Annotated in this window: 49 protein-coding genes and 1 pseudogene (1 of these 50 cut by a window edge); 24 read left to right on the forward strand and 26 right to left on the reverse strand. The window is 70.7% G+C overall.

The genetic code is table 11. The features are described 5' to 3' along the window. Nucleotides 1–135: 135 nt before the first annotated feature. The 3 genes from ACFWHU_RS24915 to ACFWHU_RS24925 all read right to left on the reverse strand — a co-directional run bounded on the left by ACFWHU_RS24915 (nucleotide 136) and on the right by ACFWHU_RS24925 (nucleotide 3052). A complete protein-coding gene (locus ACFWHU_RS24915; RefSeq protein WP_385800377.1) occupies nucleotides 136–858 on the reverse strand; it encodes a chitinase in 723 nt (240 codons plus the stop codon). A gap of 216 nt (nucleotides 859–1074) precedes the next feature. Continuing rightward, the gene (locus ACFWHU_RS24920) at nucleotides 1075–1593 is read right to left on the reverse strand and encodes a lytic polysaccharide monooxygenase auxiliary activity family 9 protein (RefSeq protein ID WP_385800375.1); all 519 of its coding nucleotides are present in this window, start codon (nucleotides 1591–1593) and stop codon (nucleotides 1075–1077) included. A gap of 352 nt (nucleotides 1594–1945) precedes the next feature. After that, nucleotides 1946–3052, reverse strand: coding sequence for a hypothetical protein (locus ACFWHU_RS24925; protein WP_387227297.1), 1107 nt, complete (start codon nucleotides 3050–3052; stop codon nucleotides 1946–1948). A 371-nt stretch (nucleotides 3053–3423) separates the two neighbouring features. Between ACFWHU_RS24925 and ACFWHU_RS24930 the strand changes: the two genes are divergently transcribed. The 6 genes from ACFWHU_RS24930 to ACFWHU_RS24955 all read left to right on the forward strand — a co-directional run bounded on the left by ACFWHU_RS24930 (nucleotide 3424) and on the right by ACFWHU_RS24955 (nucleotide 10475). Beyond that, nucleotides 3424–4545 carry a LacI family DNA-binding transcriptional regulator gene (locus tag ACFWHU_RS24930; protein ID WP_385800371.1) on the forward strand — a complete coding sequence of 374 codons (1122 nt, stop codon included), beginning with the start codon at nucleotides 3424–3426 and terminating at the stop codon, nucleotides 4543–4545. Then, the gene (locus tag ACFWHU_RS24935) at nucleotides 4539–5837 is read left to right on the forward strand and encodes an extracellular solute-binding protein (protein ID WP_387227299.1); all 1299 of its coding nucleotides are present in this window, start codon (nucleotides 4539–4541) and stop codon (nucleotides 5835–5837) included. Before ACFWHU_RS24930 ends, ACFWHU_RS24935 begins: the two co-directional genes overlap by 7 nt. 14 nt (nucleotides 5838–5851) lie before the next feature. Next, entirely contained in the window at nucleotides 5852–6778 is a 927-nt protein-coding gene (locus ACFWHU_RS24940) for a carbohydrate ABC transporter permease (protein WP_385800367.1), read from the forward strand. A 104-nt stretch (nucleotides 6779–6882) separates the two neighbouring features. Further along, the gene (locus ACFWHU_RS24945) at nucleotides 6883–7716 is read left to right on the forward strand and encodes a carbohydrate ABC transporter permease (RefSeq protein WP_329039831.1); all 834 of its coding nucleotides are present in this window, start codon (nucleotides 6883–6885) and stop codon (nucleotides 7714–7716) included. Nucleotides 7717–7800: 84 nt separating this feature from the next. Then, nucleotides 7801–8817, forward strand: coding sequence for a glycosidase (locus tag ACFWHU_RS24950; protein ID WP_385800389.1), 1017 nt, complete (start codon nucleotides 7801–7803; stop codon nucleotides 8815–8817). Then, nucleotides 8814–10475 carry a glycoside hydrolase family 13 protein gene (locus ACFWHU_RS24955; RefSeq protein ID WP_387227301.1) on the forward strand — a complete coding sequence of 554 codons (1662 nt, stop codon included), beginning with the start codon at nucleotides 8814–8816 and terminating at the stop codon, nucleotides 10473–10475. The genes ACFWHU_RS24950 and ACFWHU_RS24955 overlap by 4 nt, the downstream gene beginning before the upstream one ends. Nucleotides 10476–10521: 46 nt before the next feature. Here ACFWHU_RS24955 and ACFWHU_RS24960 read toward each other — a convergent pair whose 3' ends face one another. After that, on the reverse strand, nucleotides 10522–11316 hold the full coding sequence (locus ACFWHU_RS24960; RefSeq protein ID WP_385800363.1) for a nucleotidyltransferase domain-containing protein: 795 nt from the start codon (nucleotides 11314–11316) through the stop codon (nucleotides 10522–10524). Between the two features lie 212 nt (nucleotides 11317–11528). Between ACFWHU_RS24960 and ACFWHU_RS24965 the strand changes: the two genes are divergently transcribed. After that, complete coding sequence (locus ACFWHU_RS24965) at nucleotides 11529–12632, forward strand: glutathione S-transferase family protein (RefSeq protein ID WP_387227304.1); 1104 nt, start codon at nucleotides 11529–11531, stop codon at nucleotides 12630–12632. A gap of 124 nt (nucleotides 12633–12756) precedes the next feature. Here ACFWHU_RS24965 and ACFWHU_RS24970 read toward each other — a convergent pair whose 3' ends face one another. From ACFWHU_RS24970 to ACFWHU_RS24985, 4 genes and pseudogenes are all read right to left on the reverse strand, one after another. Further along, complete coding sequence (locus ACFWHU_RS24970; RefSeq protein WP_387227306.1) at nucleotides 12757–13479, reverse strand: Clp protease N-terminal domain-containing protein; 723 nt, start codon at nucleotides 13477–13479, stop codon at nucleotides 12757–12759. Nucleotides 13480–13529: 50 nt separating this feature from the next. Then, nucleotides 13530–13937, reverse strand: a pseudogene (locus tag ACFWHU_RS24975) (nucleotidyltransferase domain-containing protein); the annotation flags it as partial. A 107-nt stretch (nucleotides 13938–14044) separates the two neighbouring features. Continuing rightward, nucleotides 14045–14764 (reverse strand): TetR/AcrR family transcriptional regulator, encoded by a 720-nt coding sequence (locus ACFWHU_RS24980; RefSeq protein WP_387227308.1) that lies wholly within the window; start codon nucleotides 14762–14764, stop codon nucleotides 14045–14047. Between the two features lie 28 nt (nucleotides 14765–14792). Then, nucleotides 14793–16007 (reverse strand): Cmx/CmrA family chloramphenicol efflux MFS transporter, encoded by a 1215-nt coding sequence (locus ACFWHU_RS24985; protein ID WP_387227310.1) that lies wholly within the window; start codon nucleotides 16005–16007, stop codon nucleotides 14793–14795. Nucleotides 16008–16459: 452 nt separating this feature from the next. On the opposite strand from ACFWHU_RS24985, the gene ACFWHU_RS24990 reads away from it, so the two are divergent. After that, on the forward strand, nucleotides 16460–17458 hold the full coding sequence (locus ACFWHU_RS24990; protein ID WP_387227311.1) for a phosphotransferase: 999 nt from the start codon (nucleotides 16460–16462) through the stop codon (nucleotides 17456–17458). A 13-nt stretch (nucleotides 17459–17471) separates the two neighbouring features. On the opposite strand, the gene ACFWHU_RS24995 is transcribed toward ACFWHU_RS24990, so the two are convergent. Beyond that, a complete protein-coding gene (locus tag ACFWHU_RS24995) occupies nucleotides 17472–18254 on the reverse strand; it encodes an integrase (protein ID WP_387227313.1) in 783 nt (260 codons plus the stop codon). Between the two features lie 92 nt (nucleotides 18255–18346). Between ACFWHU_RS24995 and ACFWHU_RS25000 the strand changes: the two genes are divergently transcribed. Beyond that, nucleotides 18347–23023 (forward strand): HEAT repeat domain-containing protein, encoded by a 4677-nt coding sequence (locus tag ACFWHU_RS25000; protein ID WP_387227315.1) that lies wholly within the window; start codon nucleotides 18347–18349, stop codon nucleotides 23021–23023. Further along, a complete protein-coding gene (locus tag ACFWHU_RS25005) occupies nucleotides 23020–23559 on the forward strand; it encodes an AAA family ATPase (protein WP_387227317.1) in 540 nt (179 codons plus the stop codon). The genes ACFWHU_RS25000 and ACFWHU_RS25005 overlap by 4 nt, the downstream gene beginning before the upstream one ends. Before the next feature lie 37 nt (nucleotides 23560–23596). Here the strand turns inward: ACFWHU_RS25005 and ACFWHU_RS25010 are convergent, their stop codons facing one another. Further along, the gene (locus tag ACFWHU_RS25010) at nucleotides 23597–24226 is read right to left on the reverse strand and encodes a histidine phosphatase family protein (protein ID WP_387227319.1); all 630 of its coding nucleotides are present in this window, start codon (nucleotides 24224–24226) and stop codon (nucleotides 23597–23599) included. 182 nt (nucleotides 24227–24408) lie between these two features. On the opposite strand from ACFWHU_RS25010, the gene ACFWHU_RS25015 reads away from it, so the two are divergent. After that, nucleotides 24409–25506: a medium chain dehydrogenase/reductase family protein gene (locus tag ACFWHU_RS25015; RefSeq protein WP_387227321.1), complete on the forward strand. Its 1098-nt coding sequence runs from the start codon at nucleotides 24409–24411 to the stop codon at nucleotides 25504–25506. A 75-nt stretch (nucleotides 25507–25581) separates the two neighbouring features. Here the strand turns inward: ACFWHU_RS25015 and ACFWHU_RS25020 are convergent, their stop codons facing one another. Then, entirely contained in the window at nucleotides 25582–26610 is a 1029-nt protein-coding gene (locus ACFWHU_RS25020; protein WP_387227323.1) for a LacI family DNA-binding transcriptional regulator, read from the reverse strand. A 271-nt stretch (nucleotides 26611–26881) separates the two neighbouring features. On the opposite strand from ACFWHU_RS25020, the gene ACFWHU_RS25025 reads away from it, so the two are divergent. From ACFWHU_RS25025 to ACFWHU_RS25055, 7 genes are all read left to right on the forward strand, one after another. After that, complete coding sequence (locus ACFWHU_RS25025; protein WP_385800340.1) at nucleotides 26882–28270, forward strand: ABC transporter substrate-binding protein; 1389 nt, start codon at nucleotides 26882–26884, stop codon at nucleotides 28268–28270. A 121-nt stretch (nucleotides 28271–28391) separates the two neighbouring features. Beyond that, complete coding sequence (locus tag ACFWHU_RS25030; RefSeq protein WP_385800339.1) at nucleotides 28392–29462, forward strand: carbohydrate ABC transporter permease; 1071 nt, start codon at nucleotides 28392–28394, stop codon at nucleotides 29460–29462. An 18-nt stretch (nucleotides 29463–29480) separates the two neighbouring features. Next, nucleotides 29481–30410: a carbohydrate ABC transporter permease gene (locus ACFWHU_RS25035; RefSeq protein WP_385800337.1), complete on the forward strand. Its 930-nt coding sequence runs from the start codon at nucleotides 29481–29483 to the stop codon at nucleotides 30408–30410. A 130-nt stretch (nucleotides 30411–30540) separates the two neighbouring features. Then, entirely contained in the window at nucleotides 30541–31986 is a 1446-nt protein-coding gene (locus tag ACFWHU_RS25040) for a GH1 family beta-glucosidase (RefSeq protein ID WP_385800335.1), read from the forward strand. A 109-nt stretch (nucleotides 31987–32095) separates the two neighbouring features. Continuing rightward, nucleotides 32096–34381, forward strand: coding sequence for a telomere-associated protein Tap (gene tap / locus ACFWHU_RS25045; RefSeq protein ID WP_387227329.1), 2286 nt, complete (start codon nucleotides 32096–32098; stop codon nucleotides 34379–34381). Between the two features lie 5 nt (nucleotides 34382–34386). Then, nucleotides 34387–34944: a telomere-protecting terminal protein Tpg gene (gene tpg / locus ACFWHU_RS25050; protein ID WP_385800332.1), complete on the forward strand. Its 558-nt coding sequence runs from the start codon at nucleotides 34387–34389 to the stop codon at nucleotides 34942–34944. Between the two features lie 113 nt (nucleotides 34945–35057). After that, on the forward strand, nucleotides 35058–35762 hold the full coding sequence (locus tag ACFWHU_RS25055; RefSeq protein WP_387227331.1) for an HAD family hydrolase: 705 nt from the start codon (nucleotides 35058–35060) through the stop codon (nucleotides 35760–35762). 25 nt (nucleotides 35763–35787) lie between these two features. Here the strand turns inward: ACFWHU_RS25055 and ACFWHU_RS25060 are convergent, their stop codons facing one another. Both ACFWHU_RS25060 and ACFWHU_RS25065 read right to left on the reverse strand, forming a co-directional pair. After that, nucleotides 35788–36504, reverse strand: coding sequence for a class I SAM-dependent methyltransferase (locus ACFWHU_RS25060; RefSeq protein ID WP_385800328.1), 717 nt, complete (start codon nucleotides 36502–36504; stop codon nucleotides 35788–35790). Between the two features lie 70 nt (nucleotides 36505–36574). Next, entirely contained in the window at nucleotides 36575–37555 is a 981-nt protein-coding gene (locus ACFWHU_RS25065; protein WP_387227333.1) for an NAD(P)/FAD-dependent oxidoreductase, read from the reverse strand. A gap of 83 nt (nucleotides 37556–37638) precedes the next feature. Here ACFWHU_RS25065 and ACFWHU_RS25070 point away from each other — a divergent pair, with 83 nt between their 5' ends. Beyond that, the gene (locus ACFWHU_RS25070) at nucleotides 37639–38229 is read left to right on the forward strand and encodes a helix-turn-helix domain-containing protein (protein ID WP_387227335.1); all 591 of its coding nucleotides are present in this window, start codon (nucleotides 37639–37641) and stop codon (nucleotides 38227–38229) included. Here ACFWHU_RS25070 and ACFWHU_RS25075 read toward each other — a convergent pair. After that, nucleotides 38168–38989: an SGNH/GDSL hydrolase family protein gene (locus ACFWHU_RS25075; protein ID WP_387227338.1), complete on the reverse strand. Its 822-nt coding sequence runs from the start codon at nucleotides 38987–38989 to the stop codon at nucleotides 38168–38170. The two genes, ACFWHU_RS25070 and ACFWHU_RS25075, sit on opposite strands and share 62 nt — an antisense overlap. A gap of 65 nt (nucleotides 38990–39054) precedes the next feature. Here ACFWHU_RS25075 and ACFWHU_RS25080 point away from each other — a divergent pair, with 65 nt between their 5' ends. Further along, a complete protein-coding gene (locus ACFWHU_RS25080; protein ID WP_385800320.1) occupies nucleotides 39055–39624 on the forward strand; it encodes a PadR family transcriptional regulator in 570 nt (189 codons plus the stop codon). Nucleotides 39625–39639: 15 nt separating this feature from the next. Here ACFWHU_RS25080 and ACFWHU_RS25085 read toward each other — a convergent pair whose 3' ends face one another. Further along, the gene (locus ACFWHU_RS25085) at nucleotides 39640–40188 is read right to left on the reverse strand and encodes a TetR family transcriptional regulator C-terminal domain-containing protein (protein WP_385800387.1); all 549 of its coding nucleotides are present in this window, start codon (nucleotides 40186–40188) and stop codon (nucleotides 39640–39642) included. Between the two features lie 313 nt (nucleotides 40189–40501). Here ACFWHU_RS25085 and ACFWHU_RS25090 point away from each other — a divergent pair, with 313 nt between their 5' ends. Then, entirely contained in the window at nucleotides 40502–42403 is a 1902-nt protein-coding gene (locus tag ACFWHU_RS25090; RefSeq protein WP_385800319.1) for an RICIN domain-containing protein, read from the forward strand. Between the two features lie 61 nt (nucleotides 42404–42464). Here the strand turns inward: ACFWHU_RS25090 and ACFWHU_RS25095 are convergent, their stop codons facing one another. The 3 genes from ACFWHU_RS25095 to ACFWHU_RS25105 are packed head-to-tail and all read right to left on the reverse strand — an operon-like array spanning nucleotide 42465 to nucleotide 44447. Further along, complete coding sequence (locus ACFWHU_RS25095; protein WP_078079049.1) at nucleotides 42465–42761, reverse strand: hypothetical protein; 297 nt, start codon at nucleotides 42759–42761, stop codon at nucleotides 42465–42467. Beyond that, nucleotides 42758–42949, reverse strand: coding sequence for a toxin-antitoxin system HicB family antitoxin (locus tag ACFWHU_RS25100; protein ID WP_384319450.1), 192 nt, complete (start codon nucleotides 42947–42949; stop codon nucleotides 42758–42760). Before ACFWHU_RS25100 ends, ACFWHU_RS25095 begins: the two co-directional genes overlap by 4 nt. Nucleotides 42950–42992: 43 nt before the next feature. Further along, nucleotides 42993–44447 carry a PLP-dependent aminotransferase family protein gene (locus ACFWHU_RS25105; protein ID WP_387227613.1) on the reverse strand — a complete coding sequence of 485 codons (1455 nt, stop codon included), beginning with the start codon at nucleotides 44445–44447 and terminating at the stop codon, nucleotides 42993–42995. A gap of 192 nt (nucleotides 44448–44639) precedes the next feature. On the opposite strand from ACFWHU_RS25105, the gene ACFWHU_RS25110 reads away from it, so the two are divergent. Together ACFWHU_RS25110 and ACFWHU_RS25115 are read left to right on the forward strand one after the other, a co-directional pair. Beyond that, nucleotides 44640–45656: an alpha/beta fold hydrolase gene (locus tag ACFWHU_RS25110; protein WP_385800316.1), complete on the forward strand. Its 1017-nt coding sequence runs from the start codon at nucleotides 44640–44642 to the stop codon at nucleotides 45654–45656. A 287-nt stretch (nucleotides 45657–45943) separates the two neighbouring features. Beyond that, a complete protein-coding gene (locus ACFWHU_RS25115) occupies nucleotides 45944–46951 on the forward strand; it encodes an iron-containing redox enzyme family protein (RefSeq protein ID WP_387227341.1) in 1008 nt (335 codons plus the stop codon). A 92-nt stretch (nucleotides 46952–47043) separates the two neighbouring features. Here ACFWHU_RS25115 and ACFWHU_RS25120 read toward each other — a convergent pair whose 3' ends face one another. The 8 genes from ACFWHU_RS25120 to ACFWHU_RS25155 form a co-directional block, all read right to left on the reverse strand. After that, entirely contained in the window at nucleotides 47044–47313 is a 270-nt protein-coding gene (locus ACFWHU_RS25120; protein WP_385800313.1) for a DUF6296 family protein, read from the reverse strand. 102 nt (nucleotides 47314–47415) lie between these two features. After that, complete coding sequence (locus ACFWHU_RS25125; protein ID WP_385800311.1) at nucleotides 47416–48201, reverse strand: SAM-dependent methyltransferase; 786 nt, start codon at nucleotides 48199–48201, stop codon at nucleotides 47416–47418. Nucleotides 48202–48292: 91 nt separating this feature from the next. After that, nucleotides 48293–49159 (reverse strand): helix-turn-helix domain-containing protein, encoded by an 867-nt coding sequence (locus ACFWHU_RS25130; protein WP_385800309.1) that lies wholly within the window; start codon nucleotides 49157–49159, stop codon nucleotides 48293–48295. 167 nt (nucleotides 49160–49326) lie between these two features. After that, a complete protein-coding gene (locus ACFWHU_RS25135; protein ID WP_387227344.1) occupies nucleotides 49327–50949 on the reverse strand; it encodes an alkaline phosphatase D family protein in 1623 nt (540 codons plus the stop codon). A 58-nt stretch (nucleotides 50950–51007) separates the two neighbouring features. Further along, the gene (locus ACFWHU_RS25140; RefSeq protein ID WP_387227346.1) at nucleotides 51008–53356 is read right to left on the reverse strand and encodes a glycoside hydrolase family 3 N-terminal domain-containing protein; all 2349 of its coding nucleotides are present in this window, start codon (nucleotides 53354–53356) and stop codon (nucleotides 51008–51010) included. Continuing rightward, on the reverse strand, nucleotides 53353–54174 hold the full coding sequence (locus tag ACFWHU_RS25145) for a carbohydrate ABC transporter permease (protein ID WP_385800304.1): 822 nt from the start codon (nucleotides 54172–54174) through the stop codon (nucleotides 53353–53355). Before ACFWHU_RS25145 ends, ACFWHU_RS25140 begins: the two co-directional genes overlap by 4 nt. Continuing rightward, nucleotides 54171–55121, reverse strand: a complete 951-nt coding sequence (locus ACFWHU_RS25150) for a carbohydrate ABC transporter permease (protein WP_385800302.1) — start codon at nucleotides 55119–55121, stop codon at nucleotides 54171–54173. Before ACFWHU_RS25150 ends, ACFWHU_RS25145 begins: the two co-directional genes overlap by 4 nt. A 14-nt stretch (nucleotides 55122–55135) precedes the next feature. Next, entirely contained in the window at nucleotides 55136–56437 is a 1302-nt protein-coding gene (locus tag ACFWHU_RS25155) for an ABC transporter substrate-binding protein (protein WP_385800300.1), read from the reverse strand. Nucleotides 56438–56578: 141 nt separating this feature from the next. Here ACFWHU_RS25155 and ACFWHU_RS25160 point away from each other — a divergent pair, with 141 nt between their 5' ends. Then, a protein-coding gene (locus ACFWHU_RS25160; RefSeq protein WP_387227348.1) for a LacI family DNA-binding transcriptional regulator crosses the window boundary here: on the forward strand, nucleotides 56579–57076 show its start. 597 nt of this gene lie beyond the right edge of the window; 498 of the gene's 1095 nt are visible here — the first part of the coding sequence; the start codon lies at nucleotides 56579–56581; its stop codon lies off the right edge, out of view.

Genomic DNA, 57076 nt, shown 5'->3' on the forward strand with positions numbered 1-57076 from the left:
CAGACGGTGGGGGGCGGCTGGCCCGGGGGGTGTGAGCGACCGGGGGGCAACCCCTCGGCGAAAGGGTCCCCCCGGGGGGGGGGGCCCCCGCCGCCCCCGGCGGTGCCACCCCCCGTCCCTGTCTCAGGAGCCGGTTCAGCAGCTGAGATTGCCACCCGGATCCACGCCGAGGATTCCGGCGAATTGACGGTAGCTGTCAATGCGGCTCTGCACCTGGGCGGGGTTTCCACCGTTGCACTCGATGCTGCCGTTGATGCTGCGGATCGTCTCTCCGAATCCGGCGCCGTTCACCATGGCATTGTGCGGTGTCATGGTGCCGGGACCGTTCTGGGTGTTCCAGTACCAGAGGCCGGTCTTCCACGCGACGGCGGAATCGTTCTGCACGAGGTCGGGATTGTTGAGCAGATCGATGCCCAACGCGTCCCCGGCCGCCTTGTAGTTGAAGTTCCAGCTGAGCTGGATCGGCCCGCGGCCGTAGTACTTGTCATTGCCCGCCGGGCAGCCGTAAGGCTGTGAAGCGTCACAGTAGTGCGGGTAGTTGGCCGTGTTCTGTTCGACGACATGCACGAGTCCACCGGTCTCGTGCCCGACGTTGGCCAGGAATGCGGCGGCTTCCTGCTTACGGACGGTGTCACTGCCCGTCCCGGTGAATCCCGGGTACGCGCTCAGCGCGGCGTTCAGCCCGCCGTAGGTGTAGAAGGAATTCTTGTTCGGGAACATCTGGTTGAACTGCGACTCGCTGACGACGAAGTCGGCCTTGCCCTCTTCGGCCGCCGACGACATGGGGGCGAGCGAGGTCAGGGAGAGAGCGGCGGCCGATGCCGTGGCGGCGAGCAGGCCGATAAGGCGCTTACGCAAGGGATTCACTCCTTGGAAGGGCCTCGGAACGCGCCGCGGCCCAGGTGTGGGGGGTGGGTGGAGCGGCGCCGGCGAGCCCCTTCTGGCAGGTCAGGGGCTCACCGACGCGAGGAACGGACACGGTCCGGAGCAGGGAGGGCGCCGGTGGAAGACGTTCGAGCGGTCAGTGATTCTTCGGCGGGGGGATCGTGGTTACCGGCCCCGCGGGAGAATTCGTCAGCCGCCGATGTTCACGTCTATGCACGCGTAGAACGCGTTCACGGTGTCCGAGATGTTCCAGACCGCGAGAATCTCCTGCTTGCCCGACAGGCCGCCGAAGTTGACGTTGTGGGTGACCGTCGCGCCGGGCTGCGCGCCGCCGTCGTTGAATTCCGCGACCTTCTGGCCGCCGACGAAGTACTGCCACGTGCTGGTGGCGTGCCGAGCGGTGATCTTCCAGTTGAAGTTCTGGCTTGAGCCGATCGGCGTCACCGCCCAGCCCTTGTTGTCGTCGTCCAGTTCGGAGAAGCGGGAGTTCCCGCCGCTGCAACTGGTCAGACCCTTCGGGCCTTCCACGCTCTGGGGCTCGTACTTGATGTCACCGCAGCTTACGGTTCCGGCGGCGCACTGGGCCTGCCTGCTCGGCGGGTCCGAGATGTAGCCGTGGGCACTCGCGGAACCAGCGGGAAGGCTTATCGCGACGATCGGCGCGATCACCGCACCGAGGGCGACGGCCATCTTCCTTTTCGAATGCATGCGTTACTCCTTCACATCAGGTCTTCCCGGGCATACCGGTCCGTGGGGGGACGCGAGTACGCTCGGGCCGGCCTCTCAGGGGTGGGGCCAAGAGGCGCGAAGGGCCGTGGCGTGGAGCCTTGTCCGAAGGCACTGAATAGCGCGTGCATTCGGCAAAGGTCTTTACCACTTGGACTAGACCATACAGGCCGCCGCGTTCACGTCAAGAGTCCTGTGTGAACGATCAGTTGGGCCGCTCGTACGTCACGGTCCGGGCCGGTCGGCCGGGTGAAGGAGGGGCGTGACAGGGCCGTCCCCCGCTCGTGGCCGGTGACAGACCGCGAACGGGGGACGGGGTTCTAGGAGGGGATTCTCAGACGTCGTTGGTGACGCCCCGCGCCGGTGAAGACCTCCGTGGCGCCTTCCGTGCGGCCTTCCGCGGTGACTTCCGTGCGGCCTTCCGCGCGCTCTTCTGGCGAAGCGTCAGAACCGTGCCCGCGAGCACCAGGGCGAGCGCCGCGCAGCCCAGCGCCGCGAGACTCGCCCAGGCGAAGCCGGCGCTCAGACTGCTCCGCAGCGGATCGAAGGTGCCGAGGCCCGACAGTGTGTGAGCCGCGATGATCCCGACTGCCGTGGCCGCGCCCGCCGCCCAGATCCGCGCCGAGTCGGCCGCCGCCAGCCAGAGTCCGAACACCGGACAGAACACGGTGACGACGAGCGAGACCGCGTCCGCGTACCCGCCGGACCGCACACCGGCGAAGTCCGTCGGCAGATGGATCACACCGCACGCCAGCAGCGCGGCGGCCGCGGGCCAACGCAGCGGGGAGCGCAGGGCTGTCGACACCGTGCGGCCGGCCACCGGGGCCGGGTGCGGGACCTCGGGGGGCGGACCGGCGGGGGCGCTCGTCCACGGCGCGAGGCGGGGCTCCGGGTCGCGGGCGACTCGGGCCGCGTGATGGGCGAGTTGAGCGGGGCCGGGGTACGCGTCGCGCGGGTCGCGTTCGTCGGGGTGCTCGAACAGCGTCGGTACCGGCTCCCCGTGTTCCGGGTTCCTGTGGACGGTCGCGAAGGGCGGTTCGTTCTCGTGGGTGCCGAGGTACGACACCAACTGCGCCACCTCCTCGATCGGTCTGCCGACGGCCGCGGCACGCAGTGTCGTGTCGGCCTCGTCGATCTCGTGCGGCGGCTCGTTCAGCATGGCGACGAGCCGCATGACCTCGTCTATGGGACGGGCCACGGCCGCGACCCGAAGGGCCTCGTCACCGGGGTTGGGCACCTCGCCGGTCCGCTTGAGCAGCATCACCAGCGCGGCGACCTCCTCCAGCGGCCGGTACGTGGCGGCCGTCCAGAGCAACTTGCGTATGGGCTCCTCGCCGGACCCGGACATCGGGTCCCGCGACCCGGCACGCTCCGCCACCTCGGGGTGGGGCTGTTCCTCGTGGTGGTCGCCGTCGGTGGGGGTCGTTGGGTCGAGCGGCATGGTGCGGCTCCCTCGGGTCGAACTTCACGGGCGGCACACACCGTGGTTGTCACGGTGCGTGATCAGCACGCACGCGTTGCTCCAACCAATCCACACCTCCTGGTGTTGCGCCATCCGGGACGGAGTTGTGTGCGGCATATGAGGGGCCCCGGCCGTGGGCGCTGCTCGTGGCGGCCGTGAGCGGTCACCGTGCGTCCGATGTCGTCCCGACCCTTGACATCCCCGGCGTTAAACCGCTTCAGTACTGCCATTACGTTCGAGTTAAACCGGTTTAAACAATCGATGTCGAAGCCGATGTCGTCGCCGGAGTACTCGCCATCGCACTCGTCGTCAGCACACTCGTCGTCACAAAGAAGTGAGGGAGGGGCTCCATGGACCGGCGTCCGACGATCGCCGACGTGGCCAAGCGGGCCGGGGTGTCACGCAGTTCGGTCTCCTTCGCCCTGAACGACCGGCCCGGACTCGCCGAGGAGACCAAGCGGCGCATTCTCGCGGCGGCACAGGAGCTGGGTTGGCGGCCCAGCCGGCCCGCCCAGGCCCTGTCGCGCGGGGTGGCCGGGGCGCTGGGACTCGTACTGGCCAGGGACACCGCGGCGATCGGCGCCGACCCGTTCTTCCCCGCCTTCATCGCGGGCATCGAATCCGTACTCGCCCGCCGCGGCGACGCCCTCGTCCTGCACGTCACCGAGCCCGCCGACGAGGAAGCCACCTACCGCCGGCTCGCCGCCGACCGCCGGGTCGACGGCGTACTCCTCACCGACCTGCGCGTCGACGACCCGCGCCCGGCGCTGACCGGCGAACTCGGCCTGCCCGCCGTCGTGGTGGGCGACCCCGGCGGAGCGGGCGGACTGTGCGCCGTCGGACTGGACGACCGGCCCGCCTTCGCCGCCGCCGTACGGGAGCTGGCCGCCCTGGGCCACCGGCGTATCGCGCACGTCGCCGGACCGCAGGAATTCCGCCACGCCCGCCGCCGCCGCGAGTCGTGGGAGCTGGCCATGCGCGAGGCGGGACTGCCCGAGGGGCCCGTACTGCCCGGCGGCTTCACCGCCGCGGGCGGCGCCCTCGCCACCCGCGAACTGCTCACACTCGCCCCGGACCGCCGCCCCACGGCCGTGATCTACGCGAACGACCTCTCCGCGACCGCCGGTCTCGCCGTCGCGCAGCGGCTGGGACTGTCCGTCCCCGGCGATCTGTCGATCGTCGGCTACGACGACACCCCGCTCGCCGAGTACACCCACCCGCCGCTCGCCTCCGCGCGCGCCGACGCCCTCGGCTGGGGAGCCGCCGCCGTCCGCGCCCTGGACGAGGTCATCGCGAAGGGGCGGGCCGACGACGTCGCGCTGCCCCCGGCGGAGCTGGTACGGCGCGGCTCCATGGGCCCCGCGCCGGGCGCCGCCGACACCGACGCGCCGACCCCGATCACCGTAACCACGAGCACCGCGACCCCGATCACCACGGCCGCGACGACCGTACGGAGCGAGACGCCATGCTGAGCACATCCCGTACGAAGGCCGCGGCCGTCCTGCTCGCGCTCACCCTCACCGGCACCGCCGCCGCGTGCTCCCGCTCCGGCCCCGACAGCGTGAGCGCGGCCGGTGCGCGCGGACCCATCACCGTATGGCTCTCCAACAACGCCCAGGAGGTCGCCTGGGGCGAGAAGATGATCGCGAGCTGGAACAAGGCCCACCCCGACCAGCACGTCAAGTCCCAGCAGATACCCGCGGGCAAGACCTCCGAAGAGGCGCTGAGCGCGTCGATCATCGCGGGCAACAGCGCCTGCCTGGTCTTCAACACCTCGCCCGCGTCCGTGCCGCAGTTCCAGAAGCAGGCCGGACTCGTCCCGCTGGACGACTTCCCCGACGGCGCGAAGTACATCGAGTCCCGCACCGGCCCCCGCGCCGAGCAGTACCGCTTCGAGGACGGCTCCTACTACCAGCTGCCCTGGAAGAGCAATCCGGTGATGATCCTCTACAACAAGGACATCTTCCGGAAGGCCGGACTCGACCCCGAGAACCCGAAGCTCGCGACGTACGACGAGTTCCTCGACAGCTCACGCAAGATCGTCGACAGCGGCGCGGCGGACGCGGCGATCTGGCCCGCGCCGACCTCCGAGTTCTTCCAGTCCTGGTTCGACTTCTATCCGGCGTTCATCGCGGAGACCGGCGGGAAATCCCTCGTCGAGAACGGTGAGCCGCAGTTCGACAGCCCCGCCGGCAAGCGCGTCTTCGACTTCTGGCGGACCATCTACCGGGAGAAGCTCGCCCCGAACGAGACCTTCCCCGGCGACGCGCTCGGCGGCGGCAAGACCGCCATGTCGACCGTCGGACCGTGGGCCGTCGCCACGTACAAGGACAGCATCGACTGGGGCGTGGTCCCGGTGCCGACCTCGCAGGGCCGCCCCGCCTCGGAGATCTCCACCTTCAGCGACCAGAAGTCCGTCGCGATGTTCAGCGCCTGCGAGAACCGCGCCACCGCCTGGGACCTGATGAAGTTCGCGACGTCGCGCGAGCAGGACGGCGCCTTCCTCGCCGACACCGGACAGATGCCGATGCGGCCCGACCTCCTGCGCACCTACGCCGACTGGTTCGCCGAGAACCCCGACTACAAGGAGTTCGCCGACCAGGCCGACCGGACCGTCGAGGTCCCCGCCGTCGCCGGCTCCATCGACGTCTGGCAGGCGCTGCGCGACGGCTGGACCCGCTCGGTCGTCTTCGGCCGCGAACCCACCGGCGAGGAGCTGCCCCGGCTCTCGCGGGACATCACATCCCTCCTCGACGAGTACTGAGGACTGAGGCCCGTATGAGCACCACCGGCATCCCCGCCCCGAAGAGCGCGTCCCCCCGCACCCGTTGGCGCCTCCGCCCGCCGCGTATCGGCGCCCTCTTCGTCTCGCCGTACGTCCTGTTCGTCACCGCCGTGTTCGCCGTCCCCCTCGGCTACACGATCTGGATCTCGTTCCACCGCTTCTACTTCACGGCGCCCGGCACCGACATCGACACCCCCTGGGTCGGACTGCGCAACTACCAGGACGTGTTCAGCGATCCGGTCGTCCAGCGGTCCTTCCTCAACATCGCGATCTTCCTCGTGATCAACGTGCCGCTGACGGTCGTGCTCGCGCTGGTCCTGGCGAGCGCGCTCAACGCCAAGCTGCCCTTCCGCTCCTTCTTCCGGGCCGCCTACTACCTGCCGTACGTCACGGCGAGCGTGGCACTGGTCGCCGTGTGGCAGTACATCTTCGGCAGCGACGGACTGCTCAACACCGTCCTCGGCGATCTCGCCCCCGACCCGTCCTGGCTGGTCAACTCCAGCCTGGCGATGCCGGTGATCGCCGTCTTCGTCACCTGGAAACAGCTCGGCTTCTTCGTGATGCTCTACCTCGCCGCGCTCCAGAGCGTCCCCAGGGAGCTGTACGAATCCGCGTCCATCGACGGCGCCGGCCGCGTCCGCTCCTTCATGTCGGTGACCGTGCCCGGCGTACGCCACGCCACCACCCTCGTCACGGTGTTCGCCATCATCACCGGCGCCAACCTCTTCAGCGAGCCCTATCTGCTCACCGGCGGCGGCGGGCCCGACCACGCCTCGTCGTCGCCCGTCCTGGTCATGTACCAGAAGGGCATCGAGCAGGCCCACCCCGACTTTGCCGCGGCGCTCGGTGTCGTGCTCGTCGTCTTCGTGGTCGTACTCGCCCTGGTCGCCCGCAAGTTCACCGAGAAGGGAGCCGAGTGATGAGCGCCGGCACGGCCACCCCCGCCACGGGACCCGCCACCGCACCCGTCCCCGCCGGGCCTCCGGGAGACCGCCGCCCCCACCGGGGCATCGTGCACCGCGCCATGGTCGGCGGCGGCCGTCCGCTGCGCCTCGCCGTCCTCACCCTCGGTGCGGTCGCCTTCCTCTTCCCCTTCTACTACATGGTCGTCGGCTCGCTGGGAAAGGTCACCAGCGGCGACCTCGACGGCGCGCTCCCACGCCCCGGCAACACGACCACCGGCAACTACGAGAGCATCAACGGCGCGATCTCGCTGGGCCGTTCACTCGTCAACTCCGGCGTCTTCACCATGGGCGTGCTGCTGTGCACGATGGTCTTCGGCGTACTCGCCGGATACGCCCTCGCCCGGCTCCAGTTCCGCGGCCGAGGAACACTCTTCGCCGTACTGCTCCTCATCCAGACCATCCCCTTCCAACTGCTGATGCTGCCCCTGTACGTCCTGGTCGTACGCGACTACGGGCTCGGCGACAGCTACCTCGGGATGATCCTGCCGTTCGCGATCAACTCGACCGCGGTCTTCCTCTTCCGCCAGTTCTTCCTCCAGATCCCCGCCACCTTCTTCGAGGCGGCCCGCATCGACGGCGCGAGCGAACCGCGCATCCTGTGGCAGATCGCGATCCCGATGGTCAGGCCCGCGCTGCTCAGCGGCGCCCTGCTGACCTTCATCGGACCGTGGAACGAATTCCTCTGGCCGTTCCTCGTCACGAAGAACGCGGACATGCAGCCGCTCGCCGTGTCCCTCGCGGGATTCATGAGCAACCTCCAGGGCACCGTCGCCAACCCGACCGGCGCCCTCATGGCGGGCGCCTGCGTCCTCGCGGTACCCGCCGTCGTCCTCTTCCTGCTCTTCCAGCGCCACTTCACCCAGACCGACATCGACTCCGGAACAAAGGGCTGACCCACCGTGCACCACAACGCCACCACTTCCCCCCGCACCCCTGACACCACGATTCCCTACCGCCTCGTGCGGCAGGGCGTGGTGATGTCACCCGTGCCCGGCGAGGCGAACGAGGCCGAGGGAGTCCTCAACCCCGCCTCCGGCCGGACACCCGACGGCACACCGCATCTGCTGCCACGCCTGGTGTCCGCGGGCAACGTCTCACGTGTCGGCCTCGCCGAGGTCGTCCTCACCGACGGCGTCCCGACAGGTGTCGAACGGCGCGGCGTCGTTCTCGCCCCCGACGCCGGCTGGGAGCGCGGCAAGAACAACGCGGGCGTCGAGGACCCCCGCGTCACCTGGATCCCGGCTCTCGGGCTGCACGTCATGTCGTACGTGGCCTACGGCCCCCTCGGCCCGAAGCCCGCACTCGCCGTCTCCGACGACCTTACGCACTGGCGGCGGCTCGGCCCGGTCCAGTTCGGCTACCAGCCGGACCTGGACACCGACCTCAACCTCTTCCCCAACAAGGACGTCGTGCACTTCCCGGAGCCGGTCCCGGGGCCGGACGGCGAGCCGGCGTACGCGATGCTGCACCGCCCGATGTGGGACCTCGGCTGGTTCCGCCCCGGCGAGGGCGTCCACCTGCCGGCCGGACTGACAGACGAGCGGCCCGGCATCTGGATCAGTTACGTGCCCGCCGCCGAGGTCGAGCGCGACATCACCGCCCTGACCCGGCCGCGGGACCACCGGCTGGTCGCGCTGTCCGCGTACCCGTGGGAGAGCCTGAAGATCGGCGCGGGCCCCGCGCCGATCCGCGTCGAAGAGGGCTGGCTGCTCATCCACCACGGTGTCTCCGGCACCATCGACGACCCCTTCGCGCAGAACCAGCAGGTCAGTTACGCGGCCGGCGCGATGATCCTCGACCCCGCCGACCCGGCCGTGGTGCTGGCCCGCTCGGCCGAACCGCTGATGGCGCCGGAGACGGAGGAGGAGCGCTCGGGCACCGTACCGAACGTCGTGTTCCCCACGGCGATCGAGGAGTTCGACGGGGTGCGGCACGTCTTCTACGGGATGGCCGACGCGCACATCGGTGTCGCCCGGCTGGAGCGCGTCGTATGACCCTGCCCGCTCCGGGCGGGACGGTCGGGGCGGGCGTGGGGCGGCCGTGGTGGCGGGACGCCGTCTGCTACGAGATCCACCCCCGCTCCTTCGCGGACTCCGACGGCGACGGCATCGGCGATCTGCCGGGTGCCACCGCCCGGCTGCCGTATCTGCGCGACCTCGGAGTGGACGCCGTATGGCTCACGCCGTTCTACCCTTCCCCGCTCGCGGACGCGGGCTACGACATTGCCGACCACACCGCCGTCGCGCCCGATCTCGGCACCCTCGGCGATTTCGACACCTTCGCGGAGCGGGCACACGCGCTGAGCCTCAAGGTGCTGGTCGACCTCGTCCCCAACCACACCTCCGACGCGCACCCCTGGTTCCGCGAGGCACTGGCGGCGCCGGCGGGCGGCGCGGTCCGGGACCGCTATCTGTTCCGGCCGGGCCGCGGCGTACGGGGCGAGGAGCCGCCCAACGACTGGCGATCCGCGTTCGGCGGGCCCGCGTGGACGCGTACGCGCGACGGCGACTGGTATCTGCACCTGCACGCGCCCGAGCAGCCGGATCTCAACTGGCACCACCCCGATGTGGTCGCCGACTTCGAGCGGATCCTGCGCTTCTGGCTGGACCACGGCGTGGACGGTTTCCGTGTCGATGTCGCGCACGCGCTGTTCAAGGACCCCGCCCTGCCGGACGCGGGCCCCGGCCAGCACCAGGACCCGGCGCGCAACCACCTGATGCCGTACTACGACCGTGAGGAACTGCACCCCCTCTACCGGAGTTGGCACGCCCTGCTCGCCGGTCACCCCGCCGGACCGCCGGGCTCCGTGCCGCCGGGGGAGCGGCTGCTCGTCGCCGAGGCGGCAGTCTTCGACCCCGCCCGGCTCGCGCGCTACGTACGCCCCGGCGAGATGGGGCAGAGCTTCAACTTCGCTTTCCTGGAGTGCCCGTGGGAGCCGGCCGCGATTCGCGCCGTCGTGACGGAGTCCGTCGACGCCATGGCGGCCGTGGGCGCCCCCGTGACCTGGGTGCTCTCCAGCCATGACGCGGTCCGCCCGGTCACCCGCTACGGCGGCGGGCCGGCCGGGGTGCGGCGGGCGCGCGCCGCCGCGCTGCTCATGCTGGCCCTGCCCGGTACGGCGTACGTCTACCAGGGCGAGGAACTGGGCCTTCCGCAGGTGGAGTTGGCGGACGACCGGCTGCGCGACCCGGTGTGGCGGAGGTCGGGAGGCGTCGAGCGGGGGAGGGACGGCTGCCGTGTCCCGCTGCCCTGGGAGGGCGGGAGTCCGCCGTACGGATTCTCCTCGGCTCCCTCGGCCGACTGCTGGTTTCCGCAGCCGGAGGGGTGGGAGGGTCTGACGGCGGACGCCGAACGCGACGATCCCGGGTCGATGCTGGAGCTGTACCGCGCGGCGCTGCGGCTGCGGCGCTCCGGCTCCTCGCGGGCGGTGGCGGACGGGTCCGCGCTGCGGCTGCTGTCACCGCCCGGCGCGTCGCACCTGACGTTCGACCGGGGCGACGGGCTGCTGTGCGCCGTCAACTTCGGCCCGGACCCACTCCCGCTCCCCGAGGGCTACGGGACCGCGGAAGTGGTGCTGACGAGCGGGCGGTTGACGGACGAGGGGCGGCTGCCGGCGGACACCGCCGTATGGCTGCGGCGGGCTGAGCACTGAGACCGCTCGGGCAGCTCGGTTCGCTCAGTTCGCTCAGTTCGCCAGTTCAGTACGCGGACACCGAGGCGAACAGGGCCTCGGCCTCGGCGATCGAACCCGCCAGCTCCCCGGGGTCGGTGCTCAGCTCCGACGTGATCATGTCGACGTCCCGCAGCCCCGCCCGCCGCAGCAGAGTCTTCTCGTTCGTCACCCACTCGCCGCGCGCCGCCAGCACGGCGTGCGCCGTCTGCGTCGCGGCGATGGCGAGATTGCCGACGACCTCGGTCAGCCGCCCGTACGGGACATGGTTGGCCTTCGTGTATCCGAGCGTCATGCGCGCGTTGCCGAGCCAGCGCTCGGGCGCCGTCTCGCGCAGCGCCGCCGGATACTCGGGGCGGGGCAGTTCACCTCGCAGCACCCGGTTGATACCGAGTTCGGCGACGACCAGATAGCTGGGAATGCCGGCGAGGTGGAACATCAGCGGCTCCAGATGGAAACGGCCCCGTTCCGCCTCGGCCAGTTCGTGCCCCACCACGGCGAGATCGCGGTAGTGCACGTCGACACTGCGGCCCTCGACCGTCAGCCACGCGCCCCCGTTGAAGACTCCGCCGCCCCAGCCGCCGATCTCGGAGACCTCACCGGGCCAGCCCACGGCCCGCAGATCGGCCGGGTCGAAGACCTCCGCGCCCCCCGCTTCGTAGTAGACGGCCAAGTCCCAGTCGCTGTCCGGCCGTTCGGTGCCCTGGGCACGTGAGCCGCCGAGCGTCACGGCTCTGACGGCGGGCAGGGCGGCGAGGCGATCGGCGGTGCGATCGAGAAACGCGCGATTGTCGTCACCGGCGGTGTCACTGACTGCGTTCATGGGGCGGAAAACCTCTCCATGGTGCGTGAGGAGGAAGCGATCAAGAACTATAGACCGGCCTCGCCCCATCGCCTTCACCCTGTACCCGCGCCTCCGTACGTGTGTTTCCGCGCGTGCTGGACAGCGTGGAACTGAGCCCGGAAGAGCGGTCCGTCGATGATCGAGGTCCGGCCCCGGGCTCTCGGCGGGGGCCCAACCGGGGAAGGATGGCCATGAGCGACTCGACCGGCGCCACGGAAACCGACAAGACGGACGGGAAGGGTACGGAAGGCAAGGGCACGGGAGACGAGGGGACGGGTAACGAGGGGACGGAAGGGAACGCCGCGTACGGCAAAAAGGCCTTCAAGCGATCCAGGAGTCACTTCGCCGACCGCGTCACCGCCGACGGCCGGGACGGCTGGCCGGTCGAGGTGGGCCGCTACCGGCTCGTGGTGAGCCGGGCCTGCCCGTGGGCGAGCCGCGCCCTCGTGTCGCGCCGGCTGCTCGGTCTGGAGGACGCGCTCTCCCTCGCCGTCACCGATCCGATCCAGGACGACCGCAGTTGGCGCTTCACCCTCGATCCCGGCGGTCGCGATCCCGTCCTCGGCATCCGCTACCTCAGCGAGGCGTACGACGCACGCGAGACGGACTATCCCGGTGGCGTCAGCGTGCCGGCGATCGTGGACGTACCGAGCGGGAAACTCGTCACCAACGATTTCCAGCAGCTCACGCTCGACCTCGCCACCGAGTGGACGGAGCTGCACCGGCCCGGAGCACCAGACCTCTACCCGGAGCCGTTGCGTGACGAGATCGACGAGGTGATGGAGGGCATCTACCGGGACGTCAACAACGGTGTGTACCGGGCCGGTTTCGCGCCGGAGCAGAGCGAGTACGAGCGCGCGTACCGTGATGTGTTCCGCCGGCTCGAGCTGGTGTCCGAGCGGCTGGCAGGCCGGCGCTATCTGGTGGGGGACACCATCACCGAGGCCGACATCCGGCTGTTCACCACGCTGGTGCGCTTCGACGCCGTCTACCACGGCCACTTCAAGTGCAACCGCCACAAGGTGGCCGAGGACCCCGTCCTCCACGCGTACGTCAGGGATCTCTACCAGACGCCCGGCTTCGGCGACACGGTCGACTTCGACCACATCAAGCGGCACTACTACATGGTGCACACCGGGGTGAACCCCACCCGCATCGTCCCTCTGGGGCCCGATCTCTCCGGTTGGCTGACACCTCACCACCGCGAGCAGTTGGGCGGCCGGCCCTTCGGGGACGGCACACCGCCGGGGCCGGTCCCGGCGGGCGAGGAGGTCCCGGCGGCGGGACGCCCCTGACGGGTACGCCCCCTGACAAGTCGCGCCGGGCATGCACGGCCGGCCGGTCCCGGCGCACCCCCTCCGTGGGCGCGCCGGGACCGGCCGTACCGTGAGCCTTCCGTCGCGGACTGCTTCTCGCGGACTACTCGTCTTCCTGTGCCGCGATGATGGCGGCCAGCGCCTCGGACGTGAACGCCTCCACGGCCGACTTGTCGACACCGAGTCCGCTGAGCACCCCCTTGCCGTCCTCCAACTCCAGCAGGGCGAGCAGGATGTGCTCGGTCCCGACGTAGTTGTGGCCCATCCGCAGGGCCTCGCGGAAGGTGAGTTCCAGGGCCTTCTTCGCGCCCGCGTCGTACGGAATCAGTTCGGGCACGCTCGGAACGGCCGGCGGCAGGATTGCCTCGACCGCTTCGCGTACGGCCTCCGGGGTCACGCCCTGCGCGACGATCGCACGCGCGCCGATGCCCTTCGGCTCGCTCAGGAGCCCGAGCGTGAGGTGCTCCGGCCGGGTCTGGTCGTTGCCCGCGGCGCGGGACTCCTCCTGTGCGGCCATCACCACCTTCCTGGCCCGGTCGGTGAAGCGGCTGAACCCCTGACTGGCGTCGAGGTCCGACCCCTCGCCGGGGGTCTTCGCGACGAACCGCTTCTGTGCGGCCTGCCGGGTGACCCCCATGCTGCGCCCGATGTCGGTCCAGGAGGCACCGGAGCGTCGTGCCTGATCGACGAAGTGACCGATCAAATGGTCGGCCACGTCGCCGAGATGGTCCGCGGCGATGACCGCGTCGGAAAGCTGGTCGAGAGCGTCGGTGTGAACCTTCTTGATGGCTTCGATCAGATCGTCGAGCCGGATGGGGTGCGTCATGTGTCAACCTTAGGTTGACAGAATCGAGGGTGTCAACCCGATGTTGACACTAGTTGCACCTTGGGTGCCAGGTAGGGCACCCCTCCGGCGGTGGTCAGGCCCAGGTCGGCGACGGGGCGCCGCACGCGGGGGTCGCGGCGCGACGTTCAGTCCGGACCGTGCGATTCGTCGAGCATGACCTGGATGCGCCAGGGCGCGCGGGGCCCTGGCCGGCACCAGATGTCGTGGACGCCGACCGGCAGGATCTCGCCGGGCGCCCATGGGCGCAGCGTGCCCGGGGGATCGGCGGCCCACCATTCCCAGCCCGTCAGCGCCCGCTGCGCGGCGAGCTGGTCGCGGCGCAGCAGCAGGACGTCGATGTCGCCGTGGGTCCGGAAGGCGTGGCCCACGGCGAACTCGATCGCGAAGCCGCCCGCGATCCACCAGGGGTCGCGCAGACCGGAGAACAGCAGCGCCACCTCGGCCGGTTGCGCGGGTTCCCACTTCCCGAGCGGTGGGTCCGGGGCAGCGGCGGGGCCCCTGTCGGGGCCGTGGCCCGGCTCCGACCCCCCGCTCGTCACGTCGATCAGCCCTTCGGGCTCGGCGGCAGGCCGATCGCGTCGGCGAGGGCGTCGATCTCCGACGCGAGCAGGGTGCTCCCACGGTGGCCCATGCCCCCGAACTGCCCCTGGATCTCCAGGCTGACCACCCCGTGCATCCGCGACCAGACGACGACCGAGCCCGCGAGGACCCGGCCGGGATCCGCGTCGGGGGCGTTCTCCCGTACCCAGTCGGCAACCGCCGGTGTGCTCTCCGCCCAGGCCCGCAGCTCGGCCTCCAGCGCGTCGGAAGCCGGCCGGGCGGAGCCCTGCGCCAGCACCCCCAGGAACGGGCCGAGGACCGCCCGCGCGCTGTCGACCGTCTCGGCCGGGGCCTCGTAGCCGGGCGACGGCGAGCCCGCCAGCAGTTGGTACAGGTGCGGGGCGTCGACGGCCCACTTCCGGTACACGCCGGCCAGCGCGTGCAGCCGCTCCCGCGCCGGCCTCTCGGCGGTGCGGGCGGCCTCGGCCCGTACGGCGGCGGCGACGCTCTCGTAGCCCTCCAGGATCAGCTCGGTGAGCAGGGCGTCCCGGCTGCCGAAGTACTTGTAGAGCGCCGGTCCGGTGACCCCCAGCTCCCTGGCGATCGCGTTGAGGCTGAGCGACGCGGGCCCGCCGTCGCCGATCTGCCGCAGCGCGGCCTGCTTGATCTCCGTGCGTACGTGGTGGCGGTAGCGCTGCCGAGGACTGTCCTTGCCGACCGGCACGGGAGCGGCCTTTCGTTGCTTAGAGGGTCTAGCTTTTCATTACGACTGTAGCTTTCGTGAGCGAAACCGGGCAAGCGAGCCGGGTGACGGCGGCCGTGGTCAGGGCGAGAGCCATCAGCGCCGCGCTCACCCACACCGGTGACCGGAAGCCGAGGCCCGCGTCGATGGTGAGTCCGCCGAGCCATGGGCCCGCAGCGGCGCCGATGTTGAAGGCGGCCGTCGCGAACGAACCGGCCAAGGTCGGTGCCCCTGGGGCGAGTTGGAACACCTGGGAGATCATCGCCGAGCCCGTGCCGAACGCGAGCATGCCCTGGACGAAGACGAGCGCGATCGTGGCCACCGGACTCACCGCGCTCAGTGCCAACGCGATCCAGCCGAGCGCCAGAGACGCCATACCGGCCACGACGAGCGTGCTCCGCCGCGCGTCGGCGACGCGGCCCGAAAGGGTGACGCCGATGAGCGACCCCACCCCGAACAGGGCCAGCAGGGCGGGCACCCATCCGGCGCCGAGTCCGGTGACACGGGTGGCCAGCGGCTCGAGGTAGGAGAAGGCGCAGAACGTGGAGCCCTGGACGAGTGCCATCGTGAGCAGGGTGAGCAGCACGCGTCGGGCGGTGAGCGAGCGCAACTCCTCGCGTACCGAAGGGCCTTCGGACGCCTGGGACGCTTCGAGAGCGTCCGCGCCCGAGGTGGTGGAGCGCTCGTCCGGGACCGACGTCACGATCGCCACGAGGGCCGGCAGCGACACGACCGCCACCGCCCAGAACGCGGCTCGCCACCCCAGATGCTCGCCCAGCAGCGCCCCGGCGGGTACGCCCACCACACAGGCCACGGTGACGCCGCCGACCACGACGGATGTGGCGCGCGCCCGCGCGGCCGGTTCGACCATCGCGATCGCGGCGACCAGGGCGACCGCCCAGAATCCGGCGTTCGCCAGCGCCCCGACGATCCGGGTCGCGAGCAGGACCTCGTAACTGGGCGTGAGAGCGCCCACGATGTGCGCGGCCACGAAGGCGGTCAGGAAGATCAACAGTGCGCGGCGGCGTGGCCACTTACGACTGAAGAGCGCCATCAGTGGCGCGCCGATCACCATCCCCACGGCGAACGCCGAGGTCAGGAGCCCGGCGGCGGGGATGGACACGTGCAGATCGGCGGCGATGCCCGAGACGAGCCCGGACAGCATGAATTCGGAGGTGCCCTGGGCGAAGACGGCGAGCCCGAGCACGTACACAGCGAATGGCATGAAGGAACCCCATTGAAGGCAGCGGGAGTTGACGGAACCGTGGGGTGGCGCTGAGGGGGAGGTGGGCCGTACCCCGGACGTCATGACGGTTCGTCACGGCGCGCGGCGACACGGCGGAGATCCGTCGAGGCGGCCAACTGCCGGGCTCGCCCGGTGAGTTCACGGGCGGAGAGCCGGACAGCCGGACGGCTCGAACGGATCAGGAGACACGAAGTGTGTCGGGAGCGGCCCACACGACGGTGGACCGGCGGCAACAGCGCTTACCGAGCGCTCACCCACGACCGGCGAGGTCGTACGGCGTCAACTCGACAACGGATCAGCCACCGGCGACCAGTGGCCTGAGTCTGTCGGACTCGGGGCTGCTCATGATCGGCAAACTACCAGCCCCGCTCCCCGCCCTCCACCCGTTTAACGATGTGCGGGTACGGCGGTGGCCGACTACGTTCACCGGCATGGAAGAGCGACCCGCCGGTATCCAGGACTCCGATGTGCGCGACGCCCTGCGGGCATGGGGGATCGACCCCGTCACCTGGCAGTACGCCCCCGTCGGCTTCGGCGACTACCACTGGACCGCCACCGACACGCGTGACCGCCGATGGTTCGTGACCGTGGCCGACCTGACCCACAAGAGTTGGTACGGGGACGGGACCGAGGCCGCCTTCCGCGGACTGCGGGACGCCATGGACACCGCCGTGGCTCTGCGTGACACGGCGCCGAACGGCCACCTGGACTTCGTCGTCGCGCCGGTCCGCACCGCCGAAGGCGAGAGCGTACGCGGGCTGGGAGCCGGGCACGCGGTCAGCGTGTTCCCGCTCATGGACGGCACGGCGGGCCACTTCGGTGACACCCTCACCCCGCACGACCGCGGCCTGGTCGTGGACCTGCTCTCCAGACTGCACCGCACGGCCCCGCCGTCCTCGGCCCGCGCATTCCCGCCCGAGTTCGCGACCCGCCCCCAACTGGACTGTGCGCTGGGGGAGTTGGCCAACCCCTGGGACGGCTTCGGCCCTTACGCCGAGCCGGCGAGGCACCTGCTCGCGGACCACGCCGCCGCGCTGCGCCACCGGCTCGACGAATTCGACCGGCGGGCCGCGGAGTTGAAGTCCGCGAGCGCCTCACTCGTCATCACCCACGGCGAACCGCACCCCGGCAATCTGCTCGGCGCGGGGGAGCGGCGACTGCTCCTCGACTGGGACACCGTGGGCCTCGCGGTCCCCGAACGCGACCTCTGGCTGGTCGCTGACGGCCCGGACGACCTCGCACGGTACGAGGAGTCGACCGGCCGTAAGCCGGACCCGTCGGCCCTGGCGCTCTACCGCCTCCGCTGGGCCCTGAACGACATCGCCGAATTCCTCACCTTGCTCCGCGCCCCGCACGCCCAGACCCCCGACGCCCAGCAGTCGTGGAACGCCCTCGCGGCCACGGTCGGAAGCCTGGCGGCCGGGGCGTAGGCGCTCTGCCGGCTCACGACTTGCCGAGGTCGGTGCAGTACGTGATCGTCGCGTCGTCCGGCGGGACCGCTTGGCGGGTCTCCGCCCGGCGGACCCGGTCGATGATTTCGGTGGGTCCGTTCGATGCCAGCACCGTCATGATCTCCGGCCAGTCGGCGAGCCCGAACACGTCCGCGAGGCGACTCGCCCCATTGCTGAGCAGGGCGGCGCAGGTCACCTCGGAGACCGGGCAGCTTCCGGTGATTGCCTCGTCCGCCGCCCGGGGGTCGTCCTTGGCCACCCAGAAGCCGCCCGGCCGGTTCCTGTGGGAGCGGAGGTCCTGGAGGACTCGGCGGTACTCGTCGCTTCCCTCGGGGATCGCCTCGAGCGCGGACCGGTACGGCCGGCAGACGATCGTCTCCCGGGGGTCGGACACGACGAGCGGCGCACCGTCCGGCCTGTCGAGGACGATGACCGTGTCGCCGAGCACCAGGTACTCGACGAGGCCGTCCGACACACGCAGGACGGCGACCATCGCCGACGGACTGATGGTGGAGGCGACATCGCAGGTGTCCCTGTGCTCGTCCGTCACCCGCTCGATCGCCTCGGCGAGCAGCGCCGAAAGGCCGCGGTCCGCGTTCCCCGACAAGAGACCGAGGAGGCTGCCGCCGAGATGCCCGGCGTACCAGGCCACGCCGTGTCGGCAGATCGATTCGGTGCCGGGAATGCCTGCGCCGTCGATCAGCACCGCTGCCGTGGGGACGGCGCCGGTGAAGTCCTCGTTCGTGCGGCCGGTCCGCGCCGGGACGCTCGTCATGGCCACTCTCATGCCCTGCCGCCCTCCTGATCGCCCCTGGCCGTCGAATTCCGCTGGTGGGGCCGTCGAAGCCGCACCTAGTATCGACCGTCATGACGCCGGGGGACGAAGAATTCGAGGACGCGTTCCGGCGGGCCGACGTCCGTCGGCCGGCCGGGCCGGCGGATCCGACGGGCTGCCCGCCGGGCGACTTCGAGCGCCTTCTGCGGCACGAGGACGCGTGCGTACGGTCGTCGGCGCTGGTGTCCCTCGCTGAGCGGGCCGCCGACCTCGGCGGCTCCGCCGACGCGTACGAGCGACTCGCCGCTCTGCTGCCCACTGCGATGTCGGCGGCCGGCCCCGCTGCCTGGTCGGCGGAGGACGCGCTCGTCCTGGCCGAGCTGTACGCACGGCTCGGACCGCACGTTCCGAAGCCGTACGCCCTCGCCGGCCGTGTCCCGCCGTGGCGTACGGCCGGGCTCCCCGTACGCGTACGGATCGCCTGGCTGCGCGCCGAGATCGCCAACGATCCGACGGTCGTACGCCGGGAGCCCGCGAGCGAACCGCTCTACCAGGCCGTACGCGACACAGGTGTCGCGACCGCCCGCCGGCCGCGCCAGCTTGTGGCGGAGCTGTTGGACAGCGGCGACCAGGTGCTGGTAGGGGAGTCGTTGAGGCTGGCCCGGGAAGGGCTGCACGCCGGAGTGCTCGCCGTCGCGCTCGTCCGCGCCCACCTGGTGCGGCTGCTCGGCCTCGGCGCCGAACGCGCCGTCGGGTCCGCGACCGTCGTTGCCGCGCTGGTCGAACTCTCCGAACCCTGGGCGACGTTGGAGCCCATGCCACCGCGCCGTCTGTCCGGGTTCCTGACCGCCGCCGAAGCGACCGTACGGCCCGAAGTGGCCGAAGCCGCGCTTACGGCTCTCGCCCGGCACGGCCACAGCGGCGTGCTGCGACAGGTCGTCGACGACCCGGACCTGCCACCCCGGCTGCGACGCCGCGCGCTGGAACTGCTCGGTTCGCTCGCCACACGCGACGACATCCGCGAGCTGACCGCCGTGGCCGCGCGCGACCCGCTGCTGTTCGGCGAGCCGGCCGTGGCCTGTCTGCGCGGGCTCCACCGGCGCGGCCACTTCGTGACCGGCCCCGACGTCCCCTCCGTCGTCGCACTCGCGCTGGCCGACCACGCCATCGCCCCGTGCGAGATCGCGACGATCCTGTTCACCTGCCGACAGGACATGTTCCGGCTGCTGATCGACGCCCCGGCCGACGATCCGAGCTGGCCGCGCAGGCTCGCCCTGCTGGTCGCGCTGGCGGGACAGGGCGGCACGGGTGGCACGGGCGATCTTCCGGTCGGCGACGTCATCACCCGTACGCTCACGGCGACTTCGTCTCCCCGGCCGTTCCTCGACGCGTTGCGCGCCCTGCGGTACACGGCCGCCGAAGAGGCTGTACTGGCACGCCTGGCGACCGAGCCCTCGACCGTCCTCCGCACGCTGGAGGCCATCGGGGGACGGCGGACCGTATCGGCGCTGCGGGACGGGCTCGGTCTCGCCGCGGCCGACGGCGAGAGCGTCATCGCGCCGCACCTTCCGCCGGGGACCGTCGCACCGCACCTGCGCGCCGTACGGCACCGGGCACTGGAACTGCTCTGGCAGCTCACCGAGGACGCGGCGGACCGTCGCGCCCTCCTCGTACGTCTCGACCCCGCCGAACTTCCCGCACGGATCGCCGCCGATCTCGGTGGCCCCGACGAGGGCGAACTCGCTCTGCTCGGCGCTCGCGCCAACCGGGACGAGCCGGTGGCCGCGCTGTGCGGACTGGCCGCCCACGGCGGCGCGGGCACGCTCCCGGTCATCGCCGACCTCCTCCTGCGTGTCGTCGCCGACCTCGCCCTGGCGGAACGCATGTTGACCGAACGGCCGCCGTCCCGGCAGTCGGACGCGCCGGGCACCGGTCAGCGGCCGCCCGGTGAGCCCGTCGTCCCCGGGGAAGTCCTCGAAGCCGTACGCGACCTCGGCCGCCGCCTCCACGCACGGCGCAGGATCCGGCCGCTCTGCCTGCTCGACGCAGCGGACGCGGAAGCGGCGGGCAACGCACTCGCCGCGACCATGGTCCTCGACCTCCTCGACCGCCCCGAACCGACCGACGGCGAGCGGGTGATCCTCCTCGAACTGCTCACCCGGATCCCGTACCCGCACATCCGGCCGCGCGCGCACCGGATGCTCCGCCACCGCAACCCCCACCTGCGTAAACACGTGATCGCGCTGCTGGCGCGGGACTCCGACGGCGCCGACGCGCAGGCGCTCTCGGCGAGCCTCATCACCCTGACCACCGCCGACGACATCCGGACCGTACGGCAGGCGCTCCTCGCCCTCGGCCACGCACGGGCACGGTGGGCGGCGGGCGCGATCGCCGCCTGTCTCGACCACCCGAACATGAACATCAAGAAGACCGCGGCCGGAGTACTGGTCCACGCCGGTACCCCTGCGGCGGTGCCCCAGCTCCTCAACTGGCTCGGGCGGCACGACAATCCGGGGTTCAGGACCGCGCTCGCCGACGCGCTGCGGGCCATCCTCGGTGACGCCTACGAGGCGACACTGCGCGCCGCCGTCGACCGGACGGACGAACCGCGCGCCCGCCGGTTGCTGGGCGAGTGCGTCGAGGAGCGACCGCCGGACAGCGCGGCGCTCGACCACCGCTCCGACATCGCCGCGCTGGAGTCCGGCGGCTGGCGGCCCGCGATCGCGCTGCGGATCGCCCGGCGCGGGGAACTGCCCGCACGCCACCGGCCGCACAGGCTGCGGCCGACGCTCGCGGACTGGCTCGCCCTGGCCGACTCGACGCGGAACTCGACGGGAGACGGGACACCGGGTTCGATGTCCGACACGCGGACGCGGTTGGTGCGGACAGCACTCAGGCTGTGCCCGACCCCGCTGTCCGACGCCGAGCGGCGGACCTACGCGCGCTTCACCCCGCTTCTGCTCATGTGCCTGACGGAAGCGCCGACTTGGGACGACGGCGGACAGGACCTCGTGTCCGTGCTCGAAGAGGTGGCGCCCACACTGCCGACGGTGGAGAAGCGGGCCGTGGCCGACGCCGTACGCGCGCTGCCCGGCACCGCACCCGCCCCGACACTGCCCCTGCTGCGCCACTGCGGTGCGGTCCTCACGCGCGCCGACCTGGAGCAGGCGCTCGAAGCGGCGGCCAACGAACGATCGACCGCCGCACAGGCCGCACAGGCCGAAGCCGCCGTGCTCCGCGAGGCGTTCGGAATCACGGATACGGCACTCCCGGCCGATACGCGGGCCTGGCGGGTCCAACTGGCCGCCGCCGTAAGGGGATCGTCCGAAGCCGAGAAGTTCCGCCGCGCCCAGGAGCTCCAGCCGGGCGAGACCAGGCCCAACTCCCGTGGCCAGCTGGCCGCGTTGACCGACGCGTACCCCGCCGCCGACCCCGCGACCCGATCCGTTCTCCTCGACTGGATGACGGCGCTCCAGCCCTTGGACGCGCCGCCCTGGACACTCGGCGAGTCCGCCGCCGACGATGCGGCGACCGTACGGACACCGAACCGGACGGTACGCGCCGACGATCTGGATCAGCCGCGTTCGGCGGCCCTGCGCACGCGGCTGCTGGACATGCTCGACGCACCCGACCCCGACCGGCGCCGCACCGCGGCCGTCGCGCTGATCAAGTGGCCCGATCCCGACGTCCGTTCGGCGGTACTGCGCGCGTATCTCCACGGCCGTGTCGACGTCGGCGTCCCGGCCGGCGCCGACCCGCCCGGTCTGCTCGCCGCATTGGCGGACGCGCAGCGGGACGGCGCCGAGATCCGGTACGAGCGGCTGGCCCGCCTGGCCGTACGGCTCGACCCGTCCGCGCTTCAACCGCTCGTGCCGCGGCTCCTGGAGTGGTGGCAGCGGGCTCCGGAAGCCGTCCGTCCAGTCCTGAACGCCGTACCGGCGGATACGCTCGCCGTCATCCTCCGCGACCGGATCGAGGCGGGAGCGTGGGGATTCCTCGACCTGCTCGCCGGTCGTACGCTGCTCCGCACGCCCGCGCTCACGGAGATCCGCCGCCGGCTGCTCGCCGAGGGCCGGGACAGCCTCGCAGACAGTCTCCGCCTGGTCGACGGGCCGCTGCGCGACCCCGGCGCCGTGCGACAGGACGCCCACGATCGAGCGCGGTCGACAGCGCCGGGGGAGGCCACCGACGGGCCGTCCCGGCAGGAACTGCTGCGGCTGGCCCGAACCGGCAGCCCCGATCAGATCCGCCGGGCGCTCACCCGTCTCACCGAGGAACATCCCGGGCGGAGCACACCGCCCCCACGCGCGTCCGCCACTGCCGAGCCTCCCGACGACCCTGAACTGCACGCGCTCATCGACGAGTTGCTGCACCATCCCCGGCCCGCCGTCCGGCTCCACGCCCACCGGACCTCGCGGGCGCTGTTCGACCGGGAGACCTATCTGCGTCACACGTCGACACTCCTGGGCGACGCGCAGCCGGACGTGGTGCGTTCGGCCGTCCGGACCCTCACCCACGCGGCGTGGGAGCCCGCCGTCCCGGCGATCACCGGCCTGCTCGACCACCCCCACCCGGCTGTTCGCGGAGCGGCGGTGGACGGCCTCGCGCGCATGGCCCGACAAGCCGTTCCCGCACTCCGGCACGCGGCGGACCACGCGCGACCCGACAAACGGTCCGTCTACACTGCCGTGCTCGACCGGATCACGGCCATGGAAGCAGCTGCGCGAACGGCCACGCGAACGGCCACCCAAGAGGAGAGAACAACATGATCGTCTGGGTCAACGGCTCTTTCGGCGCCGGCAAGACGACACTGGCGGCCGAATTGCACAACCGCCGGCCCGATGCCCTGCTGTTCGACCCCGAGCGGGTCGGCACGGTCCTGTGGGAGATCGTGGACGTCCCGACCGGCGACTTCCAGGATCTGCGTCTGTGGCGCCGCCAACTGGTCTCGCTGGCCCTGGGTTTGCTGGAGGAGTACGAGCGGCCGATCCTGGTGCCGATGACGCTGGTCGACCCGCTCTACGTGAGCGAGGTGTTCGGCGCCCTGGCGGCGGCCGACGTGACCGTCCATCACTTCTTTCTCAAGGTCCCGGCGGACGTTCTGGAGCGCCGGCTCGATGCCCGGGCGGTCGCGATGGGCGCCCCGGAGGGTGACGTCGACGGCTCGCGGTGGGCCAAGGACCGGGTCGCGCGCTGCGTGGCCGCCGCGGACAACATGCCCGACGGGACCATCCTCCTGGACGGCGAGCGGCCGACGGCAGAGCTGGCGGACGACGTGCTGAAGCACGTCGGAGTGCTGCTCTGAGATCGGGGGTGGGCCCGGCTGTCCGCTGATTCGCTGATCAGACGCGCGATTCGGCGGGGAAGCCCGTCCAGCGGAGTTCGGCGGGCATATGACCCATGTCGTTGTAGAGCAGCACGGACGACGGCCGGTCCGGTGCGTAGCGGATGACGGTCAGAGCCGCGTTGCAGTGGTTGAGGCCCATCCACCGCCAGGGCGGGGCGTCCAGGGCGTCGCGGACCAGCCAGCCGATGAGGAAGTTGTGGGTCACGACCAGCTCGTGGCGCGGCTCGTCACCCTCCACGGGCCCGGTGAACCGCGCGAGGGCGGCCCGTGCCAACTCCGGTCCACGCAGGCGGTCTTCGGCAGGGAATTCCGCCAGGCGCCTGAGCATGGCATCGGCGGAGTCCGCGGGCAGTTCCCGCTCCCGCGGCATGTACGGGATGTAGTCGCCGGCGGGCTCCGACGGCATCAACTCGCAAGGGGCGTCGCCCAGTTGGTCCCGGATCAGCCGGGCCGTCCGCTCCGCCCTCGGGAGCGGTCCGTGATGGATCGCCGAGAGCGGACCGCCCCGTAGCCGCTCGCCGAGCAGTACGGCCTGCCGGCGGCCCTTCTCGGTCAGGTCGCTCTCGTCGGCCGAGGCCTCACCGTGCCGCGCCAGATAGAGGTGGCGGATGGCTGTCCGGGGCATGCGCGCGGTCCTCCGAGGGGGTGATTGATCATGCGGATTCCTCTACGGACGCGCGTCCCGCCCCGCCCGGTTCCGCCCCGTCCTCCGTCCGCCCCCGGCTCCGCTTGACAGCTTGATGCGATGCCCTGACACTTCAGTTATAGGCTCTAACTCAAGCGTGACGATCAAAGGGGTTGAGTGTCATGAACGAACTGCGCCAGGCCAGTGACCGGGCAGTGATGACCGAGGTCGTCCTCCCCGGCGTCGTCGAACCGGCCGGACTCCAGGTCCGGCAGCGGCCCGTCCCCACCGCGGGGCCCGGTCAGGTCCTCCTGGTGATGGAGGCCACCGGCGTCTCCTTCGCCGAGCAGCAGATGCGGCGCGGGAAGTACTTCGACCAGCCGCCGTTCCCCTTCACTCCCGGTTACGACGTGGTGGGCACCGTCGCGTCGGTCGGGCCCGGCGGGGACGCCGCTCTCGTCGGACGCCGGTTCGCCGTGCTCACCAAGACCGGCGGTTGGGCCAGCCATGTGCTCGTACCGGCGGCCGACCTGGTCGAGGTGCCCGCAGGAGTCGACCCGGCCGAGGCGGAGACCCTGGTGGTGAACGGCATCACCGCGACGCAGATGCTGCACCGCGTCGCCCGTGTGCGGGCGGGCCAGACCGTACTCGTACTGGGGGCGAACGGCGGCGTCGGATCCACCCTCGTCCAGCTCGCCCGCCGCGCGGGCGCCCGCGTCATCGGCACGGCCTCGCTCCGGCACCAGGAAGCCGTCCGGGGACTGGGCGCCGTCCCCATCGACTACCGCACGCACGACCTCGCTGCCGAGGTCCGGAAGATCGCCCCGGACGGGGTCGACGCGGTCTTCGACCACATCGGCGGCGAGGGCGTCGTCACGTCGTTCGGGCTCCTCGCCCCCGGCGGCACACTCGTCTCGTACGGCACGGCCTCCACCCGCGATGTCCAAGGCTCGTCCAAGTGGCCCGTCCTGAAGGTCGTCGGCCGGCTCCAGCTCTGGAACGCGCTGCCCAACGGCAGGCACGCCCACTTCTTCAACATCTGGGCGGGCAAGCGCCGGGCCGACGCCTTCCGGTCCCGGCTCCGGGCCGATCTCACCGAGGTGCTGACCCTGCTCGCCGACGGGGCGATTACCCCGCAGGTGGCGGCGCGCGTACCGCTGTCGCGGGCCGCCGAAGCGATGGCACTCGCCGAGTCCGGGACGGTGACGGGAAAGGTCGTGCTGGTCCCGGACGCGGCGGGAGACGGCGGCCGTGGAGGCCTTGGCGGAAGCCCCGCGTGACGCGGCCGACTCACCACCGCCCGGTGGTCGTTCAGGCCGGGAGCGCCGCCGAGGCCGCCACGAACCGGTCCGCCCTCACGCCGAGTCCCGCACCACCAACGTCGTCGGCAGCAGGAGCTGTTGGTGGGCCGTCGAGGGCTCGGCGATCTCCTCCAGGAGCAGTCTGGTGATCGAGCGGCCGATCGCCTCGATGGGCTGCCGCACGCTGGTCAGCGCCGGTGTCGTGTGCCGGGCGATGACCGAGTCGTCGAAGCCGATCACCGCCACGTCGTCGGGCACCCGGCGCCCCCGTTCGCGCAGTTCGGTCAGCGCGCCCACCGCCATGACGTCCGAAGCGGCGAACACGGCGTCGATCCCGGGGGAGCGGTCGAGGAGGTCGCTCATCGCCGTACGCCCGCCCTCCTCGGTGAAGTCCGAGACCGCGACGAGCCGTTCGTCCGGCGCCCTGCCCCGCTCGGTCAGTGCCTCGCGCCAGCCCCGGAGCCTGCTGTTGCCGACGTCCATGTCCAGCGGGCCGGTGATCGTCGCGATCGTCGTGCGTCCGGCGTCGATCAGGTGCCGTACGGCCGTCGCGGCACCGCCGACGTTGTCGGAGTGGACATGGCTCAACGACTCGTCGGGCGAGCGCCGGCCCGCCAGGACCGTCGGCATGCGCATCTCTTCGAGCAGGCCCGGCAGCGGGTCGTCGTCGTGGATCGACACCAGCAGGACGCCGTCCACCCGGCGTGCCGCGGCGAAGCGTGTCAGCCGGTCGAGCTCGCGCCGGTCGCGCACCAGGATAAGCAGCAACTGCATCTCGGTGTCGGCCAGTTCCGTACTCACCCCACGGATCACGGCGGAGAAGTACGGCTCCGCCGCCAGCCGGCTCTCGGACTCGGGGATCACCAGCGCGACGCAGTCCGTCCGGCTCGTGACGAGACTGCGCGCCGCCGGGTTGGGTATGTAATTCAGCTTCGTGATGGCCGTCTCGACTGCGGCGCGGGCCTTCGCGCTGACGCCCGGCGCCCCGTTGACGACCCGCGAGACCGTCCCGCGTCCCACCCCCGCCAGCTCGGCGACGGCTTCAAGAGTTGGCCGCTGACCTTGGTGTTTACGGCTGCTCATCGCTTCTCCTGACTTCTGCCCCGGAGGGCGGCCCTGTTCCGCCTGCGCAGGGCACATGACCCGCGACGTACCGCTGCGCGCCGGTCGGCGCCGGACATCTCCGGGCAACGGAAACGTCTTCAACTCTTGACACGGTGCGACGTTCTCCGCAGAGTCTTCCACAACCGACTGGGAGCGCTCCCATTCTCCCGTTCACCGGATGCCGGGCCCGCGTCCGGTGTGTTCAGTGAGTCACTTTCGGCGCGTCGAGCGCCCCGCAAGGAGGAAGCACATGGGCACCGCCCGTCATCGCTTCGGATCCACCCTCTCCGCTCTCCCGTCCCGCTTCCCGCACCGTTCCCCGAACCGGTTGCCGCACCGTTCCCCGAAGCGTTTTCCGACCCTCGCCGCGGTCGCGGCGGCCGGTCTGTCCCTCGTGCTCGTCGCCGGCTGCGGAGGCGGCGGTGACACGGGCGAGGCGAAGACGAAGGACGGCAAGACCGTCATCAGCATGGGGCTGTTCGGTGTCATGGGGTTCAAGGAGTCGGGTCTCCTCGACCGGTACATGGAGGAGAATCCCGACATTCTCATCGAGGCCGACGTGGCCGGCGACGAGCAGACGTACTACACGGCGCTCCAGACCCATCTGGCCGCCGGCAGCGGCCTCAAGGACATCCAGGGCATAGAGATAGGCCGGGCCAAGGAGCTGGTCGACACCCGGTCGGACAAGTTCGCCGACCTGTCCAAGACGCCCGGCCTCGACCACTTCCTGCCGTGGAAGTCGAGCCAGGTCACCACCGACGACGGCAAGCTGCTCGGACTGGGCACGGACATCGGTCCCATGGCGGTCTGCTACCGCAAGGACCTGTTCGAGCAGGCCGGTCTGCCGACCGAGCGCGCCGAGGTGGAGAAGCTGTGGGCGGGCGACTGGGCCAAGTACGTCGACGTCGGCCGGGACTTCAAGGAGGGCAACAAGAAGGACAAGGTCGCCTTCATGGACAGCTCCAGCGGCCTGTTCAACGCGATGATCTACGGCGATGAGAAGCAGTTCTATGACAAGGACGGCGAACTCATCTACAACGACAACCCCGTGGTCAAGGACGCCTGGAAGCTGGCCGCCGACGCCGCCGAGTCCGGACTGACCGCCAAGCTGAGGCAGTTCCAGCCCGGCTGGGACCCGGGACTGGCCAACGGCACGTTCGCCACGGCGGTCTGTCCCGCCTGGATGCTCGCGCACATCAGCGAGAAGGCCGGCCCGGCGAACCAGGGCAAGTGGGACGTCGCCAGGGCGCCCAAGGGCGCCAACTGGGGCGGCGCGTTCCTCGGGGTGATGGACAACAGCCCGGTGAAGAAGGAGGCCGCCGATCTCGTCGCGTGGCTGACCGCGCCCGAGCAGCAGGCCGTCATCTTCGAGAAGCTCGGCAACTTCCCGTCGTCCAAGACGGCGCTGGACATACCCGAGGTCGCCAACGGCAAGTCCGAGTACTTCAGCGACGCCCCGATCGGCCAGATCTTCGGTGACGCGGCCAAGGAGATCCCGGACGAGCAGATCCTCGGACGCAAGGACGGCACGATCAAGGACACCTTCTCGGCGGGCCTCCAGCTGATCGAGGGACAGGGCAAGAGCCCGGACGTGGCGTGGAAGACGACGGACGAGCGCATCAAGAAGCTCACGCGCTGAGTCCGCGGGGGACAGGTCCCGGCGGCCGGTGTCACCTGACCGGCCCGGCCGCCGGGACACCCCCAGCACTTCACCACTCCACACATTGACAAACCACGGACCTCAAGGAAGGACGCCCCGCGTGGCCACCTCCACCCCGGCAGCCCGCTCCGACGGGCAGCCGCCCCCGACACCGGACGGCTCCACCGGGAAGGGCGGCGCCGGCCGCGACGCAGCCGCCGGCCAGTCGCGACGCAACATCCTGCACCGGCTGGATGTACGAGCGGTGCCGTATGCCTTCATCGCCCCGTTCTTCCTGATCTTCGGGGCCTTCGGCCTCTACCCGCTCATCTACACCTTCTGGATCTCGCTGCACCGCGTCGAGCTGTCCACCATGGACATGATGGAGTGGCGAGGACTCGCCAACTTCACCGAACTCATCGACGACGAGCGGTTCTGGAACGCGCTGACCAACACCTTCACCATCGGTGTCATCTCCACGGTCCCGCAGCTGCTGATGGCGCTGGTCCTCGCCCATCTCCTCAACTACCGGCTCCGTGGCTCCACGTTCTTCCGGGTCGCCGTCCTCACCCCGTACGCCACCTCCATCGCCGCCGCCGCACTCGTCTTCACCATGCTCTTCGAGCGCGACTTCGGCATGATCAACTGGGGCCTGAGCTTCTTCGGGATCGAGAACGTCGACTGGGAGAACCAGAAATGGCCCGCCCAGTTCGCCATCTCCGCCATCGTCATCTGGCGCTGGACCGGCTACAACGCCCTGCTCTACCTCGCGGCGATGCAGGCGATACCGAGGGACCTGTACGAGGCCGCCGCCATCGACGGGGCGTCACGCTGGCAGCAGTTCCGCAAGGTCACCATCCCCGGCATCAGCGCCACGATCATCTTCACCATCGTGCTCTCCACGATCGGCGCGACCCAACTCTTCGGTGAGCCGCTGATCTTCGGGCAGGGACCGAACGGGATCAGCGGAGGCGCCGACAACCAGTACCAGACGCTGGGGCTGCTCCTCTACGAAGAGGGCTGGAAGAACTACCAGATGGGCCGGGCCGCGACGATCGCCTGGGCCATGTTCCTGATCCTCGTCCTCGTCTTCGTCCTCCAACGCGTCGCCGCCCGCGTCAAGGCGGGCCGGCCGGCACGGGCCGCCAAGGTCACGAAGAAGGCCAAGTCCACGCCGTCCGCCACGTCCTGACCAGGGAGCAGCAGCCGCATGACCATCGACACCGCACCCGTCCGGGCGGACGCGCGCGAGCGGGCATCCAAGGCCCCCGCGACCTCCGGCCGCCGCCGGACGCGCCTCGCGCTGCGTCCCGGCGCCGGCCGCCAGCACCACGCCGGACCGCTCGCCTACCTCCTGCTCGGCATCGCCGCGCTCGTCTCCCTCTTTCCGCTGTACTGGACGGTGGTGGCCGCCTCCACCGACAACACCCGTGTGTCGCAGACCCCGCCGCCCTTCCTGCCGGGTCCGAATCTGCTGAAGAACCTCGGGATCGCCTGGCAGGACGCGGCCATGGGCAAGGCGATGATCAACAGTCTGATCGTCGCCGGCGCCATCGCGCTGTCGACGGTCTTCTTCGCCACCCTGGCCGGCTTCGCCTTCGCCAAGCTGCGCTTCAGGGGACGGAACCTCCTCCTGCTGCTGGTCATCGGCACGATGATGGTGCCGCCGCAGCTCGGAGTCGTACCACTGTTCATGATGATGGCCGAACTCGGCTGGGGGCAGACCCTCCCGTCCGTCATCTTCCCGACGCTGGTCAGCGCGGTCGGGGTGTTCTTCATGCGGCAGTACCTCAAGGAGGCGCTGCCCGACGAACTCATCGAGGCGGGGCGCCTGGACGGCGCGCACTCGCTCCGTATCTTCTGGAGCATCGTGCTGCCGATCGCCCGGCCGCCCATGGCCGTCCTCTTCATGATCACGTTCGTGCACGCGTGGAACGACTTCTTCTGGCCGTTCATCGCACTCGACATGACCAACCCCACGGTGCCCGTCGCCCTCACCCAGCTCAGCGCGGGCTATGTGCGCGACCAGTCCGTGATCATGGCGGGCGCGCTGCTCGGCACCCTGCCGCTGCTGGCGATGTTCATCGTCTTCGGCCGTCAGATAGTCGGCGGGATCATGCAGGGAGCGGTCAAGGGCTGATCCCCTGGTCTCCTGCCCCCGCCTCCCCTGCTGCCCCGCCGATGCCCCCTGCGCCCACGCGCGCCACGAATGGCGGCGCGGACCAACACACCGCACACGGCACACAGTTCAACTCCTGAAAGGGACCCTCGTGGCCACATCCCCCTCCGTACGAATCTTTCCGCCCGAGTTCCTCTGGGGCACCGCGACCGCCGCCTACCAGATCGAAGGCGCCGCACGGGAAGCCGGCCGCACCCCCTCCATCTGGGACGTCTACTCCCGTACCCCCGGCAAGGTCCGCAACGGCGACACCGGTGACATCGCGGCCGACCACTACCACCGCTGGCGCGAGGACACCGCGATCATGTCCGACCTCGGCGTCGGCGCGTACCGCTTCTCGGTCTCCTGGCCACGTGTGCGGCCCACCGGCACCGGCCCCGTGTCCCAGGAGGGCCTGGACTTCTACCGACGCCTCACCGACGACCTGCTCGCCAAGGGCATCGAACCGGTCGTCACCCTCTACCACTGGGACCTTCCGCAACATCTGGAGGAGGCGGGCGGCTGGCCCGAGCGGCGTACGGCCGAACTGTTCGGTGAGTACGCGGCCCTCGTCGCCGACGCGCTCGGCGACCGGGTCAAGACCTGGACGACACTCAACGAGCCGTGGTGCAGCGCGTTCCTGGGCTACGGCTCCGGGGTCCACGCGCCCGGCCGAACCGACCCCGTCGACGCCCTGCGCGCCGCCCACCACCTCAACCTCGGCCACGGGCTCGCGGTACAGGCACTGCGCGACCGGCTCCCGGCGGACGCGCGGCTGTCCGTCACGCTCAACCTCCACCACGTACGGCCCCTGACCGACAGCGAGGCGGATCTCGACGCGGCCCGCCGGATCGACGGGCTCGCCAACCGGGTCTTCACCGGACCGATGCTGGACGGCGCGTATCCCGAGGACGTCATGGCGGACACCTCGTCCCTCACCGACTGGTCCTTCGTCCAGGACGGCGACACCGAGCTGATCAACCGCCCGCTGGACTTCCTCGGCGTCAACTACTACTCGCCGACACTCGTCTCCCACCACGCGGGACCGCCCGCCCACCGCTCGGACGGGCACGGTGTGAGCGACCACAGCCCGTGGCCCGGCGCCGACGACGTCGCCTTCCACCAGACGCCCGGCCCCCGGACCGCCATGGGCTGGACGATCGACCCGCAGGGTCTGTACGAACTGCTGATGCGGGTACGCCGGGACCACCCCGAACTGCCGGTGATGATCACCGAGAACGGCGCGGCGTTCGACGACTACGCCAACCCCGACGGCGAGATCCACGACCCGGAGCGGATCGACTATCTGCGCGACCATCTCGCCGCCGTACACAGCGCCATCGAGTCGGGAGCCGACGTACGGGGCTACTTCCTGTGGTCGCTGCTCGACAACTACGAGTGGGGCTACGGCTACAGCAGGCGCTTCGGCGCGGTGTACGTCGACTACGCCACCCAGCGGCGCACCCCCAAGGCCAGCGCCCACTGGTACGCCAAACTCACCCGCAGCGGCAGTCTGGCCGCCGTCACCTCGGGGGACGCGCCGGTCGACGGACGGTAGAACCCGGCCACGCGCGCTACGATCCGGTTTCATGTACCGGATCGTCATGGCCCCGCCGCACCGCACCACCGCCGTCGCACAGGGCTGACGCGCGAAGGAGCGAGTGCCGATGCCCAAGAAGTCCGACCCCGTCGACGCCCTCCTCAAGTCGGGGCCGCGCCGTACGCATCTGCCCGAACCGGCGGAGCGGGCGAGGCTGCGCGGCGACTACGGCCTCACACAGGCCGAGGTCGCCGCGGCGCTCGACGTGACGCGCGCGACGGTCGCGGGGTGGGAGTCCGGTCGGAGCGAACCGCAGGGCGCCACGCGCGCCGCGTACGCGAAGCTCCTGGAGGGCATCGCGGAGCAACTGGCGCACGCGGAGCCGGGCTCGGGGCCGGGACAGGAGTCGGTCAAGGCACCGGTTCAGGCCCCGAGTCCGGCCCCGGCTCCCGCTCCGGTCAAGGCTCCGGCCCCGAAGCCGTCGGTGAAACCGGCGCCCGCCCCGATCCCGGCTTCTCCGGCAACGCCCGTCCCGGCCCCGGCCTCTCCGGCAGCGCCGGCTCCGGTACCACCCGTTCCGGCCCCGCCCCGACCGGCGGTCGCCCGGCAGCGGCCCGCACCGAGGAACAGCGCACCCGGCCGTCCCGCCTCCGCCCCCATCGCCCAACTCCCGCCCCCCGGAGACCAGTTCGTCAACGGTCCGCTCGCCGTGCTCGACGGCGACGGAAACGCCTACTGCGCCGGCGGCCTCGTCCTGCGATGCCCGGCCAAGGACATCCCCGCTCTCGTCGAATGGGCCCTCAACGACGCCGGACTCGGCGCGCCCCGACTGGACCGCAACGGCAGGGACTCCGACCCGCTGATCGTCCTCACCGAGTCCGCCGCGCTGCGCCTCGGCCTGCCCGCCGTACTGGAGGACCGGCGCGGTCTGCGGCTGCCCGAAGACCACAAGGTCAACAAGCAGGTCACCAGGGCGAAATGGACGATGACGAAGCGCGGCTTCGGCCCATGGGCCCGTATCTACCGCCCGGCACGCGAAGGACGCCGCCAGTGCGTGCAGTTGGCCGTGCTCCCGTGGGACGCCCTCGATCAGCGCGGCTGGCCCGGCGCGGCGGCCCTGCCGCCCGCCGAACTGGCCCGTGTGCTCGGCACGTACGCCGCGCGGGTCATCACCCCGTGCGGCTCCACCGCCGTCTCCGGTCTGGAACTGATGACCGCCCTGCGCCCGCCGACCCGGCCGGTGAAGGACGCCGAGACCGGCATCTGGGCCTCCGGCCCGGTGCCCGGCTCCCTCACCCGCGCCGTGGACCCCGCACCACCCGAGGCCCCCGACGAGCACCCCGTCGTCGCCGCGCTCCACCCACGCGGCCACTGGCGCACCCCCGACCAGGTCATCGACGAGGAGGCCCACGACTGGATCCGCGATCCGCAGCTGCTCACCGACGCCGAGTGCGCCAGGAAGTACGCGGTCGGCATCGACGTGAACACCGCCTTCCTCGCCGCGGCGAACCGCCTGCCCGTCGGCCTCGGCGAGCCCGTCCACCTCACCTCGCCCGATTTCGACAAGGCGCTGCCCGGCAGCTGGCTGATCGACCTGTCGGGCATCGAGATGGACCCCCGCCTGCCCTCCCCGTTCACTCCGCGCGGCAGCCGCCCCACCGGACCGGCCTGGTATGCCACGCCGACGGTCGCTTACGCGCACGAGCTGATCACCACGTACGCACTGCCCGTCACCCTCCGCCCCGTCGAAGCGTGGGTGCGCCCGGACAACGGCCCGTATCTGGACCCCTGGTACAAGCGTCTCGCCGACGCCTACCGGACGACGATGGCCGAACTCGGCGTCACCACCGACCTGGACGAGGACGCCTTCCTCGCCGCGATGGAGACCCACAAGAGGTCCGACCCCGGCGCTGCCGCCGTCCTCGCCGCGATCAAGTCGACGGTCAAGGGTGGGATCGGCAAGCTCCGCGAGCGACCCCAGGGCGCCGCGTACCGACCCGGTGAGCGCTGGCCCGCCCTCAAACGCCCCACCTGGCGACCCGACATCCGCGCCGCGGTCATCGCCACCGCGCGGGCCAACATGCACCGCAAACTCCTCAAGACCGCGGTCGCCACCCAGTCCGCGCCGCCGCCGGCCGGCCGTCTGTACTTCGACGACGACGCGCTCCTGCCGATCGCGCTGCTCTCCGACGGCGTCGTCTTCCTCTCCGACAGCCCGAGCCCGCTCGACCTCCTGCCGCGCACAGCCGACGGCAGGCCGGCCCCCGGCGCCTTCCGGCTCGGCGTCAGCCCCGGCATGGTCAAGCACGAAGGCACCAAACCGCTCCTCTGGGCTGCTCAGTTGCTGGACGAGGGCCTCAACCCGGCGCGGCACATCAAGGACGGCGTCGATGCCGTCGCCGAGGGGGAGTAGGAGCCGTGGGCATCATCGGTGACAGCATCACCAAGGCCGCGGAGAACACCGCGACCCGACCGATCCCGAAGTCCGCGGGCGCGCGGATACGGTTCCTCCTGAAGAAGGAGAAGGGCTCGACCCGCGCGGTCGCGCGCCGGCTGGGCTGCTCCCAGCGCACCGTCGAGCGCTATCTCAAGGGTGACCTCAAGCGCCCCAGGGCCGCGCTCGCCGAGCGGCTGCGGGCGGAGGTACGGAAGGACTGGCAGCCCCGCATCCGTAAGGAGGCGATGACGAAGGCCGCCACCAGTACGGGCATCGTGGTCGAGACCCGTGCCCGCTTCGGCTTCACGGCGGCGGTCGGTTCCACCGACGACCCCCGGATGCGGCGCATCACCGAACTGCTCCCGCCCCAGATCGCGGCCCGCCTCCTGGCCGCGCACGAGACCGGCGCGAACGAGGGCGAACTGCGGGGCATCGTCGCCGAAGGGCTCCAGGAGCGGTACTTCAAGGACAACGGCCGCCGCGCGACCGGCCTCGAGGTGGAGTTCACCGACCTGGACTACGTCGAGATGGGCCTCTGAGACCCTCGCGCGGACGGCAACAGGCCTCTTGTCCGCGTGTACGTGGAGGCGGCACGCTTGGCGACGGGGCCCTCGTGGGCCGGGGAAAGGGAGTCACGGTGAGGAGCGGGGCGATGGGGGCAGGCGCGGAACAGGCGGGACGGGCGGATACGACGCCGGCCGGGGTACAGCCTCTGGGAACGGCAGAGACGTTCGGCGCGGTGCTGTGCGACATCGACGGCGTCATCCGCTTCTTCGACACGTCCGAGGTGACCCGCCTTGAGCGGGCGGCGGGACTGCCCGAAGGCACCACGGCGGCCGTCGGATTCGCGCCCGAGAACGATCTGCCGTTGCTGCTCGGGACCATCACCCGCGAGGAGTGGGCGGACTCGATCGTACGGGGCCTGCTTCCGCGCGTGGCGCAGGACGAGGCCGAGGCCCTGGCTCGGGCGTTCAGCACGGCCGACTTCCGGGTGGACGAGACGGTCGTGGACCTGCTGCGGCAGGTTCGTGAGCACTGCCCGCTGGTGCTCGTCAGCAACGCCACCCGGTGGCTCGACGACGATCTGGCCAGGCTGGGCCTGACCGACCTCGCGCACAGTGTCGTCAACAGCTCCCTCGTGGGCGTGGCCAAGCCGGACCGCCGTATCTACGAGATCGCCGCCGAACGCGTGGGTGTGGCCCCGGACCGCTGCCTCTTCGTGGACGACCGGCAGGAGAACGTGGACGCCGCCGTCGCGCTCGGCATGACGGGGGTACTCCACCGCGACGCAGCCGACCTGCGAACGGCACTGCTCCCGATCACCGGGCGGGCCGGGACGAGCCCGCCCGGCGACTGAGAGCACCCCCGGCGTACGCGCCGTGTCAGACGGCGCGACGGCGGAGCTTCAGTGCGTTGTCCGTACGGGTGCCCGGCTCTCCGTCGGGCCGGGTCTGGATCCGCTCGTGCTCGTCGCTGAGCAGTACCTCCCACTCCCCGTCGGGCAGTTCGAGCGATTGAAGGACCTCGGCGGGCGTCGGGAGGTGCACCTCGGGGTGCGGGTTGGGCTCCCAGGACGGGAGTCCGGCATGCCCCACGATCAGGAGCACCCCGCCGGGCGCGACGGCCGCCGCGGCGTTCCGCAGAATCCGCTCGCGCGGCATGTCGCCCGGTGAGTGCAGGAACTGGGCCGAGACCAGATCGAACGTCCCGGCGGGGAAGGAGACCGCCAGATCGTGCCGCTGCCAGTCGATACGGTCGGCGACGCCCGCGTCCGCCGTGGCGGCGTGCCGCCCGGCCCTGGCGAGGGCGACTCCGGAGATGTCGACGGCGGTGACCCGCCACCCCTGGCCGGCCAGCCAGATCGTGTCGGCCCCTTCGCCGCAGCCCAGATCCAGAGCCCGGCCGGGCTTCAGATCCGCGACTTCTCTGACCAGGACCGTGTTCGGGTTACCGCTCCAGATCCGGTCGCTCTCGCCGTAACGAGAGTCCCAGAACTCCTGGTTCGTGCCACTGGCCGTGCCGCTTTCCGTGCCGCCGTCCGTACCTCCGTCCGTACCTCCGTCGGTGCGGAGGTCCGCCGAGCTCTGACCGTGGGTCATAGATATGTCTCCTTCGTCAATCCGATATATCGATGCCGTCGCGCTGCCACCGCGTCACATGCCGCTTCTGTCACTCGCGCCGATCGCGCCTCACCTCGACCGCCCGCCGCGTGTCCTCGGCGATCAGATCCGCGTTGACCGCGGCCCCCGCACGCAGCCCCGCCGCCGCGGAGCCGATCACGTTCGCCGTCGGATCGACCACGTTGCCCGCGGCCCACACACCGGGCACGGACGTCACTCCGGCCGGATCGGTGGAGAGGTGAGTGCCCACCACCTGACCGGCCATCTCCACGTCGACCGCCTTCGCCCCCAGCTCCGCGAGGACGCCCCCACGCGCGGTGAACAGCGGCGGAACCACCACCGCGCGGACCGGGATCACCCGCCCGCCGGCCAGCGTCACGCCGCCGAGCCGGTCGTCGCTCACCTCCAGTGCGACGACCTCCCCGTCCACGACGGCGATGTCGCGCGCGGCCAGTTGCTCGTACTGCTCGTCGTCGAAATCGGGCGCGGTGTGCCGGAACAGCGTCACGTCATCGCTCCACTGCCGCCACATCAGGGCCTGGTGCACCGCGAGCGGCCCGGTCGCCAGGATGCCGATCGGCGCGTCGCGCACCTCCCACCCGTGGCAGTGGGGGCAGTGCAGCACCTCGCGCCCCCACCGCTCGGCGATGCCCTGAACCGGCGGCAGTTCGTCGACCAGGCCGGTGGTCACCAGCAGCCTTCTCGCCGTCACCTCCGCCACTGCCGCGCCCTTTTCGAGTACGACACGGAACCCGTCGGTGACCGACCCCTCGACCGTCGCCACCCTGCCGGACAGGAACTCGCCGCCGTAGCCGGCCACTTCCTCGCGTCCCACGGACACCAGCTCGGCGGGCGCGACGCCTTCACGTCCCAGGTAGCCGTGGACATGGGACGCCGGGGCGTTGCGCGGCTCGCCGGAGTCGATCACCAGCACCGAGCGGCGCGCCCGCGCGAGCGACAGCGCCCCGCTCAGCCCGGCGGCTCCGCCACCGATCACCACCACATCGAAATCTACTTTTTGTACCTTCATGTGAAACACCTCCATCCGCTGGAGATGCTCCGTCCAGGCCTCGCGGTTTGACAAACCTTCTTGCCGAGGTGGCAAATGGAGGGATGGCTGACGACGACCTCTCGACCGTCCTGAACGGTGTGGGACCGCGCCTGCGCGTCCTGCGCCGCGAGCGTGGCACGACTCTGGCCCAGCTGAGCGAGTCGACCGGGATCTCGGTCAGTACCCTGTCCCGGCTGGAGTCCGGCGGACGCAAACCGACCCTGGAACTACTCCTGCCGCTCGCCAAGGCGTACGGCGTGCCGCTCGACGAACTGGTGGACGCGCCGGCGACCGGCGACCCCCGCGTCCATATGCGTTCCTATCAGCGGCACGGTATGACCATCGTGCCCCTGACCCGCCATCTCGGCGGTCTGCACGCGTACAAGCAGATCATGCCGGCCGGCGGGCAGCAGACCGGCGAGCTGGAACAGCGGGTGCACGAGGGCTATGAATGGCTCTACGTACTGGCCGGGCGGCTCCGGCTGCGTCTCGGCGAGCACGATCTGGTGCTGGGCGCGGGGGAGGCCGCGGAGTTCGACACGCGTACCCCGCATGGCTGGGCCAACGCGGGCCCGGAAGCAGTGGAGTTCCTCAGTATTTTCGGTCAGCAGGGGGAGCGGATGCACGTACGCGCCCGGCCCTCCGGACAGTGAACAGCGCCCCGGCCAGGGGCGGTACGAGATGCCGGACGACCCAGAGAGTGTGCCGTACCCCGGAGGTGATCCGCTCGCGCAGCGGATCCGCGTCGGGGACCGCCGCCCCCGGTCCCGGCACGGCGCCGCCGCGTGCGCGCAGGACGTCACCGGCGAGTGCGGCGAGATAGCGGTGGCCTCGCCGGTTGGGATGCAGCCGGTCCACGCAGACGATCCCGGCCCTGTCCACACGGGCCGCCCCGCGCGCGTCGACCATCCAGGCCCCGTGGCGCCGCGACTCCCGCTCGATCACCTCGTTCGCCTCTGCGATCCGGCGCCGCAACTCCGCCCGTCTCGCCCCCGACACGGGCAGCGCGGCAGCGACGTCGTGCAGCGTCATCGTCAGGACGCCGGCGGTCGCCGCCGCACTCAACTCGGCGAGCACATGGGCGTAGTCCTCCTCGAATCGCGCGATGTCGAAGTGGCCGGCGATCACGTCGTTGACCCCGATCACGCACGTGATGTACGCGGGCGCGAGCGCGACGGCGTGCTCCAGTTGATCGCGGCGCAGCGTGGCGACGGTGGTGCCGCTGCGCGCCAGATTCGCGACGAGTTCCAGCCCCGGAACCGGTGCGGCGATGTCGCCGGGGCGCCCCGGGGGCGCCGACGTCAAGTAGTGGATCCAGCCCTTCAGCGCGCCGCCCCGGTACGGGTCGCCGACTCCCTCGCTGAGGCTGTCGCCGACCGCGACAAGACTCCTTGCCTCCGTAGTCTTATCCATGACTAATAATGTAGATGAGTAATCACGCTTCGGGAAGCCCCGGACCGCCCGGATAGGGTGACGCCATGTCTCTGCGGCACGCCGTGCTGGCAGCCCTGATCCAGGGCGAGGCCAGTGGCTACGAACTCACCAAGCGTTTCGACGTCGGGGTGGCCAACTTCTGGCACTCCCGGCCCCAGCAGCTCTACGCGGAGCTCACCCGGCTGCACGGGGAGGGGCTCGTCCGGGCCGTCGAAGTGGTGCAGGAGTCACGGCCGAACAAGCGGCTGTACTCGCTCACCGACACGGGCACCCAGGCGCTGGTCGACTTCGCGGCCGGGCCGCTGCGGCCGACGAACCTGCGGGACGAGCTGACCGTGGCGGTGCAGTGCGCCGACGTGGTCGAGCCCGACGCGCTGCTCACGCATCTCGGGCGCCGCGCGGACGAGGCCCGGGAGAAGCTGGCCGCGCTCCGCAGGACGGAGACCTCGATCCTCTCGGGGCGTGACGAGGAGGAGTTCGTACGGACCACGGGCCACCTCGGGCCCTACCTCACCTGCCGGCGCGGCATCCGCTACGAGGCCGACGCGCAGGAGTGGTGCGAGTGGGCGGCCGGCCTGATCCGTGCCAAACAGCGGGCGACGCGCCCCTCGTGAGATCCGGGCCGGGCGTCAGTCCTCGGCGGGCGCGATGGACGCCAGCAACGACGACACCACACGCTCCGTCGACGCGGCCATGTCCACCGACTCGGGTGACAGCAGCCACTGCACCTGGAGCCCGTCCATCACCGCGATGATCGCGTTCGCCACGTTCTCGACGTCCAGGTCCTCGCGGGCCTCGCCCAGTTCGGCCGCCTCGCGCAGCGCGTCCACCACGAACGCCCGCAGCCCGGTGTACCGGTTGCGGAAGTAGTCCTGCGCGGGGTGTCTGTCGGTGACGCTCTCCGCCGAGAGCACCGCGTACAGCCGCACGATGCCCTCGCGTTCGGAGTTGCGGCGGGTGGTGTCGATCAGATGGCGCAGGAAGGCGAGACCGCGGGGGCGGTCGGGGCCGAGCTGTTCTATGTCGGTCTGGTCCCGCAGTTCCAGGACGCTCGTCAGAAGCAGTTCCTTGGAACGGAAGTAGTGCAGCACCCCCGCCTGGGTGAGTCCCGCGCGATCCGCGATCTCCGCGAGTGACGCGTTGTTGTAGCCGCGCGCCGCGAATGTCTCCATGGCGATGCGCAGGATTTCCTCGCGCCGCTGCCGCGCCCCCGGGCTGCGCGGCGTGCGCGGCTGGGCGGACCCGGTCGGGGCGCCGGCCCGTTCCCCCGCTCGTCTGTTGCTCACCGGGCGCAGTCTACGGCTCCGCGGATCACCGTCAGGGCCTCGGCGGGCGGTGGGAGCGCCGTCCGAAACAAGTTCGGCACGACGACTTACTAAGTACTTAGTAAGCGTGCTTTCATGTCGCCGATGCGCCACCCCGGCCACGGCGCGGGACGCCCCGGGCCGCAGGCGATTCGTTCGACACACGAACCGGCAGGAGCCCCCACGTATGCGAAGAACCCTGCACAGAAACGTCGTTCGCAAAGCCGTCGTCGCACTCAGCGTGCTCACGCTGGGTGGCAGCCTCGGACTCACCACGTCCGGTACCGCGCAGGCCGCCGACCCCACCGCACAGGTGTGGATCTCCACGGCCGACGGGAGCCGCAAGCTGGCCTCGGCGGGCCAGATCACCTTCAACTCCTCGCCGCAGGCCATCGACATCAACGTCAACCCGGCCCAGCGCGAACAGCAGTTCACCGGCGCGGGCGCCTCGGTCACCGGCGCGGCCGGCCATCTGATCAACCAGCTTCCGGCCGCCCAGAAGAACGCCCTGATGACCTCGCTCTTCTCCGCCCAGGGCGACGGCATCGGCATCAACTACCTGCGCCAGCCGCTCGGCGGCACCGACTTCAACCAGGGCGCCGCCTACACCTACGAGGACAACCAGGGGGACTTCAACCTCGGCCGTGACCACGAGGCGATCATCCCCGTCCTCAAGCAGGCCGTGTCGATCAACCCCGCCGTCCGCTTCATGGGCAGCCCCTGGACACCGCCCGCGTGGATGAAGACGAACAACAGCCTCAACGGCGGCAGTCTGCGCACCGACCGCTACCAGAACTACGCCGACTACCTGGTGAAGGCCATCCAGGGCTACCAGCAGCAGGGCATCAAGCTCACCGACCTCACCGTGCAGAACGAGCCCGAGTTCGCGACGAGTTACCCGTCGATGAGCATGACCGCCTCCGAGCAGGCGGCGTTCTTCAAGGTGCTCGACCGCACCCTCACGGCGGCCAACCTGCCCACCAACCTCCTCGCGTACGACCACAACTGGGACCACCCCAACTACCCGCTCCAGGTCTTCTCCGAGACGCCGGGCATGAACCGCGTGATCGGCGCGGCGTTCCACTGCTACGGCGGCCAGCCCACCAGCCAGTCGCAGATCAGGCAGGCCGGCAAGCGGGTCTTCTTCACCGAGTGCTCGGGCACCGACAGTGACAACGCGGCCAACACCTTCGCCGACACGCTGAAGTGGCACGCCGAGAACCTCGTCGTGGCCAACATGCGCAACGGCGGCGAGACCACGATCATGTGGAACCTCGCCCTGAACCAGAACGGCGGCCCCCACCAGGGCCACTGCACCACCCGCTGCAACGGCGTGGTCGAGATCAACGGCAACACGGTCACGCGCAACGCCGAGTACTACGTCCTCGGCCATCTGACCAAGTTCGTCAAGCCCGGCGCCACCCGTATCGGCTCCACCAGCCAGGGCGCGGGCGGCGTGCAGAACGTCGTCTGGCAGAACCCGGACGGCGGCAAGGCAGCGTATGTCGTCAACGGCGCGAGCGCGGCGAGGACCTTCTCGATCACGGACGCCGGACGCTCGGCCACGTACACGATTCCGGCGGGCGCCGTCGCCACCCTCGTATGGACCGGCACCGACACGGGCAACCCGGGCAACGGCACCATCGACCCGGCCACTTGGTACCAGGTGGTCAACACCGGCAGCAACGCGTGCCTCGACGCGACCGGTTGGGGTACGGCGGACGGCACCGGACTCCAGCAGTGGTCCTGCTCCGCCCCGGCGGCCAACAACCAGACCTGGCAGTTCAGACCCACCAGCAACGGCTACTACCAGGTCGTCAACCGCCACGCGAACAAGGTGTGGGACATCGACGGGGGCGTCACCGCCACCGCCGACGGAGCGCGTGCGCATCTGTGGAGCTACACCGGCGCCACCAACCAGCAGTGGCAGCCGCAGCGGATCGGCACCACCGACCGCTACCGGTTCGCCGCCAGACACAGCAACAAGTGCCTGACCGTGAGCACCGGTACGGCGAACGGCGCCACGCTCACCCAGCAGCCCTGCACCGAGGCGGCGAACCAGACCTTCCGGCTGACCGCCCAGGCGTAGCGCTCGGCAGCCGGTGAGCCCTGGTGAAGGGCTCACCGGCTCTTGAGCAGCAGTCCGGGAATCAGAGGTCGAGCACCGCGCGCAGGGCCTGGCTGATGCGGTCCATCACCGCCGTGTCGACCGGACCGAGCGGCTTCGCACCGTCGAAGCGTGTGACCCTCAACTGCTGGAGGTTGACCGCGACGGCCGTGGACGGCAGCGGGTGGTCGATCACCACGGACATCGCGGTGTCGGGGTAGCGACCCGCGTCGTGCAGTACGACGGTCAGGACCGCTCCGTACGCCTCCTCCAGACCGTCCAGCGAGACGATCAGGACGTTGCGCCCGTCGCCGAGCGTCCAGATCTCACCACGTTTCACAGGGCGTCGCCCTCGCCGCCCAGGTCGTCGCCGAGCCCGAGCGAGGCCAGTCGGCGGGCGGAGTCGAGCACGGCCTGTCGCTGGGCGGCTCGCACGATGTAGGCGTTCAGGGACAGTCCGGCCGCTGCCGCCCCCGCTTTGATCGATGCGTTGATCTCGTCCGGGATACGGAGCGTCATTGCGGTCATGCGACCGACCATAGCAACCGGACAGTGGTTGCACCATGTGGTGTCACATCGCAGGACCACGAAACGGTTCTCCGGCGGGCGGCAGGGCCGCGCACAGGGCCTGGAGCGCGCCGTTGAACGCGTGGTCGGGCGGGGCTCCGAAGCCGATCACCAGCCCCTCGCGCGGTGGCATCGTGCTCTCCGGGTGCCGGAAGGCACCGAGCCCCTCCAGCGCGAGGCCGAGACGCCCGGCCGCGCGCACCGTGTCCTGCTCGGTGCCCGGCGGCAGGTCGAGCACGGCGTGCAGCCCGGCGGCGATACCGCTGACCGCGATGTGCGGAGCCCGCTCGGCCAGGACGGCGACGAGCCGGTCGCGCCGCCGCCGGTACGTACGCCGCATCAGACGCACATGCCGGTCGTACGCGCCGCACGCGATGAAGTCGGCGAGGGTGAGCTGGTCGAAGACCCCGGTCCACAGCTCGCGGACGCCCTTCACGGCGAGCACCTCGTCCACGAGCCTCTCGGGCAGGGCCAGCCAGCCCAGTCGCAGGGCGGGGGAGAGGCTCTTGCTCGTGGAGCCCAGATGGATCACCCGGTCGGGGTCGAGCCCCTGCACGGCGCCGACCGGCTCCCGGTCGTAACGGAACTCGCCGTCGTAGTCGTCCTCCAGCACCACCGACCCGGTGGCGCGCGCCCAGTCCACGGCGGCCGTCCGCCGCTCCGCCGACAGCGGACCCCCGGTCGGGAACTGATGGGCGGGCGTGAGCAGTACGGCGCCGGCGTCGAGGGAGGCCAGCTCGGCGGTCCGCGCGCCGTCCGCGTCCACGGTCAGCGGCACGGTGCGCAGCCCGGCGCCGGTCAGCAGCGAACGGTGGAAGGCGAGCCCGTACGACTCGACGGCGATCGCGCCGTCGAGCACCTCGCCGAGGATGCGCAACGCATGGGCGAAGCCGGCGCAGACGACGATCCGGTGGGGCGCGGTACGTACGCCCCTGGCGCGCGCGAGGTACTCGGTGAGCGCGGTGCGCAGTTCGATACGGCCCCGCGGGTCGCCCGGGCCGAACGCGTCGCTCGGCGCGCCGTTGAGCGCCCGGCGCGCGGAGGTCAGCCACGCGGAACGGGGGAACGCCGAGGCGTCCGGCGAGGTCGGCATGAAGTCGTACGCCGGCCGGGGCGCCGGCGGCGCGCAGTGGCGGGCGCGGTCCTTCGCGGCGGGCAGCGGCGTGGCGCGCGGCGCCACACGGGTGCCGGAACCCTGGCGTGCGGTGAGCCAGCCCTCGGCGACGAGTTCGGCGTACGCCTCGCCGACGGTGTTGCGGGCGAAGCCCAGGTCCACGGCGAGCGCGCGGTACGGGGGCAGGCGCGTGCCGGGCGCCAGCCGGCCGGACGTGATGGCCTCCCGCAGGGCGAGCATCAACTGCTCACGACGCGATCCCCGCCCGCTCAGCTCCAGATGGAGATCCGTCCCCACGGCGGACCGGGGGCCGGGCGCCGGCTCGGGGGAAGGGGCCGCGTCCATGGAATTGACCCGTCGATCCGACATGGAAACGCACCTTACCCAGGGGGCCATTCGTCTCCCGGCCCAGGATGCCGCACCGGAAGACGGGCCCGGCCCCCGGCGGCGATTTGCCGACCCGGCAAGTTCCCTTGGCCGGGGCGCGACGGCCGCCGAATGATGGTGAGCGGAAACGATCACCCACAGGAGGACCACATGCCGGAGCCCACCACGCCGTACGCCGCAGCCCCCACCGTCACCCCGCCCGGCGCCGAGCACCGTCTGGTGGACGTCCCCGGCGGCCGTATCCACCTCGTGGAACAGGGCACCGGCCCGCTCGTCCTCATGGTCCACGGCTTCCCCGAGTCCTGGTACTCCTGGCGCCACCAGCTCCCCGCGCTCGCCGCCGCCGGGTACCGCGCGGTGGCAATCGACGTACGCGGTTACGGCCGCTCATCGAAGCCCCCGGCCGTCGAGGACTACCGGATGCTCGCCCATGTCGCCGACAACGTCGGAGTCGTACACGCGCTCGGCGAAGAGACCGCCACGATCGTCGGCCACGACTGGGGATCGAACATCGCCGCCGGCTCGGCGCTGCTGCGCCCCGACGTCTTCACCGCGGCGGCGCTCCTCAGCGTTCCGTACGCGCCGCGCGGCGGCCCCCGCCCGACCGAGGCGTTCGCGCACATCGGCGGCGACGAGGAGTTCTACGTCAGCTACTTCCAGACGCCCGGCCGCGCCGAGGCGGAGATCGAGCCGGACGTCCGGGGGTGGCTCGCCGGGTTCTATGCGGGGATCTCGGGCGACACGATGCCGCCGGAGGGCGAGGGGAGCCTCTTCTTCGTGGCGCCGGGCGGCAGACTCCGCGACCGGTTCCCCGCCGGCCGGCTGCCAGCCTGGCTCTCGGAGGCCGATCTCGACCACTACGCGGGCGAGTTCGAGCGGACCGGGCCGACCGGGGCGCTCAACCGCTACCGCAACGTCGACCGGGACTGGGAGGACCTTGCCGCCTGGGACGGCGCCCCGCTCACCCAGCCCTCCCTCTTCATCGGCGGTGCCCTCGACGCCTCCCTCGCATGGATGTCCGACGCCGTGCGGAACTTCCCCAGCACCCTCCCCGGACTTCTCTCCTCGCACATCCTCGAAGGCTGCGGGCACTGGGTGCAGCAGGAGCGCGCGGAGGAGGTCAACGGGATCCTGACGCGGTGGCTGGACGCGCTGCCGACGCGCTGAACCCCGGCGGCGGGCGGTGAGCGCCGCGGACCGGTCCCCACCGACGGGTCCGATCACCCGAACGGCGGCACCCGGCGCCACGCCTGCGCCGAAGGGGGCGGGCCGCCCCGCGAGCCGGAAACGACGGGCACCGCCGGGCGGTGGCGAGGCGCCGCCGGACGTTACCCACGGTCCGCCCGCCGTCACCGACCAGGTCAACACGAAAGGGGATAGTTCGGGTAAAACGGCGAGAATGATTGAACCGAGCACGCTGATCAGTTCGATCAGGTCAAGGAGTGAAGTCAGTGGTGAACGCCGACGTCCGGCCCACCGGTCCCGCTCTGCCGACGGGCCGTGGCGACCTCAGCTACGGAGTCGTACGTGCCCTGCGTGGCCGACCCGGTTCCAGGACCCCCCTTCCGTCGAGCGCCACGGCGGACACCGCCGACCCGTACGGCGAGGACCTGCACCTCGCGCTCTACCTCTGCTACGAACTGCACTACCGCGGATTCTGCGGCGTCGACCCCGCCTGGGAGTGGGATCCCGCGCTGCTCGCCGTCCGCGCCGATCTCGAACGCCGCTTCCTGGACGCGCTGCGCGCGGACACCAAACGCCGCACCGACGTCGACGAGGCGCTCGCCGACCTCCTGCTCGAACCACCGGACGGCGCGAGCACGTCCCACTACCTCAAGGACGAGGGCGAGCTGTGGCACCTGCGTGAGTACGCAGCCCAGCGTTCCGTCTACCACCTCAAAGAAGCCGACCCGCACGCCTGGGTGATCCCACGGCTGCGCGGCAGGGCCAAGGCGGCGATGGTCGCGGTCGAGTTCGAGGAGTTCGGCGCCGGCCGGGCGGACCGGATGCATTCACGGCTCTTCGCCGGCCTCATGACGGACCTCGGCCTGGACACGGCGTACGGCCGCTACGTCGACGCGGCGACGGGGGAGATGCTGGCGAACGTCAACCTCATGTCGATGTTCGGTCTGCACCGCGCGCTGCGCGGCGCCCTGGTGGGGCACTTCGCCGCCGTCGAGGTGGTGTCCTCGCCCACGTCCCGCAGGCTGGTCGAGGCCATGCGCCGCGCGGACGCCGGAGAGGCCGCGGTGCACTTCTACGCCACGCATGTGGCGGGCGACGCGTCCCACGAACAGCTCGTCCGCCACGAGGTCGTCGGCGGACTGCTGGAGGAGGAGCCGTGGCTGGAGGGGGACGTTGCCTTCGGTATCGACGCCACCGGCGTACTGGAGGCGCGCCTCGCCGACAGACTGCTCCCTGCCTGGCGCGACGGCCTCTCCGGCCTGCGCACGCCCCTTTGAACCGACCCCGCCGAACCCGGCGATTCCGGCCGCCGAACCCGGCCTCAGCGGAGCCGTCCCCGCCCCTCACCGAGAAGGCGGGGACGGCTCCGTCACGAGCCGAGCGACCGCGCCTTCACCGGCGTGCTGAGTGCCTGCTGGCCTCCGCTCGCCAGCATCCGTACCTCGCCCCGGTCGCTGATCTCCGCGCGCACGATGCCCGTGTCGTCCTCGTAGACCGGAAATCCGCCCGCTCCGGCCTTGGCGGTACGCCGTACCGTCACCACGTCCCGTTCGACGTCCTCCCGTGGCACCGGCGGACCCGCAGGATCCGCCGGTGCGGGCTCCTCGAACACCAGCTCATAGCGTTCCGGGTAAGCCATGGGGGCCTCCTCCCGCGATAGGCACCACCACCCATCGTCACCCCGTCGGGCGATCCTCGCCTCTGGCGTGGCCGGGCGCACCGGGAACGCGTGGCCGGGGCCTCAGGAGATGCGGGCGACTCCCGCGTAGACGGCGTTCTCCTCGGGCTCGGGCGCGGCCGTGTCCTGGTACCACTCGGGTCCGGTGACGAGTCCGGGCTCGACGAGATCGAGACCGTCGAAGAACCGCGCCACCTCGTCCCGGGTACGGAACCGCAGCTCGATACCGCCCTTGCCGTAGGTCCCGGTGATCTGGGCCTCCAGCTCCTTGTGGAAGTCGAAGGTGCCGTGCGAAAGCACCAGATAACTGCCGGGCGCGAGCGCGTCGAGGAGGGTGCGGGTGATGTCGTACGGACCGTCGCTGTCCGGGATGAAGTGCATCAGCGCGATCAGGGAGACCGCCACGGGCCGGTCGAAGTCCAGGTGCCCCCGCGCGTGGTCGAGGATCGCCTCGGGCTCGCGTACGTCCGCCTCGATGTAGTCGGTCGCGCCCTCCGCGCTGCTGTACAGCAGCGCTTCGGCGTGCCGCAGGACGATGGGGTCGTTGTCCGTGTAGACGACCCGCGCCTTCGGGTTGATCTCCTGGACTATCTGGTGGAGGTTCGGCGCGGTCGGGATACCGGTGCCGATGTCGAGGAACTGCTCGACGCCCTGGCCGGCCAGCCACGCGGACGCGCGGTGCATGAAGGCGCGGTTCTGCCTGGCGCTGCGCTTCCCCAGGTCGGGCAGCTGCTCCCCGACCGCCCGGTCGACGGGGTAGTTGTCCTTGCCGCCCAGGAGCCAGTCGTACACCCGTGCCGGGTGGGGCTTGCTCGTGTCGACCTGGGTCTTGGGTGTACCTGCGTTCATGCGGTGCTCCGTTGGCTTTCTGATCCGAGGAAGGGGGGTGGCGGGAACAGGGAGTACGGGCCCGGCGGGGGTTCGGTGCCGGGCCCGGCGGTCACAGCGTGGCGCGGAAGTCGGACAGTACTTGCCTCGTACGGCTCGCGGATTCCGCGTGGGCCACCATCCGGTCCATGGCCTCCATGTGTTCGGAGACCTCGCTGTCCTCGTCGAGATAGAGCGCGCCGGTCAGATACTCGATGTAGACCATGTCCCGCACCTCGGGGATGCCGAAGCGGAACAGCACGAAGGGGCTGTACGTGCCGGGGTGGTGGCCGGCGGCGAACTCGGCGATCTGGAGTGTCACGTTGGGCAGTTCGCTCGCTTCGAGCAGCCGGTCGATCTGTGCGCGCATCACGTCGGGCGACCCGACGCGTCGGCGCAGTACGGTCTCGTCCAGCACGGCCCAGAAGACGGGCGCGTCGGTGCTTGTCAGCAGGGACTGGCGCTCCAGGCGCAGCGCGACCTGGCGGTCGATCCGCGTCGGGTCGGACATCTGCTGTCCAAGGGCGCCGCTGGTCAGGATGTGCCGCGCGTAGTCCTCGGTCTGGAGCAGCCCCGGTACGAAGTGCGGTTCGTAGCAGCGGATGGTCACCGCGGCCTCTTCGAGGCTGACGTAGCCGCTGAACCAGTCGGGGAGCACATCGTGGAACCGCTGCCACCAGCCGGGCTTGTTGGCCTCGTCGGCCAGCCGGAGGAAGACGTCGATCTCGTCGTCGGGGACGTCGTACGCGGGAAGAAGGATCTGCAGATACGGGACTTTGAGCGCGACCTCCGCCATCTCCATCCGGCGAACGGTGGCGGCCGTGACGCGTAGCAGCTGACCGGCCTGCTCACGGGTGAGGCCCGCTTTCTCCCGCAGCGCCAACAGCTGTCTGCTGAGCACGATCTGACCGATCGTCGGAGCCGACCGTGGCTCGCTCATTTCGCCCCCCCGAGCACCGCCGCCGCCATGGCGGACAGTGTGCCACAGCAACTCGCGGGTGTGGCAGGTCTGTTGATCTTTCGCGGTGTCCGTGCGGCCGCTCCGACCGCCGTGCTCCGTCTTCTCAAGTCCTCAGCTCGATCCTGGCCTGTGCCGACTCGGCTCGGTCATGCGGGCTTCAGTTCCGGATTACCCGCTTCCGTGACGAACGACGCCGCTTTTGTGAGTTCGGAGCCCGGTTTCGTCACGCCGGTGAGTGTATTGAAGGTGACCGTCGCCCGGTCCTCGGCGAGTGTGAATGTGGTGTAACCCCGGCGTCCGTTGTAGTACTTCATGTGCGGGTTGGCCGAGGTGAGGTTGGACCAGTTGGACGGCTTCTCGGCGCCGTCCATGTCGCTGCTGACCGATGTCGTGGCGATCTCCGTGCCCACGACACGGGACTTCGGGTCGTCGAAGTCCTCCTTCAGGTCGAAGCCGTAGCCGACGTGCACGTCGCCGGTCAGCACCATCAGGTTGTCGAGACCGGCCGCCTTCGCGCCGTCCAGGATCCGCTTGCGGGAGGCCGGGTAGCCGTCCCACGCGTCCATCGAGAGCCTGAAGTCCGCGCGGGGCACGTCGCGGCGCTGGGCGAACGTCACCTGCTGGGCCAGCAGGTTCCAGGTCGCGTCGGAGTCCTTCCAGCCGTCGAGCAGCCACCTCTCCTGTGTCTCGCCGGTCATGGTGCGCTCGGGGTCCTTCGACTCCGGTCCCGGGACCTGCCAGTTGGCGCCCTGCACCTGGTTGGAGCGGTACTGGCGGGTGTCGAGGATGTCGAACTGGGCGAGCTGTCCGAAGTGCAGCCGGCGGTAGAGCCGCATGTCGGGGCCGTCGGGCTGCTGCGGGGTGCGCAGCGGCTGGTTCTCCCAGTAGGCGCGGTAGGCGGCGGCCCTGCGGAGGAGGAACTCCTCCGGCGGTACGTCGTTCTCGGGGGTCTCGTCCGCGTAGTTGTTCTCGGTCTCGTGGTCGTCCCAGGTGACGATGAAGGGGTGGGCCGCGTGCGCGGCCACCAGGTCCGGGTCGGACTTGTAGAGGCCGTAACGCAGCCGGTAGTCCTGCAACGTGACGGTCTCGGAGTTGTAGTGCGCGGGGAGCTTGCGGTCGGTGTAGTCGCGGGCGCCGCCTACGGCCGTGACGGCGTACTCGTACAGGTAGTCGCCGAGGTGGATGACGACGTCGAGGTCCTCGGCGGCCAGGTGCTTGTACGCGGTGAAGTAGCCGTGGTAGTAGGCCTGGCAGGAGAGCGTGGCGAACTTCAGCTCGGTGATCCGGGCCCCGGCGGCGGGTGCGGTACGGGTACGGCCGACCGGGCTGATCCAGGTGCCCGCGCGGAAGCGGTAGTAGTAGACGCGGTCGGCCGACAGCCCCGCGACCTCGACGCGCACGCTGTGGTGGAACTCGGGGTGGGCGGTCGCGGTGCCGCTCTTGACGAGCACGGCGAAGAGTTCGTCGTGGGCGACCTCCCACTCCACCTCGACCCGCTCGGCCGGCAGACCGCTGTCCGCCGTGTACGGCTCGGGCGCCAGTCGGGTCCAGAGCAGGGCCGTGCCGGGCTGCGGGTCGCCCGAGGCGACGCCCAGTGTGAAGGGGTCCTTGGTGATGTCCCTGGGGTTGAGCCTGCGGGCGGTCGCCGCGCCGGCGGCCGGCATGTTCGCCGCGAAGGCGAGCACGGCCGCGGCGCCGGCGCGGGTGACGAACTGACGGCGGTCGATACGGCGCGCGGCAGCGCGGAATTCCGGCAGATGATTTCCCATTGTGACGAGTCATATGCCCTGTTGATTACGTTTACTGACCGCGCATCAGGGTGATCTGTCACGGCTCCCGGCATATCCGGGCGTGCAGCGCGCGTGTGTGGTCCACCTCCCGTACGGGACCGGTCAGGACGGCCTTGGCGGTGAGCCGGGTGTCGGTGCTGGAGGCGGCGAGCCGCAGCTCCAACTCGCCCGGCTCCACGAGGCGCCGCCCGCCGCGCCCGGTGAAGGAGGCGAGATCGGCGGGGACGGTGGCGCTGATCCTCGCCGCCTCGCCCGGTTCCAGCGGGACGCGCAGATAGCCGATCAGGCGCTGGACCGGCTGCACGACCGAGGCGACCGGGTCGTGCAGATAAAGCTGCACCACCTCCGTACCGGCCCGGCCGCCGGTGTTGCGCACGGTGCAGGACAGCCGCAGCTCACCGTCGGTCGGCGCGGTGCTGTCGGCCGTCAGATCGGACCAGGCGAACGCGGTGTACGTCAGCCCGTGCCCGAATCCGAACTCGGGCGTCGGGTCGATGTTCGAGGAGTCGCCCGCCTGCGCCAGCCGCGCCGCCAGATAGGTGGACGGCTGCCCCCCGGCGTGCCGGGGAACGCTCACCGGCAGCCGGCCCGAAGGGTCGACGCGGCCGCTCAGCACGCCCGAAAGCGCCCGCACACCCTCCTGGCCGGGGAAGAACGTCTGCACGATCGCCGCCGACGCCTCGACGGCCTCGCCGCCCAGCGCGTACGGCCGCCCGGCGAGCAGCGTGACCACCACGGGCGTACCGGTGTCCAGCAGTGTGTCGAGCAACTGCTGCTGCACCCCGGGCAGGGCCAGGGACTCCGCGTCGCAGCCCTCCCCGCTCGTACCGCGGCCGAAGAGTCCCGCCCGGTCACCGAGAGCGGCGACGATCACGTCCGCGCCGCGTACCGCCCGCAGCGCGGCGGCGAACCCGTCGGTGACCGGAGAGTCGACGCCGCAGCCGGCCGCGGTGACGATCTCGCAGCCGGGGAACTCCGACATCAACCCCTGGAGCAGCGTGGGCAGTTGCACCCCGGCGGGGGTGTCGGGGTGCTGGGACCCGACGTGCACCGGGAAGGAGTAGCAGCCGAGGACCGCCGTGGGTGTGTCCGCCTGGGGCCCGACGACCGCGATCCGGACGGGCCGCTCCAGCGGCAGGACGCCGTCGTTCCGCAGGAGGATCACCGACCGCTCCGCGAGGCGGCGCGCGATGTCCCGGTGCGCGGCGGAGTCGAGGTCCACGCTGTCCCGCAGTTGGTGCGGCGCGTCGAGGTCGACGCCCGCCAGCGCGGGCGGCACCGGGCTCCAGCCGGGGTCGAGCAGACCGAGTTGCGCCTTCTGCGTCAGCACCCGGCGCAGTGCCCGGTCGACCAGCGCCTCCGGTACGTCCCCGGCGGCGATCGCGTCCCGCAGCGGCTGCCCGAACGTCTTCACGGTGGGCAGTTCGACATCGACACCCGCGGTCAGGGCCTCGGCCGCCGCCTGGCCCCAGTCGGCGGCCACCCCGTGCAGGGTCTTGAGGAACGCGATACCGAAGTAGTCGGCGACGACCGTGCCTTCGAAGCCCCAGACGTCCCGGAGCAGACCGGTCAGCGACTCCTCGTCGGCGGCGCCGGGCATGCCGTCGGTGTCGGTGTACGCGCTCATCACCGAGCGCGCGCCGCTCTCCCTGACCGCCATCTCGAAGGGCGGGAGTATGACGTCGGCGCGCTCCCTGGGGCCCATGCTCACCGGGGCCAGATTGCGGCCGGCGCGGGAGGCCGAGTAGCCGGCGAAGTGCTTGAGGGTGGCCACGAGACCGGTGGACTCCAGCCCCTGGACGTACGCGGTCGCGATGGTGCCGACCAGATACGGGTCCTCGCCGATGGTCTCCTCGACCCGGCCCCAACGCGCGTCGCGCACCACGTCGAGCACCGGGGCCAGCCCCTGGTGGACGCCCACCGACCGCATGTCGCGCCCGATCGCCGCGGCCATCTCCCGGACGAGACCGGGGTCGAAGGCGGCGCCCCAGGACAGCGGGACCGGATAGGTGGTGGCTCCCCAGGCGGCGAAGCCCGCAAGGCACTCGTCGTGCGCGAGCGCGGGGATGCCGAAGCGGTTGCCCGCGACGATCCGTTCCTGAGTGCGCATCAGGGAGAGTGCGCCCAGGGCGGGATCGACGGGGACGGTGCCGAACGGCCGGGTCAACTGGCCGAGTCCGTGCGGGATCAACTCGTCCAGGGAGGGCGGCTCGTCCATGTCGTGCTGGTGCGGGGCGACTTCGGCGCCGTCCGAGGAGGCACCCGCCCACAGGCCGTACAGCTGGCCCAGCTTCTCCTCCAGGGTCATGGCGGCGATCAGTTCCTCGACCCGGGCGGCGCGAACGGCCCGCGTGGAGGGGGCGACGGTGGTCACGTTGTCTGTCACTTTCCTCCGACACCCATCAGCCCCTGGACCAGGGCACGGCGGGCGAACAGGTAGACGAGCAGGACGGGCACGGTGGACAGCACCACGGCGGCGAGCAGGCCGGGGATGTCGACGCCGTACTGGGTCTGGAAGTTGTAGAGGCCGAGAGTGATCACCTTGGTCTCCTCGGACTGGGTGAGCACGAGCGGGAACAGGAACCCGTTCCACGCCTGGAGCGCGGCGAACACCACGACGGTGGACAGACCGCTCTTCGACAGCGGCACGACGAGCTGGAAGAACACCCGCCGCGCGTCGGCCCCGTCGATGGCCATCGCCTCGAAGAGGTCGTCGGTGATGTCGCGCATGGTGCCGGTCAGGATGAGTACGCAGACCGGCATGCAGAACGCCGCCGTCGGCAGGATGACGCCGATCAGGTTGTCGTAGAGCCCGGCCTTGCTGATGACGTAGAACATCGGCACGATCACCGCCTGGGCGGGGATCGCCAGGCCCAGCAGGAAGAGCCGGAAGACGCCCGATGTGCTCCGGCCCCGGTTGCGGACGATCGCGAACGCCAGGGGCGGTACGAGGAGAACGACGATCGCCACCACACTGGCCGTCACGATCAGGGTGTTGACGAAGTACCGGCCGAAACCGTTCGAGAAGCTGTCGACGTAGTTGGACAGGGTGAAATGGTCCGGGAAGCCCAGCGGGCCACTCGCGCCGTAGTCCGCGCGTGACTGCACACCGGCGCCGAGCATGACGTAGAGCGGCAGACCGACGACGAACAGCCAGAGCGTGACGGCCACGCCCGCGAGGTAGTTGGGGCGATGCCTGGTCACATGCCCTCCTTGGTGCCGGCCATCTTGTCGTAGCCGGAGACCCGCACGACGATCAGCGAGACGGCGGTGGCCACCACGACCAGCAGGAGCGCGATGGCCGCGCCCGCGCCGAACTCGAAGCCCTTGAAGGCCTTCTGGTACATGTAGTAGGCGCTGATGGTGGTGTCGGTGCCCGGTCCGCCCTGGGTGAGGATCAGCACCGTGTCGAAGGTGGTGAGACCGCCGACCACCATGAGGATCACCGACGTGATGACGGAGTTGCGCAGCTGCGGCAGGGTGATGTGGAAGAACTGGCGCACCCGCCCGGCGCCGTCGATCTCCGCCGCCTGGTACAGCACGGCCGGGATCGCGCGGGCCGCGCCCTGGTAGATCAGCGCGTGGAGCGGGGTGAACTGCCAGGTGCTCACCAGGACCAGTACGGCGATGGCTCCCGTACGGTCGCCCAGGAGGTTGCCGTCCCCGAACAGCCAGGTGGCCTGCGAGGGGATACCGAAGTTCGGCTCCAGCAGGGCCCGCCAGAGGACCGAGACGGCGGTGGCCGAGAGCAGCAGCGGGACGAAGAAGACCGCCGACAGCACGGCCCGGTTGCGCTGCGGGCCGGCGGCCCAGACACCCAGCAGAATGCTCAGGGGCGTCTGGACCACCACTCCCAGGGCGGTCAGCAGCACGCTCAGCCACAGACTCTTGATCATCACCGGGTCGTGGAACAGCGTGACCCAGTTGTCGAACCCGGCGAACTCCGGTGAGCCCAGGCCCGACCAGGTGGTGAAGGACAGGACGGCCACCAGTACCAGCGGCACGACTGCGAACAGCGCGAAGAACACGACGGCGGGCAGCGCCCAGCCGATACCGGGCCGGCCTGTCCTGAGGCGGGCCGCGGCGCCGGCCGGCCCAGGGGAGCGGACCGGCCGGCGCCCGTCCTTCACGGGGGAGGTGAGAGAAACCATGGAGGACGTCACTCTCAGACGGTGGTGAGGGCTTGCATGGCCTTGATGAAGCCGTCCGAGTCGAGCTGTCCGTTGAAGAACTGCTGGACCGCCACATAGATGGGCGTCATGTTCTTCGGCGGATACGCCTGGTCCCACGACAGCTGGAACGCGGGCGCCTTGTCCACCAGGTCGTACTGGTACTTCAGGTACTCCGGGTTGTCGGCGGCGTCCAGGAACTTGCCCGTGTTCGTGGTGGTCGGGAGATTGCCGATGGCGAGCTGCTCCTCCACGAACCCGTCCGAGTACATGAGCTTCAGGAACTCGGCGATCGCGTCGGCGTGCTCGGTCGACTTGCGGACCGAGTAGAAGTTGTTGGTGTTGCCGACGAGGTTGGCCGCGTCGCCCTTGCCGCCCTCGACGGCCGGGAAGCCGCTGTATCCGAGATCGTTCTTGGCGAAGTCGGGGTCCGCCTCCTGCTGGGTGGAGTACGCCCAGGAGCCCATCAGTTCGAAGCCCGCCCTGCCGCTCGCCAGCAGGGCGGGGGAGCTGCCGTCGGTGAACTTGACGGAGTCGTAGTTGCTGCCGAAGGCTCCCGCGTCGATCAGTTCCTTCAGCATGTCCAGCGCCTTGCGGCTGTCGGCGCTGTCCCACACGTCCTTCTCGCCGGCCAGGGCCTTCTTGAACAGCTCGGGGCCCGCCACGCGGTCGTACAGGTACTCGAACCACATCATCGTGGTCCACTTGTCGCCGCCGCCGAGAGCGATGGGCGTGACGCTCTTCCCCTTCAGCGTCTTCACCGCGGCCAGCAGTTCGTCCCAGGTGCGCGGCGCATCGACGCCGGCGTCCGCGAGCACCTTCTTGTTGTTGAACAGCAGCACCGGCTGGGTGCCGCGCATGGGTATCCCGTACGACTTCCCGTCGACCTGCGCGGTCTCGAAGACCGACGGCAGGAAGTTCGACTTCAGCCCCGGTTCCTTCTTCATCATGTCGTCCAGCGGCAGCAGCAGATCCGCCTCGACGAAGGGCTGGATGCTGCCGCCGCCCCAGTTGAAGAACACGTCGGGCGCCTGCGGGGTGTTGATGACCGTCTGGAGCTTCTGCTGGTAGTCGGCGCCGGGGACGGTGTCCAGGACCGCCTTGACCTCGGAAGTCTTGTTGAACGTCGCCACGATCTGCTTCTCCACCCGGTTCGCGGCGTCGCCGTAGACGAGTACGTGGAACTCGTCCGAGTCGCCGGAGGAGGAGCCGCCACCGCCACAGGCCGCCAGGCCCAGACTCAGAACCAGCGCCGCGCCGCCTGCGACGGCCCGATGGAACCGTGCGCGTGTCTTCATCGGTCGACCTCTCGAAAGTATCGGGAATCTGCCCGAAAGTCTCTGTGGGGAGCGACCGTAAGGTTCTCTAAGGTGCCGGTCAACATCGCTGTCATCACTCGGCGAAACCGTTACACAAGGCCGTGCTTTATCCTTCAGCCCATGCGAGATGACAGGAGTACGGGGCGAGTCACCCTCGCTCAGGTGGCTTCCCAGGCGGGCGTTTCCCTTTCGACAGTTTCGAAGGTGCTCAACGGGCGCCCCGATGTCTCCGCCCCGACGCGCGTCAAGGTCGAGGAGCTGCTGGAGGCACACGGCTACCGGCGGTCCGCGCCGTCCGTCCCCGAGGCGCCCCTCATCGAGATCGTCTTCCACGAACTGGACAGCGCCTGGTCGATGGAGCTCATCCGGGGCATGCAGAACGTCGCCAAGAGCGCCGGTGTGAGCGTCGTACTCACCGAGACCGGCACCCGGCACTCACCGGGAGCCGAGTGGGTGGAAGGGGTCCTGCGCCGCCGCCCGCTCGGCGTGGTGCTGGTCTTCTCCACCCTCCCCGACGAGCTCAAGCAGAAGCTCTGGTCACGGGCCATCCCGTTCGTGATCATCGACCCGGCCGGCGACCCGGAACCCGACGTACCCTCCGTCGGATCGGCCAACTGG

This window comes from Streptomyces sp. NPDC060366 (assembly GCF_042725135.1).
Lineage (GTDB): Bacteria > Actinomycetota > Actinomycetes > Streptomycetales > Streptomycetaceae > Streptomyces.

Coding starts and splice junctions, on each gene's coding strand:
- ACFWHU_RS24930 (WP_385800371.1), top strand. CDS start 3,424: ATGGACCGGCGTCCGACGATCGCCGACGTGGCCAAGCGGGCCGGGGTG.
- ACFWHU_RS25075 (WP_387227338.1), bottom strand. CDS start 38,989: ATGGATAAGACTACGGAGGCAAGGAGTCTTGTCGCGGTCGGCGACAGC.
- ACFWHU_RS25015 (WP_387227321.1), top strand. CDS start 24,409: ATGAACGAACTGCGCCAGGCCAGTGACCGGGCAGTGATGACCGAGGTC.
- ACFWHU_RS24935 (WP_387227299.1), top strand. CDS start 4,539: ATGCTGAGCACATCCCGTACGAAGGCCGCGGCCGTCCTGCTCGCGCTC.
- ACFWHU_RS24960 (WP_385800363.1), bottom strand. CDS start 11,316: ATGAACGCAGTCAGTGACACCGCCGGTGACGACAATCGCGCGTTTCTC.
- ACFWHU_RS25065 (WP_387227333.1), bottom strand. CDS start 37,555: ATGAAGGTACAAAAAGTAGATTTCGATGTGGTGGTGATCGGTGGCGGA.
- ACFWHU_RS24955 (WP_387227301.1), top strand. CDS start 8,814: ATGACCCTGCCCGCTCCGGGCGGGACGGTCGGGGCGGGCGTGGGGCGG.
- ACFWHU_RS25010 (WP_387227319.1), bottom strand. CDS start 24,226: ATGCCCCGGACAGCCATCCGCCACCTCTATCTGGCGCGGCACGGTGAG.
- ACFWHU_RS25080 (WP_385800320.1), top strand. CDS start 39,055: ATGTCTCTGCGGCACGCCGTGCTGGCAGCCCTGATCCAGGGCGAGGCC.
- ACFWHU_RS25155 (WP_385800300.1), bottom strand. CDS start 56,437: ATGAAGACACGCGCACGGTTCCATCGGGCCGTCGCAGGCGGCGCGGCG.
- ACFWHU_RS25100 (WP_384319450.1), bottom strand. CDS start 42,949: ATGACCGCAATGACGCTCCGTATCCCGGACGAGATCAACGCATCGATC.
- ACFWHU_RS24945 (WP_329039831.1), top strand. CDS start 6,883: ATGGTCGGCGGCGGCCGTCCGCTGCGCCTCGCCGTCCTCACCCTCGGT.
- ACFWHU_RS25125 (WP_385800311.1), bottom strand. CDS start 48,201: ATGAACGCAGGTACACCCAAGACCCAGGTCGACACGAGCAAGCCCCAC.
- ACFWHU_RS25055 (WP_387227331.1), top strand. CDS start 35,058: ATGGGGGCAGGCGCGGAACAGGCGGGACGGGCGGATACGACGCCGGCC.
- ACFWHU_RS24940 (WP_385800367.1), top strand. CDS start 5,852: ATGAGCACCACCGGCATCCCCGCCCCGAAGAGCGCGTCCCCCCGCACC.
- ACFWHU_RS25035 (WP_385800337.1), top strand. CDS start 29,481: ATGACCATCGACACCGCACCCGTCCGGGCGGACGCGCGCGAGCGGGCA.
- ACFWHU_RS24970 (WP_387227306.1), bottom strand. CDS start 13,479: ATGACGCACCCCATCCGGCTCGACGATCTGATCGAAGCCATCAAGAAG.
- ACFWHU_RS24995 (WP_387227313.1), bottom strand. CDS start 18,254: ATGACGAGCGTCCCGGCGCGGACCGGCCGCACGAACGAGGACTTCACC.
- ACFWHU_RS25025 (WP_385800340.1), top strand. CDS start 26,882: ATGGGCACCGCCCGTCATCGCTTCGGATCCACCCTCTCCGCTCTCCCG.
- ACFWHU_RS25090 (WP_385800319.1), top strand. CDS start 40,502: ATGCGAAGAACCCTGCACAGAAACGTCGTTCGCAAAGCCGTCGTCGCA.
- ACFWHU_RS24920 (WP_385800375.1), bottom strand. CDS start 1,593: ATGCATTCGAAAAGGAAGATGGCCGTCGCCCTCGGTGCGGTGATCGCG.
- ACFWHU_RS24985 (WP_387227310.1), bottom strand. CDS start 16,007: ATGCCATTCGCTGTGTACGTGCTCGGGCTCGCCGTCTTCGCCCAGGGC.
- ACFWHU_RS25005 (WP_387227317.1), top strand. CDS start 23,020: ATGATCGTCTGGGTCAACGGCTCTTTCGGCGCCGGCAAGACGACACTG.
- ACFWHU_RS25135 (WP_387227344.1), bottom strand. CDS start 50,949: ATGGGAAATCATCTGCCGGAATTCCGCGCTGCCGCGCGCCGTATCGAC.
- ACFWHU_RS25000 (WP_387227315.1), top strand. CDS start 18,347: ATGACGCCGGGGGACGAAGAATTCGAGGACGCGTTCCGGCGGGCCGAC.
- ACFWHU_RS25105 (WP_387227613.1), bottom strand. CDS start 44,447: ATGGACGCGGCCCCTTCCCCCGAGCCGGCGCCCGGCCCCCGGTCCGCC.
- ACFWHU_RS25070 (WP_387227335.1), top strand. CDS start 37,639: ATGGCTGACGACGACCTCTCGACCGTCCTGAACGGTGTGGGACCGCGC.
- ACFWHU_RS25120 (WP_385800313.1), bottom strand. CDS start 47,313: ATGGCTTACCCGGAACGCTATGAGCTGGTGTTCGAGGAGCCCGCACCG.
- ACFWHU_RS24965 (WP_387227304.1), top strand. CDS start 11,529: ATGAGCGACTCGACCGGCGCCACGGAAACCGACAAGACGGACGGGAAG.
- ACFWHU_RS25150 (WP_385800302.1), bottom strand. CDS start 55,121: ATGGTTTCTCTCACCTCCCCCGTGAAGGACGGGCGCCGGCCGGTCCGC.
- ACFWHU_RS25130 (WP_385800309.1), bottom strand. CDS start 49,159: ATGAGCGAGCCACGGTCGGCTCCGACGATCGGTCAGATCGTGCTCAGC.
- ACFWHU_RS24925 (WP_387227297.1), bottom strand. CDS start 3,052: ATGCCGCTCGACCCAACGACCCCCACCGACGGCGACCACCACGAGGAA.
- ACFWHU_RS24990 (WP_387227311.1), top strand. CDS start 16,460: ATGGAAGAGCGACCCGCCGGTATCCAGGACTCCGATGTGCGCGACGCC.
- ACFWHU_RS24950 (WP_385800389.1), top strand. CDS start 7,801: ATGTCACCCGTGCCCGGCGAGGCGAACGAGGCCGAGGGAGTCCTCAAC.
- ACFWHU_RS25020 (WP_387227323.1), bottom strand. CDS start 26,610: ATGAGCAGCCGTAAACACCAAGGTCAGCGGCCAACTCTTGAAGCCGTC.
- tap (WP_387227329.1), top strand. CDS start 32,096: ATGCCCAAGAAGTCCGACCCCGTCGACGCCCTCCTCAAGTCGGGGCCG.
- ACFWHU_RS25060 (WP_385800328.1), bottom strand. CDS start 36,504: ATGACCCACGGTCAGAGCTCGGCGGACCTCCGCACCGACGGAGGTACG.
- ACFWHU_RS25110 (WP_385800316.1), top strand. CDS start 44,640: ATGCCGGAGCCCACCACGCCGTACGCCGCAGCCCCCACCGTCACCCCG.